The sequence below is a fragment of the Shewanella sp. Arc9-LZ genome (genome assembly GCF_010092445.1).
Taxonomy (GTDB): domain Bacteria; phylum Pseudomonadota; class Gammaproteobacteria; order Enterobacterales; family Shewanellaceae; genus Shewanella.
In genome coordinates this window covers 173,014-230,684 of sequence record NZ_CP048031.1, presented here as the reverse complement: position 1 = coordinate 230,684, position 57,671 = coordinate 173,014, and the positions used below count along the sequence as shown (strand labels likewise).

The following is a 57,671-nucleotide window of genomic DNA, read 5'->3' as shown; positions in this document are numbered from 1 at the left end:
TGGGCTTTTCAGCACTGCGAGTGATCAATGACGACAGTGTCACTCCTGGTGCCGGATTTGCCACTCACGGCCACCGTGACATGGAAATTATCAGCTACGTACTTGAAGGCTCTATCGCCCATAAAGACAGTGAAGGCAATGTTGAAGTGTTGCCTGCAGGTGAGTTCCAATTAATGTCTGCTGGCAGTGGTATTACTCACAGTGAGTACAACGCATCCGCCACAGAGCCACTGAAGTTTTTACAAATTTGGATCCAGCCAAATGCTTTAGGTAATACACCAGGATATCAACAAAAAAACTTTGGTCAAGCAGTAGGACTAACCACGATTGCTACGCCAACGGGTGAAAACGGAACCTTGCAAATCAAGCAAAATGCGACATTGTCACAACTGATTTTGGCGCCTAAATCTGAAATAACCTATCAGATTGCGACTGACCGTAAAGTGTATGTTCATCAAGTCGCTGGCGAGCTCAATATTGAAGATCAACAGCTAAAAATAGGTGATGGCGCTAAACTCACCGACATGACCACGGTGACCTTAGTTAATCCATCGGACACTCAAGCAACTGCACTGATTTTTGATTTACCCTAGATGAGGTTAGTTGATGATTAAGCCTGTGATAGTGTTCCTTCACAGGCTTAATAGCTTCAACTTTATACCCATTCCATTATCCATTAGCAGGAGTAACGTTTTTTGCCATGGCTGGTTGCGACCGAGGTAATACGCCTAACTTACTGACAGTCCATAAACACACTGCCGTTACCAGCATCATGCCAACTTGGATCCCGATGACACCATGATAACCGCTTTGCCATAACGCTATTATTTGCTCAGAAAACAACAACCAATCTGCCAAAATTGTAATGGCTAATATACTACTGGTGAGCAAAAGTAGCTGGCTGATATGACGCTTAATATCGGTCACTTTTATACTACACAACATAACGAGCAATAGTGACGTTACAAAACACCCCACTAACCATTCACCTCGTCCAGATAAGGTTACAGGTAATAGTCGTTCACACAAAAATCCAACTGCTGTCGCCACAATAATGCCACCACAGCCACCAATCGTCATCGCGGTTACGATAGCAATACTGCGCGGTGAAGACTGGCGCTGAGCGCTGCGCTTATTTATCCATAACATATTGCCGGTAACAATCATCGCACTAATAGCCATCGCCAAAATAAAGTACAAAATACGGATGTCTAAGCCTGCAAAGTTACTAAAATGCAATGTCACTAGTACATCTCTACCCTGGCGGAACACATTGTAGTTATCGGCATTAACCTTATCCATCACAGTGCCATCCTGCACCCGATAGGTCACTTCATCTCGTTGAGCAAAATTAACCGTATCGGTACCACGCACTTGTACTAAGGCATTTTCAGCACCGTAATGGTGGAAAATAATATTACGTAACTCAAAATTCGATTGCTGTGTAGTGTGTTCAATTAAAGTAAACGCATTGCTCATATCAAGTGACGTTTCACTTCGCGGTTCGCTGCTACGGTTAAAACCGGCATCGTTAAACAATGCTTGTCGATCGCCCTGATAAATAAACACCACAAAAGCCAGCTGAAACACTATGGCCAAGTTAAGGATCAAGCCGCTTAGGGCATACATCAAGGTAAAAGGCAGTGTCATCACCCCTACTACGGTATGGAGATCGAGTAATTTATCCCGGCGTTGTTTATCGACGCGATACAAAAAGAAATGTTTAAGTAATTTACGCGCATGGATAAAAATACCTGACACGAGTGCAAACAGAAAAATCAGCGTCACGACACCAATAAGATAACTGCCACCGGGTAAATCAAGGTTGTAATGTAAGCGGTACATAAATTGCGATAAGTAAAAGTCATCTTTGCCCGCAACGGTTTCGCCGCTTTTAGGATCGACCAATATCGCCATCGACTGGCGGTCCGATTGCGGAGCATCTCCAAACACATCGAAGTAAAAAATATAATAAGGTACTAGCTCAGTCGGCATATTTATTCGAAAACGGCCAGCTTGATCTACTGGGTATTCAGCAAACTTTTGCTGTACCAGTTTCGCTAGAGGAATATCTGCTTGGGTATTATCGACTGGATGATGAGGCGTAATGGCCCACTGGGCGATTTCATCGTGAAACAAGGTCACCGCGCCAGCCCAAAATACCAAAAACAGTAAAGGTGAAATAATTAAACCAAGCCAACTGTGGGCTTCGATGAGATTTTTAATGACTTTGTGCTGTACCGGAGAATCAGATTTCATTGAGTTATTCATGACTTAGGTTTGAAAAAAAATAGTTAGTTTTGCGAATAAAATAACAACGTATTGATAAGACTACTGGCCACAAGCCATTTGGCGCACACGACACTCGCCGCTTTTGCGCTATTGCGGCTATAACAAAATGTCATCACCCCAACCCACACACAAAAACCCAGCATTAGCCCAACGAATAGTTTTACATCTACAGCAGCCGGTAATATTCGAAAAACGATGAGCATTAAACTGATTGCCAGTAATAACCCCCATAAAAATGCAGCAATAGATTTAGGCCACATGGTTATTTAACCCCAACAAGGAGGATACTGACAAACAACGCAAAGCCTAGCGAACTGACCCAGATGCTACGACCTTTATAGTGCGAGGCCACCAGCACCAGTAGTATCCACATGGTCATCATGCAAATCAGCACCACTAAACTGGCGACGAATACACTGTAAGTATGGCTAAACCCCCACACTGCAAATAACACCGCTAAACCGCATAAGCACCAAGCCAGTAATTTGGGAAAAGGTAAACTAACAAGCTGCTGTTTGTCAGATGCCAAATAGGCAAACAAGCAACCAAGCCATAAAGAAGCTACACTGACAAGTTCCATCTATTTCGATCTCCGGCCATTTAACGCAAATGATAATGATTTGCATTAATTATCCAGAATATCTTTGCCAAATACAAGTTGATTGTGCTCAAGCCTTTAGAAATAGCAGTTTGAATGTGCTCTAACAGCGCTGTAACGATATATTGTGGCTTAATCATGGTTATGGAAATTATCATGGTCAACAATCATATCGAGGGAAAACAATCGCCGAGGCAAACAACCACAATATTAAATAGCTGTTTGGCGATGAAATAAGCTGATCACAGATGAGGAAATAGTCGATAAACATCGACATATGCCTTAATGGCTAATAACCACTTTTTCATTAATGTATCCAACACTTTATGAATCTGGCATTGGCGTTCATTTTAATCATAGATCACTAAGATTAACGCAACATAGTAGCAACCTTGAAAACTCTGGATTAACAGTGGATTAACTAAAGCTATTTATTTAACAATCCTCATGTTACTCGTCTACACAGTGCTGTATTATTTTATTCTAATACAGTAAAAGATCCGTCAATATCAATGCTGGACAAAGGGCCATCCCTTGCTTAGGATTAATATTTGACCAATCACAATAATAATACAAAGTCGAACAGGGAATGTCAGATGAAATATTCCCTTCTCTATCTCATTTTTTATTTAAAATAAGGCAATGTAATATGCTAAAGCGCATCGTTTACAGCGTATGTGGCGCAGCTATTGTTGGACTAGCTATATTCAGTATATATGCTTGGCACCCTGCAATTGATCCCGTCGAATCAACTCAAACAGATTATTCTCCACACGTTATCGAACAAGGTAAAATACTTGCCTCTGCAGGCTATTGCAGTACTTGTCATACACCGCCAGGTGGCACTCCTTATGCTGGTAACTATGAAATGCATACTGACTTTGGCACCATTTATTCAAGTAACATCACTCCAGATGTCGAAACCGGTATTGGTAGCTGGTCTCAAGCTGCTTTTGCTCGCGCCATGCGCACGGGTGTGAGCCGCGATGGACATCATTTATTGCCTGCGTTCCCTTATGAACACTTTAATAAAATGACCGACGATGACATTAACGCGATTTATGCTTACATCATGACGTCAGTTCCGGCGGTTAACCAAGCAAAAAAAGACAACGGCATTCCGTTCCCGCTCAACATCCGCTGGTTTCAAGCGGGTTGGAAACTGCTGTTTGCTGATACCCAATCTTTTGAGGTCAACAGCCAACAATCTGCCGAATGGAATCGCGGTGCTTACTTAGCTGAAGGTATTGCTCACTGTGGTGCATGTCATACTCCACGTAATGCATTGGGCGGCGAAAAGTACGCACAAATGTACCAAGGTGCCGCCATTGATGGTTGGATAGCACCATCGTTAACCTCTACTAGCACTTCGCCTATCCCATGGCGTGCACAAGACTTTTACGAATACCTTACAACCGGTAACTCGCCTTACCATGGTAGCGCGGTAGGTCCAATGGCGCCGGTTATGCACAAGGGCTTATCAGCTCTTCCAGACAGCGACATAGAAGCCATTAGTGGCTACTTTGCTGAAATTGCCCGTACCAATAACACCGACGATCCAGACTCAAGTAGCACGTTACAAGCAGCAATAACGGCACAACATCAACAACCGGATCTGCGGATTGATGAAGGTGCACGTTTATATGCGGCAGCTTGCCAAGCATGCCACTACAACAGCGACCAATTAGTTAAAGGCCGCCCATTAATTACTATCGGCTCGGCAACACATCTTAATGATCCAACTAACCTGATTAACGTAATACTGGATGGTGTGCGCAGCGATCAAGGGATTAGCGGCGTTGTAATGCCAGGCTTTCGTGATGCACTTAGCGATGAAGACATTAGCGCAATTGCAGCTTATTTGCGCCAAACAGCTGGGGAAAACACCTGGCCTAAATTACAACAACAAGTGGGCGAGATCCGTAATCAACCCCGATTTGAGCACTAACTTCACTGGAGAAGTGACAATGGCAAAATTTATTTTAAACGGCAAACCGATGACTGCCGATGTAGAGAGTGATACTCCTCTACTGTGGGTTATTCGTGATGAACTGGACATGACTGGCACCAAATTTGGTTGTGGTATTGGTACCTGTGGTGCCTGTACCGTCCATGTTGGCGGCCGAGCTACACGTTCATGTATAACCCCTATATCGTCAGTTGAAGGAGCCGAAATCACTACGATTGAGGGGCTTTCTGAAAAGGGTGATCATCCATTGCAAATTTCTTGGCAAAAACTGCAGGTACCACAGTGTGGTTACTGCCAGTCGGGCCAAATTATGCAAGCTGCAGCACTACTAAAAGACATTCCTGAGCCTTCAGACAAAGACATTGACGCTGTGATGGGCGGAAATTTATGTCGTTGTATGACCTACGTTCGTATTCGCAGCGCCATTCATGAAGCAGCAAACGCAATCAAGGAGAGCAACGATGAGCAGACTGCCTAAACGTGGATCGGTGGGTATAACCCGCCGCGGTTTTTTAATTGCCATGACAGCGGTAGGTGTCAGCTTTGGTTTTCCTCGCCATTTGATGGCGGCAATGGATCCTGCTAGCCCTGACGGTAAAGTACTCCCAAGCGAAGGTGACATTTACGAACCGTCGTTATGGTACTCAATCGATACTGCCGGCAAAATTAAAGTCAACATTATGCGCTCAGAAATGGGCCAACATGTCGGTACAGCTATTGCTCGTATTCTTGCTGATGAACTGGAAGCCTCATGGGATGATATTGAAATTATCCATGTCGACAGTGATCCACGCTGGGGTTACATGGTTACCGGCGGCAGTTGGTCTATATCACAAAGTTGGCCGGTTTACCGTCAAGCCGGTGCTGCGGGTCGTACAGCGTTAATTGAAGCTGCAGCTAAAAAATGGGGTATTGCAGCAAAAGACTGTAAAGCCAGTAACGGTAAGGTTATCTCAAGTAAAGGCGAGCTGTCTTACGGTGAGTTAGTCACCATGGGCCTAACGCGTCAGTTTACTGAAGAAGAACTGAAAACCCTGCCGCTGAAGCCTAATGCCGATCTTAAACTGGTTGGCCAACAGGTGACCTCTCTTGATATCGCCAACAAGACCAACGGTAAAACCATATTTGGTATCGATGCGAAAGTTGATGGCATGGTGTACGCCAACCCTATTTTACCCCCTACTCGTTATGGCTCTAAAGTAGTTAAGTTTGATGACTCTGCAGCAAAAGCAGTAAAGGGTTATCAGCAAACTATCGTACTAGAAGATGCCAGTGGCAGTGTACCAGGTTGGTTAATGGTTATCGCCAGCAGCTTTAATGCGGCCCAAAAAGCCTCGAAGCTGGTAAAGGTGACATGGGATGCAGGTAAAACGGCCAACGTGTCTGAAGCAGACATTATTGCTCATGGTAAGCAATTACTTGGCGACCAAACCAAAGGCAGTATTTTAGACACAGGCAATTCTGACACTGGGCCTGTATTTGCGAGCGCGAAAAGTACCATTGCAGAAGAATATATCACCAGCACAGTACTCCATGCGCAAATGGAACCGCTTAATGCCTTGGTATTTAAAAACCAAGACGGTATATGGGAAGTGCATTCAGGTTGTCAGTGGCAATCACTTACTCTACCCGTATTAGCCACGGCATTAGGCGAAGAAGAAGCTAACATTGTTATTCGTAGCTACATGTTAGGCGGTGGCTTTGGCCGCAGACTTAACGGCGATTACACCATTCCTGCGGCGTTGACCTCTAAAGCATTAGGCGGTAAACCGGTTAAAATGGTGATGATACGTCCACAAGACATGTTATTTGATAGCGCGCGTTCTGCATCAGTTCAACAACTCAAAATGGCATTTGATGATAAAAAAGCGGTTACCGCAATGGAACATCACGCCACAGCAGGTTGGCCAACTCAAGTATTAGCGCCAGGCTTTATGCCTAAAGGCACCAATGGCGAACCGTATGATCCGTTCTCGATTGCCGGAGCAGACCATTGGTACACTGTTGGTGCTCAAAAAGTACGCGCGGTATCGAATGATCTGGCCATTGCGACCTTCAGACCAGGTTGGTTACGTTCTGTTGGACCGGGTTGGACAAGCTGGGCAGTTGAAAGCTTTATGGATGAAGCTGCCCATCACGCGGGTAAAGATCCATTGCAGTTCCGCCTAGACATGCTCATTGCCGAAGGCCGAAATGCTGGTAGCACACCTGTTGCTGAAGGTGGCGCGGCTCGCCAAGCCGCAGTATTGAAAAAAGCTGCTGAGATGATTGGCTGGGGCACTCCGCAAGCCAAAGACACAGCGCTTGGCATTGCATCAACCTTTGGTCAAGAACGTGACATGCCAACATGGGTATCGTGTGCAGTACAAGTTCATGTCGACAAAAGCAACGGTATTGTCAATGTGCAAAAGCTTTATATTGCCATCGATGCCGGTATTATTGTTGACCCTAATGGTGCTGAAGCTCAGTGCCAGGGCGCGGCATTGTGGGGATTATCGATGGCCTTGTATGAAGGTACTGAACTGCTTAATGGTCAGTATAAAGACTCAAACTTCGATACCTATACCCCGCTGCGCTTAGGCCAAACTCCAGAAGTTAAAATCGAGTTTATCCCGAGCAAAATGCCACCATCTGGATTAGGTGAACCGGCAGTAACCCCTGTTGCTCCAGCGATTGCCAATGCAATCTACAATGCAGTCGGTGTACGTTTACGTAAAATTCCGATGAAGCCTAGCGACGTGAAAAACGCGTTAACTAACGCGTAATTTATCTGCTTTAACAGCCCAGTCTTAACGATAATGACTGGGCTTTTTTATGCTTGCTGCACCTCATCGTTATCATTCTTTAGACTGAGGGATAAATAATTTTATTTCCCCCTACTCGATTTAAAAAACGTCAATAAAAACAGTGGACAAGCTTTGTCCATCCAGCAGCAGAGTCATAGCACCGGTTAGCTTGTTACCAAAAAGTAACGTTTTTCCTTTATAATTATGCCCAAGTATCGTCACATTGTTGAGTATCCTATGCCGCAAAGTCCACCTGTCAATTTAGAGCCCATCCTCTTGGATGCATTAAAACTCACTCCAAATTGTTTCGGTGTACTCAACCAAGATAAAGAAGTTATCTACTGTAATCAGCACTTCGCCAGCATCTTTGGCACTACCACAGAAGATGCTATTGGCAAAAAATCAGGCGATTTATTACGCCACGCTTGGGAAACTAAGCAAGGCGTTATTATCAATACTGATGATTTTGAACAATGGCTGGAAAATCTGCATAAACTGCATTCAGAAAAGGCTCTAAACCAGTATGAAACAGATCTGTCTGATGGGCGTTGGTTTAAAATGACCAGGATTAACTTAGACAGTGGTTACACCATTATTATGGGCGCAGATATCACCAACCTAAAACAGGCACAAACATCACTAGAACAAGCACATCAACAAATCGAAAGTTTAGTGAATACAGATCAACTAACTGGGGTGCATAATCGTCGCTCATATAACCAATTAGCAAAACAAGAATGTGCCAGAGCGATCAGATTTAACCAACAGTTATCCTTGTTGGTTATCGATATCGATTACTTTAAAGTGATTAATGACAATTTTGGTCATGAGGGCGGAGATAGCATACTTAAACAGTTTGCCCAAATATGCACTGATTTACTGCGCCAATCAGATTCATTGTCCAGAATCGGTGGTGAGGAGTTTACCATCATCTTACCGATGACCGACGGTGAAGGTGCAATGATCATTGCTGAGCGTATTCGAGAACATATTGCCAAACACTCATTTCATACCACTCAAGCAAATAGCAACATTAAGGTTACCGTATCTATTGGCGTAAGTTCATTAACCGCCGGAGACAAGGTAATACAAGACCTTTTTAGCCGAGCAGATATGGCTATGTATTGCGCCAAACGCGGCGGCAGAAACCAAGTACAGCAAGCACAGACTGTATAACTTGGTTTCATATAGCCACCATTATTGAGAAAAACGTTTAAACCCTGGCGCTCATAAAATCGAGGTTAATGTCCTTCTGTAAACAAGTAATTTAACCAGCCCTGCATTCTTAATAATACCTTTCTCATTACCGCAACATGGCTAAAATGATCGGTATAAATAGCCACTTGCCCTGCGACACCTGCTGGCAATGATTGTCTTATTGCGTCATCTTCTAGCTCAATCAACACCAATACTCGACCGCGTTGAAACAACTTATTCGATGACTGTAAATTTCCGCTAAATTGAATTTCACCTTCTGCCATAGCAGGGAGTATTTTGGCAACTTTGCCTTTAAACACTTGTCCAGGCATGGCATCAATTATCACTTCGGCTTCATCACCTTCTTTAAGACGTAATAATGAGTTTTGCCAGAAAGCGCCAGCAAAATATCTCGTCTCATCTGGAATAAACGTCAGTGCTGGGCGCAAAGGTAAAGGCACAGCCATAGCGCCTTTTCGTAGCGCTAATTGAGTCACTACACCATCCGCAGGCGCTCTGACGACTGTTTGCTGTAAGTCATATTCAGCCTTAGCGAGTTCAGCTTGTAGGCCTGCTACTTTGGTATTGACGCCATCAATATTCGACTCATATGCCAAACGAGTCCGCAGCCCCTCAGCTAAAGCGGCATCTAGTTGCGCTGATGAAGCTATGTATAATTGGCGACGATTGTCGAGCTCAAGCTCAGTAAACGGTGAATTACGCCCCGCTTTTTTGCGACCGTCTTCATAGCGTCGATAGACTGATTCTGTACGATCTTTATCTGCTGTTGCTTGTTCAACTTTAGCTGCCGCTATTTGAAAAGCGGCTTCAAGTTGTGGTACTTGCAGTTCTGCTTCTTTTAGCGCCGCTTGTTTTTGCTTAACCATTGAAAGGTAAGGTGTAGGGTCAATTTTAAATAACACCTCACCTTCTTTTACTGGTGTATTTGGCTTAACATTGACTTCGATAACCAATCCTTTAACTGCGGGCACAATCGGAATAGTGACAAAATACTCGCGAGCAAACCTCGAATAGGGATGGTTATAATTCATTAAAATTAATAAAGTACCAATTAATACAATTCCACCAAGAATAGCTGTCGGCACAGTCCATTTGGTTAACGGAATTTTAAATACTTTAAAAACTGCGATACAAAATGCGGTATAAGTCAGTATCAGTAGTAAGTCCATGCTTAGGCCTCTTGTGAGTGTTCATCAGAAACGGGAGGAGTCGTGACAGCAGAACGTTGCTCTAATAGCGACAAACGATCCGTTAACGCTGTGACATGATTCATTAGCTCTTTAACTTCACCCTCGAGTATCAATTCTCGCTTTCTCGAATCACTAAATCCCCAGCCTCTATCTTCTCGATATAACGTGGCCCAAATCCATAAAAATGGCCAAATGGCATGCAATGTAAATAAGCTTACCCAACCCGCAATATGCAATGCATCTTGCTGTGGATGATTACGTTTTTTCGCAATCTCGTAAGGAATATCATGAATCGCAATAATGCCGTAAAAAATAAATATCACGACAAAAAATATAATCCCTAACGCAAAATAATCTAAAAACATATCTGCTCCCAATTTCAATTTATTATCATCAAAGTGTCTTTACTTAAATAAACAATGAACCTATTTTTAGTATAGAACTGATTACAAAAAATACATTGAAACTGTTGCAACAACTAAGAAACTAAGCAGATTATCTATTTTATAGTCATTGCCTCCATTACTTATTTGCACGAATTAATGCAGTAATCATGGCAACTTTGAGGTTATTTATGCATAAAAAAGCCCACGTTATTGGCTAACGCGGGCTTTAGATAATGTAAGCAACAATGATTACCCCCTAGTCTGTTGCCATTTTTTGCAAAAACTCAAGTCGCTGCATTTCTTGCTCATCGGGTTGCCATGGCTCATCAGATAACGACTCAACCGCAAAATCACCTAACTGGTAGGCAGGTTCCTCACTGTGGCCGTACTGAGTTAACTCACCGGGTACTGCAGGGCGGCGCTCCAATACAAATGTACTCAGAACATAAGGGCCTTTATATTGCGCTAACACCCCTTTATAGGCTTTAAGATCCAGCACCACAGAGCCTTCAGTCAGCTTGTCTGAACCCGTTAGCAAGGCAATCGGCTGCTTATCTGCTGTATATAGATTGGCCCGTAAACGATAATAACCCGCTTGCTCAACATCCAATTTAACTGGTATCAACATATCACTGCCTTCAGCGCGGATATCCTCCACTCCGGTTATTGTTGCCGTAGGATGACTATATTCTATGCCTGTTTTTAACGTTTGTTTTTTGCCCTTAGCGCTAAAGGTAACACTGACCTCCATTGGACCATTCCAATCGTCTTCAGCATTCAGTTGTATCGCCCATTTTCCATCGGCACCTAGCATGGTTCCGCTAATGAATGGCTCCGATCCACTTATAAGCTCACTACGTAATGCTGCACTTGCCCCAGCAACAAGCAAGCCATTAACGTCGAGATTAATAACCACTGGTTCAGGAAAACTAAAACGATACTTAGGCAACACTATGCTGGCACTGGCTCCATCTTGGAGCTGCACCGGCTGAGGAATGTAAGCATTGGGGTTAAGTAAGTGCGTATCATCAACCGATAAAGGCATTGAGTAAGATGGCAACTCAAGTTCGCTAGCATAAGCCTCTGCCATAAGCTGAAAACTATCACTGATCGGCTGTGGAAGCTTTTCAACCACGGTCATCGTTTTAGTTTGCATGTGTTTTACTACTTTCAGTTTGGTTGGCGCGGTATCATCTTGCTCGATAACGGCCGCACTCTGAGGTGGCTCAAGTGCCGACTCAGAAGTGTAAACCCAAAACCCTACTGCCGTAGCGAGTAGGGATATTGTTATAATGATTTTTTTATATTTCATATACGCTTAGTTAGCAGCCTGATACACAAGTGCTGACATGCTGGTTTTATTCGAATGATTAACCACTCTATAACGTGAACTAAATATCCACCAGCCACGTTTTTCATCATAGGTGCTGAATTGTAAGTTATCGCCATTGAGATAATTGGCACGACTATTAGCAGAAGTTACTTCATCTTTAGCGCCATTTAAAATAGTGTCACCATGGCTATAACCTTCACTCATCAACATTGGATAGTGATAAGGCATAAATCCGCTCGGGCCATTAGTCGAGGTGAGCTTGCCATCAAATGCTACACTGCGCGAACAACTGTTGTAACTGCCAACGGCCGCAGCACCACAACTAGAATGGCTGGCAACAACGCCATCATCTTCGCCGGGTAAAAATGCCCCTGTCACGCCGAGAAAGTCAGAGCCTGCCCCAGCAAAACGTAAACGTGGCACTCGGCTTTCGGGAAACGCTGCCAATTGGCGTGCAGTATTTACGCGTAAATCATTCAATACCCCAATATTGGATGACGATGGCAGTTCTCCTAACCATAACGAGACAGCTAGTTTTAATGTTGCATCTATCAAACCTGAACCACTGGCGACATTAACCGCCAAATCAGCCAATTCAACCCCACCACCCGCGCCAGAAAAGTCAAATGTAGCGACTATATTAAGCGGCTTTAAACCTGCGTTTTGCAACCATAGCGCTTGGTTATCAATAATATAGCGCATCACTAAATCGCCAGTAGAATGGGTCACAAATACACAACCGCTGGTACATGTCCCCTCACGCGACAACTGTTGCAATTTAGGCCACACATATAGACTGGTTATTTTATTGGCAATACGCTCTTGCGATGGCCAATCAATGCGTGCATCAGCGCGATCACGCCAATATTGCGCCCAGTACTCTGAACCATTGTCAGTTACCTGTGTACCTGTCGGCTTACTTTGTAAATTATCCGGTTGAAAGCCATGCACTAACACTACTGGGTAGCTACCAACCGCTGCTTGAGCTGCGCCAGTTAATAAGCCTGCCAACAGTAAAAGTATCGATTTTGTCATTGGGTTGTCCTCTTATTTTATCTGCTGCAGCGCCAACAGCACTGTTAACAGAACTTTATTATTTTGTTACTCATATTGGATTTCTTATTACAACTCCAACATCAACATAGAGCAGAATCAAAACAATGCAACCACAAAAATTCGGCCTATTTATTGTCAAAATAGACCGAGTGTTTGAATTAACAGATAACAATTTAAACCGACTAGTATTCCGATATTTAGCGGTAGGCAATAACAACTCAAATGGGACGTTATGGTATTTGACACAGATGTTTTAAGTAATTACTCAAACTTGTAAAAAAATTTAACCGAATGTTGGCGTGGCTATCTTATGAGTGATATCAATGAGTGATATCGATGAGTAAAATCTATAGCTAGAGTGGTGATAGCGTGATGTGCATTGATCCTAAATTGAATACATAAGAAGCGATACAAACGACAACAACCTTTCCATACGCAGCATGGTTAAATAAATGACTGCTCTATAGTGTGTTCTAGCTATGGTTTATGGTGGCGAAAAAAAAGCCCCGCCGATGAATATCAACAGGGCTTGGTTACTAATATCTACCTCGATGCTATCGAAATAAGTACTTATCGTTATGCTTTTATAGCTATGCTTTTTTAGCTGCTATGGCTGCTTGCACTTGATTGATAGCGGTGCCACCTAATACATCACGTTTTTCTAAACACGCTTCAATCGTAAGGTTTGGATACACATCATCGCTAATCACGTTGGCAAATTTCTGTAGCTCAGCCACGCTTAAGTCTTCAATCGGCTTTTGCTCACCAATGGCAAATACCACCACCTCACCCACTACATGGTGTGCTTCACGGAACGGCATACCTTTAGCCACAAGATAATCCGCAAGTTCAGTGGCATTAGCATAACCTTGTTGCGCCGCGACCAAAGCTTGTGGACGATTCACTTTTAAGCCCGACAATACTAATGCTGCCATGTCTAGGCAAATAGCCCAACTGTCGACTACGTCGAATAAGCCTTCTTTATCTTCTTGCATGTCTTTGTTGTACGCCAATGGCAAGGCTTTCATGGTCGTTAAAATACCCATTAAGCTGCCATATACACGGCCGGTTTTACCACGAATAAGCTCTAAGGCATCGGGGTTTTTCTTTTGTGGCATCAGTGATGAGCCAGAAGTGACTTCATCGGCTAATGAGATAAAATTAGCTTCGCCAGAGTTGAAGAAAATTAGGTCTTCAGCCATGCGGCTTAAATGCATCATACTGATTGACGCGGCGCTGCATAATTCAACCACGTGATCGCGATCCGACACACTGTCTAAGCTGTTTAAGGTTGGGCGAGCAAAGTTTAACGCTGCCGCTAACGCGTGGCGATCAATCGGATAAGCGGTACCGGCTAGTGCGCCAGAACCTAATGGACATGAATCGGCACGGCTTAATGCATCTTGTAGGCGGCTAATATCACGCTCATACATTTCAACATAAGCCAGCGCCCAGTGACCAAAAGTAACTGGCTGTGCACGTTGTAAATGGGTGTAACCCGGCATAACCGCATCGACTTCACGCTCGGCTAATGCAATTAACTCTGCATGCAATGTACCTAAACGTGCGAGTAATGCTGCACCTTCTTTTTTGCACCACAGCTTTAAATCTGTGGCGACTTGGTCGTTACGCGAACGGCCCGTGTGGAGTTTTTTGCCTAAATCGCCTACTTTGGCAATCAGCTTTTGTTCAACAAAGCTGTGTATATCTTCGGCGCCGTTGCTGATAATCGCTTGCGGATCGTTACCCACTTCCACCAGCAGCTCATTTAACGCTGCTTTTAAATCGATACATTCTTTTGCAGTAATAATACCGACGCTAGCAATGGCATCTGCCCATGCAATAGAGCCGACAACGTCTTGTTCAAATAAGCGGTAATCCACTGGCAGTGAGTCATTAAACAACTTGAAAAGTGCACTGGTTTCGCCCTGAAATCTTCCGCCCCATAACGCCATGTCGGTATCCTCTGTTTTGAAAACTGTTTTAAGAACTGGGTGTTTAATAATATAGCTGTAAGTCTTATTCTCTTTCTTGTAATGACTCTCTGTTTGCCAAAAGTCATTATAAGAAAGGCGCTTTGCAGCGCCTTTATATCGTTGGCGTAAAATCTATTTAGTGTTTAGCGCGCGAATACGGCTCGCTAAAGAATATAAACGGATAAAGCCTTCAGCGTGTTTTTGATCGTATACGTCATCTTCGCCAAACGTTGCGAAAGCTTCTGAATACAAGCTGTTTGGCGAACGTTTTTTAACGGCTGTCGCTTGGCCTTTATACAGCTTAATCACTACATCACCATTAACCGATTCTGCTAATGATTCTGACGCTGCGATAAGTGATTTACATAAAGGGGTAAACCAACGACCGTCGTACACTAGGTGCGACATTTGCCCAGCAATTTGCTCGCGCCACGTACGGCTAGTTTTGTCTAAAACTAATTCTTCAATGGCACGCAGACCAGCAAACATTACGGTGCCGCCTGGTGTTTCATAACAACCACGAGACTTCATGCCCACTAAACGGTTTTCGGTAATATCGATACGACCTACACCGTGTTTGCCAGCAATGTCGTTTAGCTTCATGAGTGCAGCATATGGCGATAATGCTTCGTCATTTACATGAGTCACACGACCATGCTTAACCGCTAACGAGACATATTCAGGCTCATTTGGTGCATCTTCTGGTGCTACTGTTAATGTCCACACGCCTTTTGATGGCTCGTTCCATGGATCTTCTAACTCGCCACCTTCGTGCGAAATGTGCCATGCGTTGGCATCACGGCTATAAATTTTGGTCGCTGAAGCACTGGTTTTGATATCACGCTCTGCAAGGTAAGCCAATAAGTCTTCACGGCTACGCATTTCCCACTCACGCCAAGGCGCAATCACTTTTAAGTCTGGTGCTAATGCAGCAAAACAACCTTCAAAACGAACTTGGTCGTTACCTTTACCAGTACAGCCATGACATACCGCATCAGCGCCGACTTTACGGGCGACTTCTACTTGCGCTTTAGCAATAATAGGACGCGCCATTGACGTACCTAACAAGTATGTACCTTCGTAAATAGCACCCGTTGCAATAGTTGGGTAAATATAATCAGCAACAAACTCTTCTTTTAGATCGACGATATGGCACTCAGAAGCACCTGACGCTAAGGCTTTTTCTGTTAAGCCAACGAGCTCTTCTTCACCTTGGCCGACGTCGGCACAAAATGCGATGATTTCACAGTCGTCATAAGTTTCTTTTAACCATGGGATAATAGCCGAGGTGTCTAAACCACCTGAATATGCCAATACCACTTTTTTAACACCGTTTTTTTTCACTGCATTAGACATGTTTATTTCCTAAAATCGATTACGTATATTTTCAATTTAAATAACGCCAGAGGCACTATTGACTTAATCTTTTGAATAACTTAAATAAGGTGACTAACTTAATAAGGTCACTAATACTGCATTTTGCGCATGCATGCGGTTTTCTGCTTGATGTAAAATCAATGAACCTTCGCCATCCATCACTTCATCTGTCACTTCCACACCACGATGTGCTGGCAAGCAATGCATAAAGAATTTAGCACCAGCTTGAGCCATTAGCTCACTATTAACTTGATATGGTGCAAAACGGGCTTTAATGTCAGCAAGCGGTGTTTCATCACCCATAGAAATCCAAGTGTCGGTGTAAATAGCATCATGGCCTTCAATGGCATTAATGTCTGCACTTAGAGTTAACTTGCCACCATTTTGCTTTGCTAACGCCTGAGCTTCTGTCACGATGAGTGCATCAGGGAATGCCCCTTCAGGGCAAATCACTGTCATGGTCATGCCTAAAATCGCTGCACCATAAATCAGTGAGTGGGTGACGTTATTACCATCGCCAACATAAGCCAGTTTTGCTTGGCTTACGTCATCAAATTGCTCTGATAGTGTTAAAAAGTCAGCTAGCGCTTGGCATGGATGGTACAAGTCAGACAAAGCATTAATCACCGGCACGCTGCCATGTTGAGCTAATTGTTCTATGGTGGTGTGCGAGTATGTTCTTGCCACAATAGCATCGGCCCAGCATGAAATGTTTGTCGCAAAATCAGCTACCGTTTCGCGTTGTCCCAACGCACCATTTTGTTGGTCTAAGTATAAGCAGTGACCACCTAATTTATTAATGCCAATGTCAAAGCTGACTCGGGTGCGCAGTGATGGCTTTTCAAACAGCATCACAACGCTTTTACCATCTAAGGCGCGACGGTACTCAGCGGGGTTATTCTTAATTTTTTTAGCCAGATCAATGATGGCTAAAAGCTGAGATTGAGTTAACTCTTTTATCGACAATAGGTGCTGCATATACTACTACTCCATTAAGGTTGTATTTGAGTCCCGACGGACCCACCTTTGACTAAGGTTTTTAACTGTTCGGCATCGCGCCATGAAGCAACTTGCACGGGTTTACCCATCCATTGAGCAACTTCCAATGCGGCTTCTACTTTGACTTTCATGCCTTTTTCAATCACACCTTGGGCAACAAGATGTTCAATTTCACTTTTGTTTAAACTCTGTATTAACTGACCTTTACCATCTAACACACCCGATACGTCTGACAATAACACCAACGTACCGTTAACTAATTTTGCTAAGGCTGTTGCGGCTTGATCTGCGTTGACGTTTAACATGTCGCCTTGGCTAGAAATGGCAATCGAGCTACAAATTGGCATCCAGCCCTGGCTTAAAATAAAGTTTAAGTAGGTCGCGTCTTTTGGCTCAACTTCGCCCACAAGTCCTAAACGCTCATCTTTGATTTTTGCAGTAACAACATTGCCGTCGCCTAAGCTCATGCCTACGCTAACAATGCCAGCTTTAGCTGCAGCTGCTTGTAAAATTTTGTTTGAGGTACCTGCTAGCGCGCCAACAATAATAGGAATTTGATCTTCTGGCGTAACACGTAAACCGTCTAATTTAACCGTTTCTTTGCCATTAGCGGTTAATTGCTCATCAACCAAACAACCACCGCCATGGACTAATATGACTTGTTGACCCGCAGCAAGCATTTCGGCTGCTGCCGCCATTAAACGCGCCATGCCCATTTCGCATTGAAGCAACGCACCACCGACTTTTAAAACTAATACTGATTTTGTAGCCATTATTTTTATTCCTTCACTAATGCGAGTTAATTACACACCGAAATGGATTTTAATGCACTGTAGACCTTGGCTAGCAGCACCTTTCATTAAATTGTCTATCGCACTGGCGACCACTAAATAACCGCTGTTGGCATCATACTTCCAACCTAAATGACAATTGGGGGTGTTAACCACATCATCAACTTTAGGGAATTGATTGTGCTTTACTGTCACTATTGGCGCATTGTCGTACACGCTATACGCTTTAGCGACATCGGCTTCTGTAGTGCCTGGTTTTAGTTGCACGGTAATGGTTGCCAAAATACCCCGCTTAAAGTTACCTAAATGCGGCGTAAAAATAACTTCCTGACCTAAATGTGTCGCAATCTCAGGCTGATGTCTGTGACCCAATACACCGTATGGCGTAAGGCTAACTTCGCAGAAACTGGTATGTAACTGTGCTTTACGACCTGCACCTGTTACACCACTCACGGCATTAATGACTGGATACATTTCAGTTAAGAATGGTTTAAGCGGTTTTAGTGCAGTAAGTGAAGCCGTAGGATAACAACCTGGTACAGCAATCATTCTTGTTTGTTTAATTTGTTCGCTGTTCCACTCTGCTAAGCCATACACCGCCTGAGCTAATACATCAGGGTGAGTATGTTCAAAACCGTACCATTTTGGATATTGCGCCACATCGGCAAAACGATATGCACCGCTTAAGTCAAATACCGCTAAACCTTGCTGGTAAAACCATGCGGCAAGCTCTAGGCTAACTGAATGCTCAGTCGCTAAAACCACGGCATCGGCTTCGGCAACAATTTTCTTTTTAGCGTCATCTGATAACGGCGAAAGCGTATAAGCCATGTGACTATATGTAGGGTAAAGGTCGGCTAATTTACGGCCTTTATCTAAACTGTTTTCCGACACATACAACCCTTGAACGCTGAAGTTGCTGTCTGCGTTAATTAACGAGGTAATTTGTGCACCGGTATAACCACTGGCGCCAATAATTGCGATGCTTTTCATAAGTTTGTTTTCTTGTTAAATAATGAGAGAAAGTGTCAGCATAGCCTATTTAGACGGGGGCCGCCTAATTTTGAACTATCGTCGCAGGAAGTTCGCGTTGATTATTGATATAGTGGTTTTAGCAGTAAGAAAGCACATGTTTATTTTCATTTCTATCGTTCTATTTATGGTGTCGGTTAATGCTGTTTGCTAGACTATCACACAATATTAATTATGCAATATATGTGAATAAGTATTTTACATATTATTTTTTAGGATAACCCATGAGCACACTACCAGATCTAAAAAGTTGTTTTACACAGCTGATTGCAGCGCCATCAGTCAGTGCACTCGAAGCAGAACACGATATGAGTAATCATGCAGTTATCAACTTGTTGCAAAATTGGTTCAGTGAGCTGGGTTTTGAATGCGAAACCCCCACGGTAGAAGACTCGCGTAATAAACAGAACTTGATTGCCAGAATCGGCAGCGGCAGTGGTGGGCTTTTACTTGCGGGCCATACAGATACTGTGCCCTTTGACGAAGGCCGTTGGAGCCAAAGTCCATTTGAGATGGTTGAAAAAGACAATCGTTGGTACGGCTTAGGCACTTGCGACATGAAAGGCTTTTTTGCGTTGGTACTCGAAGCATTAAAAGACATGCCACTTGATCAATTCAAACGTCCGCTGACTATTTTTGCTAGTGCAGATGAAGAAACCACCATGAGCGGCGCTAAAGCATTTGCCGACTCAAAAGTTATCGCACCTGATTATGCTGTTATTGGTGAACCCACCAGCTTAAAACCTGTCTATATGCATAAGGGGCATTTAGCCCAAGGGATCCGCGTAATTGGTCGAAGTGGTCATTCATCTGATCCTGCTCGCGGCTTAAATGCTATTGAAGTCATGCATAAAGTCATTAGCCAGCTAATGAAGCTAAAGCAGCACTTAAGCGAGAACTATCGCGAAGATGCGTTTACTGTACCCTACCCAACCATGAACTTTGGCCATATTCATGGCGGTGATGCCGCAAACCGTATTTGTGGTTGCTGTGATTTGCATTTAGATATTCGTCCTTTACCAGGAATGGAGTTAGCGGATCTGGAATTAATGGTATTGAACTACTTATCTGACATCAGTAAAGAGTATCCTGGCAGCATAAGTGTCAGTACTTTGTACCCAGGCGCTGAATCGTTTGCAGGAAAAGCAGATAATCCATGGACCAAACTCGTTGCAGAATTGTCTGGCAACGAAGCAGAAGTGGTCAACTATTCAACTGAAGCACCTTATATCAACAAACTAGGTTGCCAAACTTTAGTACTTGGGCCGGGCAGTATTAACCAGGCCCACCAACCAGATGAATTTATTGGCTTAGAATACTTAACGCCAACGGTAGAATTGATCAAAAAAATGATTTTTCATGCCTGCATTAAGTAAACATCAATAATCGGTGAAAGTTAAATCAAAATGTAACTTTTTTACGAAATAAAATTACAAAATACAGTGCCTGCGTATTGACCGATTTTGATACGCTGGGTATTGTGATGTAAGAGTTATTGGCAAAATCGTTCTTTTTTTCGGGAGTAAGTATGACAGAGCAAACGGCAGATATGTATGCGTCACTTCGATCAAATGTGGGGCATTTAGGCCAGATATTAGGCGAAACAATGCAAAACCATTTAGGTGATGCGTTTTTAGAAAAAGTAGAACAAATTCGAATTTTAGCAAAAAAATCTCGCCAGGGTGATGAAGCCTCTCGTGAGCAAATGTTGGCATTATTAACCGCTTTACCAGACGAAGAACTGGTCCCTTTCGCCAAAGCCTTCAACCAATTTTTAAACTTAGCCAATATCGCAGAACAATTTCACACCATTAGCCGTAATTGCGACGAACTCGTGTGTGTGCCCGATCCAGTAGAGCAACTACTTGGACGCATGCTTGATACTGATTTAGATAAAAAAGATGTAATTAAGAGCTTAAAAAACTTAGACATCGATTTAGTATTAACAGCGCATCCAACCGAGATTTCACGCCGCACGCTAATTCAAAAATATGCGGCTGTAGTTGATTGCTTAACGGAACAAGAAAACAGCCAACTGACTGATCGCGAACGCCAACAAAGCACTCTGCGTCTGCGTCAGCTTATTGCCCAAATTTGGCACACCAACGAAATTCGTAACGAACGCCCAACTCCTGTAGATGAAGCACGTTGGGGTTTAAGCACTATCGAAACGTCTTTGTGGCAAGCTATTCCTGACTTTCTGCGTCAACTCAATGATCAAGTTGAGCAAAAGACCGGCCAGCAATTACCTATTGATGTCTCTCCGGTGAGATTTTCAAGCTGGATGGGCGGAGACCGCGACGGAAATCCGTTTGTAACGTCTCTCGTCACCCAAGAAGTACTCGATCGCAATCGTCATGCCGCAGCAAGATTGTACTTAAAAGATATTGTGAGCTTGCTTGGCGAATTGTCGATGGAACAAGCGAATGCTGAATTGTCAGCGTTAACAGATAACAGTAAAGAACCGTACCGCGATGTGTTACGCAAATTACGCTGCCAATTACGTGACACCATCGATTACCTTAATGCACGTCTTGAAGGTAAAAAACCTGATGTTGATACCAGCGAGCTAATTTGGCATAAATCAGATTTGCTTGAACCGCTTGAACTACTTTATAAGAGTTTGACCGATTGCGGTATGAAGCTGATTGCTAATGGCCTGTTACTCGACATATTACGTCGTTTAGCGTGTTTTGGTATTCACATGTTACGCCTAGATATTCGTCAAGATGCTACCCGCCATAGTGACGTGATTGCTGAACTGACTCGTTATTTGGGCATGGGTGATTACAACCATTGGGACGAAAATGAAAAACAAGCGTTTTTACTGCGCGAGTTAACCAGCAAACGTCCACTGATCCCAACAAATTGGAAACCGACGGATGATGTCGCTGAAGTTGTCAGGACCTGCAACTTAGTCGCCCAGCAGCCTGTTAATGCACTGGGCTCTTATGTGATATCAATGGCCAGCAAGCCATCTGACGTATTAACCGTATTATTACTGCTAAAAGAAGCCGGTTGCACTAATCCAATGCGCGTAGTGCCATTATTCGAAACCCTCGCTGACTTAGAGGGTGCCGCTGACTGTATGACTTCGCTACTGAATATTGATTGGTATCGTGGTTACACCAAAGGCATGCAAGAAGTGATGATTGGTTATTCTGACTCAGCCAAAGATGCTGGCGTAATGGCAGCTGCCTGGGCGCAGTATCGTGCACAAGAGCAGTTAGTTGCTGTGTGTAAAAAAGCTGACGTTAAATTGATGTTGTTCCATGGTCGTGGCGGTTCTATCGGCCGTGGGGGCGGACCAGCTCATAAAGCCATTTTATCGCAACCACCAGGTTCGGTAGATGGTCGCATCCGTGTGACAGAACAAGGCGAAATGATCCGCTTTAAGTTTGGCTTACCAAAATTAGCGGTACAAAGTTTAGCGCTATATACCTCAGCGGTATTAGAAGCGACATTGTTACCACCACCGGAGCCTAAAAAATCGTGGCGTGATTGCATGCAGCGTATTGCTGAAGAATCAGTACTGCATTATCGCGGCATCGTACGTGAAGAACCGGACTTTGTTGAGTATTTTAGATCTGCCACACCAGAAGTTGAGCTCGGTAAGTTGCCACTAGGCAGTCGCCCAGCTAAGCGTAAAGTTGATGGTGGTATTGAAAGCTTACGCGCGATTCCGTGGATTTTTGCTTGGTCACAAAACCGCTTAATGCTACCCGCTTGGCTTGGTGCTGGCGAAGCATTACAAGATGCGGCAGATCGTGGCGAGTTAGCATTATTGCGTGAAATGGAAGAGCAATGGCCTTTCTTTGAAACCCGTATTTCAATGCTCGAAATGGTTTACACCAAAGCAGAACCTAACTTAGCCAAGTACTACGAGTTATGTTTAGTGAAGCCAGAGTTACATCATTTAGGTGAAAAGTTACGTCAACGTCTGCAACTGGGTATTGAAGCGGTATTATCTTTAACCCAAGCAACAGAGTTAATGGCACATACGCCTTGGAGTCGTGAATCTGTTAAACTACGAAACCCATACATCGACCCACTTAACTTCTTACAAACCGAGCTATTAGCTCGTACACGTAGAGAAGTTGAGCCGTCTGCAGATGTTCAGCTAGCACTTATGCTGACCATTGCCGGCGTTGCAGCAGGAATGAGAAACACTGGATGATAACCTTGGTTAAAACCCTTGGACTGGGATTGTTATTGTTACTGACTGGCTGTGCCAGTCAGTACAGCATCACCGAGTCTGAAATTGAACAGTACCTTAATAAAGACATGCATTTTGAGGTAAAACAGGGCAACAAGTTAATTGGTGTATCACTTAAGCTAAATGATATGCAGGTCGTGTTAGGCGCTAAGCCAAATACCATGGCTGTCACAGCTGCGACTGTGATTACCGTGAATAACCCGTTACTACCTATTCACGCTAAGCTTAAAACTACGTTCGAAGCTGTGCCTTGGTATGACAGTAATACCAAGAGTGTCTATCTTCGACAGTTAAACTTAGTCAAGGTTGAGTCCGAACCCGCCGATATTGAGCGTTACATCAGCCAGGCAACACCACAATTGATGGGGTTTTTACGTAATTACCTTGAAAACCAGCCAGTGTATACCTTAGACACTCGCGACAGTAATCAAGCGTTAATGGCTAAAATGACCAAAGAAATTGCCGTACAACAAGGCAAACTGGTGGTTAAGTTTTAACGTTATAATCGTAGTAGCAGAAAGCACCTTAGGGTGCTTTTTTATTGCTTCAAACTCATCTACATGCACATCGAAAATAAAGGCTGAACATCTCAAGTATCAGAAAACTGAGCATTTCCTAATCAATCAGAACCACGTACAATAACTTGGCAATATTGGAGTGCATAATAATCATGGGATAAATGATGCCGTTAATGGATGACGTAGCAAAACTAAAAGCACAACTGGCGGAGTTTACTTCACAGCAAGGCGCTCAACAGGCCGATGTAAATAGACAATTGGCTCAGTTCAGTCAACAACTTGATGCTTTGGCCCAACAGGTACAAGCGCAAAATAATAATGAACAACCGATAGCCTTGCCTGCTGAAAACTTACATGCCCCAGTGCATGAGAGTCGAGAAAACGATTCGAGCGGCAGTATCGTAGCCGATAAACCTCAATACTCGTCTTCTGCTTGGGAGCGCCAACCGTTAGATATAAGTCATTCAGCGTTAACATCATCTCTATCAGAACAACAAACTTCGGTAGTCGCAAAGTCACCCGCTAGACAAAGTGCCCTAAGTGCGATGGTTACTCAATTAGCTGACGCTATCGGTGAGTTCAGTGCGTCAGCATTTGCTCCCATTTCTGGGTTAACCGAACAAGCAAAAGAATTCTATCAGCATTATCAAAGTAAAGGGTTAGGGCCTGTATTTTTGATGACGGTTGCAGGCATTATTACCCTGACATTAGGTTTTGGTTATTTACTGCAGTTTTCAATTAACAACTGGTTTTCAGAACTGGGTAAAGCGTTATTAGGTTTAGGCGTAGCAAATAGTATTATTGTTGGTGGAGTATTTATTCGGCAAAAACGCCCAGGAATGCAAGACTTCGGCTCAGGCCTAGTTGGCCTTGGGCTTATTCTTAATTATTTGTGCCTATATTTCCTTGGACCGTACTTTAATCTTATTCCTGATATTGCCTGCTTTGGCTTGTTATTGCTTAATACGATATTGGGTTATAGCTTATCGTTTAAACTCGACACCAAAGTTGTCGCGATTGTCGCTTTACTTGGCGGATCACTCGCGCCATTGATGCTACTTGATGGTGGCCAAACGCCGCTATTATACCTGCCTTATTTAATGCTTATCGGTATTTGCTCGATGGTACAAAGCCACAAATTAGCTTGGCCAATACTCATCGAAATTACCGCCTTACTCCATATAGCTTGCATACAAATACTCAGCTTATTTATTCAATTGCCGCTGTCTGTCATTGATTGGCAAACCGGCCTAGCAGTATTAATGATCAATGGGCTGTTCTACCTCTACAGTATTGCCAGCTTATTATTTGTCATCAAGTCTGCATTAACACCAAGGCTGCTAGCGGTTCCAATCGCACTTATGGTTTTTACTCTCTACACCCTAACGGAGTGGAGCATTTTTGCTGGTGAGCTATTTGCACTTAATGCATTGCTGTGTGGGTTGTTATATTGGGTAATTAAACGCGATAAAGATATTAGTGCCCTAGCCTTGGCTTTTGCCGGAAGCTTTGCTGGTTTTGCCGCACTGTTTTTACTCAGCGTCGAACTGATGGGTTTAGTGCTGTTATTAGAGGGATTATTGTTACTGTGGATTGGCTGTAAACAGTTGTTTAGCCCTATTAGAGCAGAAGCATATGTCTTACTCGTACTAGGCATAATAAGCAGCTTTGCTTACGTCTTTGATGTGCTAGCCCTGTCACGCTATGACAATGATGGCCTATTAGGATATCAAGCATTATTGATTATATCGATGGCACTAACCTGTGCGATGACTTTTGTAGCGCAAAAGCTTCTGAGCCGCCATCAAGCTGATTTAATGCAATTTGAACACCTAGTAGTACGGTTTATCCGCGAGTTACTTGGAGTGCTCTATACAGTAACCTTGTTACTCATTAGCTTCTTTATCACCGAGCAATATTGGCTTAATACATTACCATTAATCAGCTTTTTACTACTGTACATGAGTGCTAAACACACCCTACGTTTTAGCGAAGTATTAGCCTGGTTATTGCAACTACCGTTATTAGGGTTAGTTATTTTTGGCATGATAGACGCTGATAGTCTTAGCTTTGCCGACCAAGCAATGAACGCTAAATTAGCCCGTTTTGAACTCTTTATCGGATTACTATTGGCGTATTATTGGTACAAAAAATATTATGCCAATGCCAAGTTAATCCACGTTGCTTACTATGTTCAGTTAGCATGTTATCTCGCGCTACCATTACTATTATTGCCCAAAGTCATACGCAGCTATCCTGACTACATTGCTATCTCATTATGGTTAAGCAGTATGATGAGTCTAGGTTTGGCTTACTTTATTAATCACAAGAGTCTTCGCTATGAGTCGCAAATACTCACGGTATTAGCAACCATGGTTACAGCAGCAATGTGCCTAGCAGAATTGTGGCAAGGACTTGCTGCATTGACAATAGGATTGCTATTACTCGGATTAATTAGTGTACGCTATGTACAATTACCAAAAAAGTGGCAGCAAATTACTACGCTACAATGGCACATTGCTCCATATTATATTGCCTTAGTCATAGCCGTACTAAGTCAAACTCTCACTAACCTAATCCATCCATCATGGGCAATAACAGCGTTAATCATCTGTGGATATTTTAGTGTTATTACCGAAAGAAACACACGCATAGGCCAACATTTTAAGCAGGCCTTAGCACCAAGTTATAGCTTGGCGTATTTTGCTATTTTTGCTTGTGCCATTTTACCCATCCTATTTCACAGCGAAACACAACTCACCCTTAATATTGATAATGTTCTGACCAATTTAGCAGAGCTTGGAGTGCTGATTTTATTAGGTCGTTATTTGTTAACAGCAAGATTAGGTATTAGAGCACACAGAAAAATTATCTCTTATGTCACGCTTAAGTGGGCTTGGCATGCTTTATTGGTGATAAGTTATTTACTGTGGAGCTATCAATTCGACCTAATTATTGCTGCACCAATGAGTGCAGTGCTGTTAGTTGTGCATGCTAGTGTGGTGATGTTTATAAGCTTACGGCCTCAACAAGCAAGCCTGGTCAGGCTAGCAGCATTACTATTTGCTTTGGCATGTATCAAAGTGATTGTTGTTGATATGGCGTCATTTGAATTAATTCAAAAAATCGTCGCCTTTATTTTGATTGGCGTTATTTTATTAACGGTTGCTTACTTTTATCAAAAAGCGAAAAACAATCAATTGGCTGATGACCTTACAGCCTAGTCATTAAATCTAGCTTGCTTACACCAATGGTAAGCAAGCGAGAAATACACTTACTTGGCGAATCTAGGTATCGACGGGTAATCAACAATAACGGCTTCTTCAAGTAGTGCACGACGAAGCATATCGTAAGCAATTGCCGTACTCATACTTCTCACAAGCTGACGTGAGCGCTTTGGTAACTTGACCATTTGACTGTATACGCCATGTTTAGTTGCTAATGCTATAGCGACTGTTCCAACGGGCTTATCATCTGAGCCTCCGTCAGGGCCAGCAATACCACTAGTAGCTAAAGCATAATCACTATCAAGAATACCTCGTACGCCTTGCGCCATCGCCTCAACAGTAGCAATAGACACTGCACCATGATCATCTAAGATCTGTGGATTAACGCCCAGCACTTTCACTTTAGATTCATTACTGTACGTCACTAAACCATGATGCAAGTACGATGAACTCCCTGCAAAGTCGATCAATTGACTGGTGATCATGCCACCTGTGCAAGACTCTGCCACACTAAGACTAAAACCAGATTGGTATAATCGATGATGGATCTCTGCTGCTAATGTTGGCCGATTTTCAGCAACAACCGCACAACCTAATAAAGCTTTAACCTGCTTTGTTACATCAGGTAGCTGACGGATAGCTTTTTCACCACGAGCAAAAATCTTAATTTCAATGTGTGGCATAGATGAGCGATAACCTAACTCAATGCCTTGTGGCAAAGTGATGTCTGACAATGTATCTGCTAATGATGACTCACCGTGACCAATTGTAAGTAATTTTTCTAAAGCCGATTTTTGTTGTACACCAAACTCTTGAGTAATAAACGGAATAAACTGTTCAGTGATCATGTGCTTTAATTCAAACGGCACGCCTGGAGTAAAGAATAACCATGCGTTATTCAGCTTCACTCTAAAGCCACATGCTGTCCCAACAGGATTATCTACCATCACAGCAGAAGCTGGTAACCAAGCCTGCTTTAAATTACTCTTGGCCATTACACGATTATTACGCGTAAACCAATCTTCCAAATGTTCACGCCATTGCACATTTTCGACAAGGTCTTCACCTTTAGCTTTCGCCATGGCTAACGCAGACATATCATCACTGGTAGGCCCCAATCCACCATTAACAATAATGATATCTGCATGCTTACTGCGTTCTTGGAATGCAGCAACAAGGTCATCCATTCGATCGCCAACCGTCACTCGATGTTGCATCTCGATACCTAACTCCATCAAAGTATTCGCAACCCAAGCAGCATTGGTATCGACTATTTGGCCAGAGAGTACCTCTTCGCCAGTACAAATCATTTCTAACTTCATCATTATTCCTAATCCCATGCTATTGGCACTTAAGTTAGGGGAGCAATATGTGAATGGCAAGACAATAGATCGCATTTATCCAAAATTAGCCAATAAAAGACTTAATGAATTACAACAACACAACAGTAATATCTCAAAAATAGCTAAATTGATTATTTTGATATTGATTCAATGTATTAAAGTATTATCAAAAATGAAAGACAATACAAAATAATGTCGGACAAATTACAAGGCCTATTGCCGCTTAATGAAACAGAAATGTCGCGGTTGATTTTCACATACGAAAAAGGCCTTTGCATTGCAGCAAAGGCCTTCATCTTAAGGTGGCAGTGCGGACGCTGCTTATAATAAAGAATGAACTAGTCATCTGGCGTGACTGGTCACTTTCTATTGATTGAGAGTCAACAGTCCAAATAGATTGGATGAATGCAAAGCAATACCGGGAACGTTGTTGGACCAACTAAATTAATGCAGCGCTTGTGGCTGTTGATATCTGTTCGGGAAAAATGGGTAAGCTTCAGATACAAAAAAGCCTCGTCGTTAGACGAGGCTTCTATGTAATTGGCGGAGCGGACGGGACTCGAACCCGCGACCCCCGGCGTGACAGGCCGGTATTCTAACCAACTGAACTACCGCTCCTTTAGCAAATTGCTTACGCACGATGCTAAATGCTTTTTAAGTCGCTAACGTGTCATGGTTAGGAGACTCGCTTCATAATGAAGCTACTCTTTCGAGTAATTAGGCGCCTGGAAATGACCTACTCTCGCATGGGGAGACCCCAAACTACCATCGGCGATACTGTGTTTCACTTCTGAGTTCGGAATGGGATCAGGTGGTGCCACAGCTCTATGGTTTCCAGACAAATTTTGTTTATCTAACGCACTATTCTTGATGCATTAAATAATAATTCGGAAAGCTGATTGCTTTTACTCTTATCAAGAGTCTTGAGTTCGACAAGTACACGGATGTACTTGATGTCATCAATGCATGGAGCATTTTATGACCACTGTTTAAGCGCCTCATTCTAATACTAAGTCGTATCAGTAAAACCCATCTGGGTTGTATGGTTAAGCCTCACGGGTCATTAGTACAAGTTAGCTCAACGCCTCACAACGCTTACACACCTTGCCTATCAACGTAGTAGTCTCCTACGGCCCTTTAGAGAGCTTAAAGCTCTAGGGATGACTCATCTTAGGGCTCGCTTCCCGCTTAGATGCTTTCAGCGGTTATCGATTCCGAACGTAGCTACCGGGCAATGCCATTGGCATGACAACCCGAACACCAGCGGTTCGTCCACTCCGGTCCTCTCGTACTAGGAGCAGCTCCCTTCAATCATCCAACGCCCACGGCAGATAGGGACCGAACTGTCTCACGACGTTCTGAACCCAGCTCGCGTACCACTTTAAATGGCGAACAGCCATACCCTTGGGACCGACTTCAGCCCCAGGATGTGATGAGCCGACATCGAGGTGCCAAACACCGCCGTCGATATGAACTCTTGGGCGGTATCAGCCTGTTATCCCCGGAGTACCTTTTATCCGTTGAGCGATGGCCCTTCCATTCAGAACCACCGGATCACTATGACCTACTTTCGTACCTGCTCGACGTGTATGTCTCGCAGTTAAGCTGGCTTATGCCATTGCACTAACCGTACGATGTCCGACCGTACTTAGCCAACCTTCGTGCTCCTCCGTTACTCTTTGGGAGGAGACCGCCCCAGTCAAACTACCCACCAGGCACTGTCCTCAACCCCGATAAGGGGCCAGAGTTAGAACATCAAAACTACAAGGGTGGTATTTCAAGATTGACTCCACTCAGACTAGCGTCCAAGCTTCAAAGTCTCCCACCTATCCTACACATGTAGGTTCAATGTTCAGTGCCAAGCTATAGTAAAGGTTCACGGGGTCTTTCCGTCTAGCCGCGGGTATACGGCATCTTCACCGCAATTTCAACTTCACTGAGTCTCGGCTGGAGACAGCGTGGCCATCATTACGCCATTCGTGCAGGTCGGAACTTACCCGACAAGGAATTTCGCTACCTTAGGACCGTTATAGTTACGGCCGCCGTTTACCGGGGCTTCGATCATGAGCTTCTCCGAAGATAACCCAATCAATTAACCTTCCGGCACCGGGCAGGCGTCACACCGTATACGTCATCTTGCGATTTTGCACAGTGCTGTGTTTTTGATAAACAGTTGCAGCCACCTGGTATCTGCGACTCCCGTCAGCTTAGAGAGCAAGTCTCATCACCAACAAGAGCGTACCTTCTCCCGAAGTTACGGTACCATTTTGCCTAGTTCCTTCAGCCGAGTTCTCTCAAGCGCCTTGGTATTCTCTACCCGACCACCTGTGTCGGTTTGGGGTACGATTCCCACTAACCTGAAGCTTAGAAGATTTTCCTGGAAGCATGGCATCAACTACTTCATCACCTTAGTGACTCGTCATCAGCTCTCAGCCTGTACATTAAAGTACGATTTCCCGGATTTGCCTAAGAAATCAACCTACCACCTTAAACGCGGACTACCAACGCCGCGCTAGCCTAGCCTTCTCCGTCTCTCCATCGCAGTTAGCGGAAGTACAGAAATATTAATCTGTTTCCCATCGATTACGCCTTTCGGCCTCACCTTAGGGGTCGACTCACCCTGCCCCGATTAACGTTGGACAGGAACCCTTGGTCTTCCGGCGAGGGAGTTTTTCACTCCCTTTATCGTTACTCATGTCAGCATTCGCACTTCTGATACGTCCAGTGTGGGTTACCCCTTCACCTTCAACCGCTTACAGAACGCTCCTCTACCGCGCATCTCTAATGAAATGCACCCGTAGCTTCGGTGGTATGTTTAGCCCCGTTAAATCTTCCGCGCAGGCCGACTCGACTAGTGAGCTATTACGCTTTCTTTAAATGATGGCTGCTTCTAAGCCAACATCCTAGCTGTCTAAGCCTTCCCACATCGTTTCCCACTTAACATACACTTTGGGACCTTAGCTGACGGTCTGGGTTGTTTCCCTTTTGACAACGGACGTTAGCACCCGCTGTCTGTCTCCCGAGTAGTACTCATTGGTATTCGGAGTTTGCAAAGGGTTGGTAAGTCGGGATGACCCCCTAGCCTTAACAGTGCTCTACCCCCAATGGTATTCGCTCGAGGCGCTACCTAAATAGCTTTCGAGGAGAACCAGATATCTCCGAGTTTGATTGGCCTTTCACCCCCAGCCACAAGTCATCCGCTCATTTTTCAACATAAGTCGGTTCGGTCCTCCAGTTGATGTTACTCAACCTTCAACCTGCCCATGGCTAGATCACTCGGTTTCGGGTCTACACCTTGCAACTAAACGCGCAGTTAACACTCGGTTTCCCTACGGCTCCGCTATTCGCTTAACCTCGCTACAAAATGTAAGTCGCTGACCCATTATACAAAAGGTACGCAGTCACGGTCTCAAGAACCGCTCCCACTGCTTGTACGTATACGGTTTCAGGTTCTATTTCACTCCCCTCACAGGGGTTCTTTTCGCCTTTCCCTCACGGTACTGGTTCACTATCGGTCAGTCAGGAGTATTTAGCCTTGGAGGATGGTCCCCCCATATTCAAACAGGATGTCACGTGTCCCGCCTTACTCGTTTTCATCTATGGTTAGTTTTCATGTACGGGGCTATCACCCTGTGCCGCTGTGCTTTCCAACACATTCCACTAACACCCCATAGACTTAAGGGCTAATCCCCGTTCGCTCGCCGCTACTAGGGGAATCTCGGTTGATTTCTTTTCCTCCGGGTACTTAGATGTTTCAGTTCCCCGGGTTTGCCTCACTACACTATGTATTCATGTAGTGATAACAGCTTATGCTGCTGGGTTTCCCCATTCGGATATCGTTAGCTCAAATGCTTATTACTAGCTCGCCAACGCTTTTCGCAAGTTATTACGTCCTTCATCGCCTCTGACTGCCAAGGCATCCACCGTATACGCTTGGTCACTTAACCATACAACCCAAATGAGTTTCACTTGCGTGAACATCTGGGCCATATCATGACCAGCTGGTTTTTACTTGTCTCACCTCCGACCAGGAAGTGGACTCGCCTTAGTTTTTTAGAATATTCAAGACACTTAAACAGTGTTTTGAGAACTCAAGTGTTAATGCTTTCGCATTAACGTTTTTCGCACTAACATCATCACACCAATAACAACGAATCGTCATTCATGCGCCTTTAGTTAGTACTATCAGCTTTCCAAATTGTTAAAGAACAACACTTAACCGGCAAGCGGTGTGTTTCACTCTACTTCCGAAGAAGTTAACAAGTAATCTGTGTGAACACTCACATGCATCTCTGCACTTTAGGTATTGAGTTAGTCGTATAGGTAAGGAGGTGATCCAGCCCCAGGTTCCCCTAGGGCTACCTTGTTACGACTTCACCCCAGTCATGAACCACAAAGTGGTGAGCGTTCTCCCGAAGGTTAAACTACCCACTTCTTTTGCAGCCCACTCCCATGGTGTGACGGGCGGTGTGTACAAGGCCCGGGAACGTATTCACCGTGGCATTCTGATCCACGATTACTAGCGATTCCGACTTCACGGAGTCGAGTTGCAGACTCCGATCCGGACTACGACGTACTTTGTGAGATTAGCTCCACCTCGCGGCTTTGCAACCCTCTGTATACGCCATTGTAGCACGTGTGTAGCCCTACTCGTAAGGGCCATGATGACTTGACGTCGTCCCCACCTTCCTCCGGTTTATCACCGGCAGTCTCCCTAGAGTTCCCACCATTACGTGCTGGCAAATAAGGATAGGGGTTGCGCTCGTTGCGGGACTTAACCCAACATTTCACAACACGAGCTGACGACAGCCATGCAGCACCTGTCTCACAGTTCCCGAAGGCACAAGTCCATCTCTGGTCTCTTCTGTGGATGTCAAGAGTAGGTAAGGTTCTTCGCGTTGCATCGAATTAAACCACATGCTCCACCGCTTGTGCGGGCCCCCGTCAATTCATTTGAGTTTTAACCTTGCGGCCGTACTCCCCAGGCGGTCTACTTAATGCGTTAGCTTGGGAGCCCAGTGACTAAGTCACCAAACTCCGAGTAGACATCGTTTACGGCGTGGACTACCAGGGTATCTAATCCTGTTTGCTCCCCACGCTTTCGTGCATGAGCGTCAGTCTTTGTCCAGGGGGCCGCCTTCGCCACCGGTATTCCTCCAGATATCTACGCATTTCACCGCTACACCTGGAATTCTACCCCCCTCTACAAGACTCTAGTTCGCCAGTTCCAAATGCAATTCCCAGGTTGAGCCCGGGGATTTCACATCTGGCTTAACAAACCGCCTGCGCACGCTTTACGCCCAGTAATTCCGATTAACGCTCGGACCCTCCGTATTACCGCGGCTGCTGGCACGGAGTTAGCCGGTCCTTCTTCTGTAGGTAACGTCACAGTAATAGTTTATTAAACTATTACCTTTCCTCCCTACTGAAAGTGCTTTACAACCCGAAGGCCTTCTTCACACACGCGGCATGGCTGCATCAGGGTTTCCCCCATTGTGCAATATTCCCCACTGCTGCCTCCCGTAGGAGTCTGGGCCGTGTCTCAGTCCCAGTGTGGCTGATCATCCTCTCAGAACAGCTAGGGATCGTCGCCTTGGTGAGCCATTACCTCACCAACTAGCTAATCCCACCTAGGTTCATCCAATCGCGGAAGGCCCGAAGGTCCCCTCCTTTCCCCCGTAGGGCGTATGCGGTATTAGCAGTCGTTTCCAACTGTTATCCCCCTCGACTGGGCAGATCCCTAGGCATTACTCACCCGTCCGCCGCTCGTCACCTCAGGAGCAAGCTCCCTTGTGTTACCGCTCGACTTGCATGTGTTAGGCCTGCCGCCAGCGTTCAATCTGAGCCATGATCAAACTCTTCAATTAAAGTTCTTTTGAAAACACCACTCTTATAAATAAGAACAAAGCTTTCGGCTCAATGAATTCTGATTTCATTTAAAAGACTCGGAAGAATCAATTAAATGTTTGTACATATTACTATGAACATTCATCGTTGCATTGAGTTTAAATTTTTTGATTGCCAACATTCCGAAGAACAGAAGACAATTTCGAATAACTCAATACCTGTGAATGTCCACACAGATTTCTTGTTTAGATTGTTAAAGAACGTTGCTAACATGAACATCTTTCGATTTTTCATTCAGCGGCCGTTGACGCTAGGTCGTTGGCTTGGGGTGCGTATTCTACGCTTTCCCGGGTTGGCGTCAAGTGTTTTTTCAAACTTTCTTTTCGCCTTGAACTCAGTGTTTTGAAGCACTTAATTCAACCTGACTCAGTAACCGCTTGCGCTGTCTGCCGTGTCAGTGGATGCGCATTATAGGCAGCTCACGTTTTTGCGCAAGGCCTTTTTTAATAAAAAAGGATCGCTTGGCGATCTTTTCACCAAAAGCGATCCTTTTTCGTATTTTAAGCGACTTTATGACGGTTTATTGTACTTCTTTAGCGTTCTGGCGGAACTGTTCAAGGAAAGTCACCACATTTGAATCGTCCCAATCGACGTACGAACGAACATAAGCCACTAGCTCACCTTGTTCATTTAAGATAAATGTTGCAGGTATCGTATCAAGCGGGAAGACATCACGTAGTTGTTGTTGCGGATCGAAATACGAATTAAACCGGCCTAATCCAAGAGACTCTAAAAATGGTTGCACAATAGTCACAGCTTCAGCATCAATAGAAATAGGCAGTAGTGCAAAATGTTGTGCATTTAGAGTTTGATTTAATCGATCGAGTGCTGGAAGTTCTCTAACACAAGGTGGACACCAAGTCGCCCAAAGATTCACAACAACCACTTTACCCTTATATTGTTCAAAGTTAACCGACTGACCAACAAGATCAGTAAAATCGACTAGCGAAATTGGGAATGGTTGCGGCAATATGTTTATGCGATCGAGTGTTGATTCAGTGGTTTGCTTGGCCGCTGCTTGCATGCCTGGGTATGCATTTACCGGACCTGCTGTCCCCATAAGAATGAGACAAGTGAAAATAAACGCAAACCACTGTTTCAAAGTTAATACTCCAATCGGTTACTTAGTTGTCTTACTACGATTTAATAACGCATCTAACTCAGCTTGTTGCTCTGTTGACAAGGTTGTCGATTCAGATGCCTGTATACGTTGCTTACGCACAAAGATAAAACCAATAAAGAGACCTAAAACAAGTAACCCAAATGGACCAAGCCATAGAATATAAGTTTTCGAGTCTAACTTTGGATTGTATAAGACAAAATCGCCATAGCGGCTGGTCATAAATTCAATAATCTCTGAATCTGACTTACCACTATCGACCATCGTATACACTTCAAGACGTAAATCTTGCGCAACCGGAGAGTTTGAATCGACTAAGTTTTGATTCTGACACTGTGGGCAACGCAATTGGTGTGCTAGTGACAATGCTCTTTGTTGATTATCTACCGATTGAAATTCATAAGTATCAACAGGTGTGGCCATTACCGTCAGAGTAAAAAGTAAACTCGTACAAGCCACCATCATTTTAAATATGAATTTCATTACGATGCTCCATCGACTTTAGCTTCAGCTTGTAATTGCTGGATCATTGGATACAAGGTTTGTGTCCATACCGTTTGATCTATAGGACCGGCATAGCGATAACGAATAATACCGTTATGGTCGACTATAAAAGTTTCCGGTGCTCCATATACGCCAAGATCAAGACCTAAGCGGCCATCTTTGTCAAAGATGTTCACTGTGTATGGATCACCTTGAGTAGTTAACTCCTTAACAGCTAATGCTCGCTCGTCACGATAGTTGATACCATATATAGGTAACAAGTTACGTTTAGACAGCATCATCAAATAAGGATGCTCATACTTACATGCTGGACACCAAGTTGCCCAAAAGTTCAACATAGACACTTTTGCTGGAAGATCTTTCTCAGTTAACACTTCACTAGGCACTTCTAAGCGCTCAAGTTGGAAAGCCGGAACTGGCTTTCCTTCTAATGCAGAATCAAGCACCTTAGGATTGAGAAATAATCCTTTGTATAAAAACACGCCCATACCCAAAAATATAACCAAAGGTATAAACAGTACAAACTTCTTCATAATGTCTCCGAGTATATTAAGCAGTCGCTAATTTTGCTTTTACTGCTTCATCTGTCGCAGCTTGCTTTACACGATAACGCTTATCGGATGCTGCCAGGAAGCCACCAATCATCATAAAGATTGATCCAAACCACAACCAACGTACAAACGGTTTGTAATTAAGACGCACCGCAAACTCGGTTAAACTAATGGGATCACCCATAGTGACATATAAATCGCGGAATAATCCCCAATCAATACCCGCTTCAGTCATATCCATAGTCCGTACATTGTATTGACGACGGTCAGGTTTGAGTAAAGTGATAAATTCATCATCTTTGTAAATCTCAATCTGACCTTGTTGAGCGGTATAGTTAGGACCGACAACATTTTTAGTTTCTAAATACTTAAATGTGTAACCTGCTAGTTCTTGGCTGATACCTGGGCCCATACGGACGCTTTTTTCAATCGAATAGTTAGAGACAATAGTAGCCCCCATTACCGACACAGCAATACCAAAGTGAGCGAAGAGCATTCCCAATTGACTACGGCCAATTCGATTAAGACTAATACCACCTTCTTTATCGCTCACCATATTATAAGCAGCGCGAAAAGTGGATAGCATGATCCATGCTGTAGCAGCCACACCACACATCACCCAAGCATTAAATTGGCCACCAGCAATAAATGGAGCAGCGACACCGGTAACTAATGCAATAATAGCTGGAATAAGTAACTGTTTTTTAATTTCGCCTGCTTTAGATTTCTTCCAGCGAATAATTGGACCAATACCCATAAAGCCAAATAGCACTAATACGATAGGTACAAATACAGCATTAAAATATGGAGGTCCGACGGAAATCTTGCCCATGCCTAATGCATCTATCAATAAAGGATAAAGCGTACCCAGCAACACAGTACCTGCAGCAACAGTGAGTAACACATTACAGATTAGCAACATGGTTTCTTTCGATTTAAGCTCAAATCGTGCTGGACTGCTCATTTCACTGGCTCGGAAAGCAAACAGAGTTAACGAACCACCAATGGCAATACCTAACAACAGCAAGATAAACAAACCACGACTTGGATCTGCTGCAAATGAATGCACTGACGTAAGCACACCAGAACGTACAATAAAGGTGCCGAGTAAACTTAATGAGAAGGCAAAGATAGACAGCAATACAGTCCAGTTACGGAATGCCCCACGCTTTTCCGTCACAATTAATGAGTGCACTAAAGCAGTACCGACTAACCAAGGCATAAATGATGCATTTTCAACTGGGTCCCAGAACCACCAGCCGCCCCAACCTAATTCGTAGTAAGCCCACCAAGAACCAAGTGAAATACCGCCAGTTAGAAATATCCATGCCGCTAATGTCCATGGACGACTCCAGCGTGCCCAAGCAGAATCAAGTCTGCCACTCATGAGGGCTGCAATAGCAAAGGCAAAACAGACTGAAAAACCCACATACCCTAGATACAACATTGGTGGGTGGAAGATTAAGCCAACATCTTGCAACATTGGATTTAAATCTCGCCCTTCTAGAGGAATAGGAAATATCCGTTCAAATGGACTTGATGTAAGGATCATAAATAAACTGAAGCCAACAACAATCATCGCTAAAACAGATAACACCCTTGCGGTAAAGACTTCTTCTAAGCCCTTACTAAATAGTGCTACTGATGCAGTCCATACAGACAACGCGAATACCCAGAATAATAATGAACCTTCATGACCACCCCATACCGCCGCAATTTTAAAGAATATTGGTAGTTGAGAATTAGAGTGATGGGCGACATAAGCCACAGAGAAATCATCAACAGCAAAGCTGTACCCTAGTGCTATAACGGAGAGACTGATGAAAAAAAACATTCCGTATGTCAGTGGCCAGGCATATCGAACAAGATACTGGTCTTTACGTGCGGAACCATATAACGGCACGCTAGCTAGCAGTAAGGCAAAAGCCAAACCGAGAATTAGCGAGAAATGTCCAAGTTCTGGAATCATGGGTATTCCTTAGTCTAAAAAAATTAGCGGATCTGAAACAAACAAATCACGACAGTACTAATTAATGCGATGAAACTAATATACGCACATTAGCTTAAACGAATTTTAACGCATTTTAGAACTTGCTATGACATATGTCTGCCATTTTCGTACAAAATTGGGTCACCAGTCTCATTATGAACACCGATTCAACCAAAACGAATTTTTTTGGCAACTTGTCTGACAGTATTACTGATATAAAGTTTCGCTATTAGTTAGTCAAACCATTCAATCTGTGAACCAGTACGCAACTATCAGGATTTGGATTCATATCTTCCTTATATTACTATTCAATTAATAATCTTTACGTATAATCGAAGTTCCAAGCACTGCGGTAAATGCCGCTTTCTCTGTTAACCTAAAAGTGAATATTGACATAATGACCACATTTTGGATTTTTATTGCGCTTGTCGTACTCATCGGCCTAATCATGATTTGGGTTCCACACTTTCGCCAAACAAAACTGTTACAAGCCGAAGAGTCTGGCGTTCGTAGACAAACTAACCTTGAACTTTTTGCTGAGCGGTTAACAATTCTTGAAAAAGAATTACATGACGAGCTTTTGGATCAAGTCGAATTCGAAGCATTAAAGAAAGAATTAGAGATAAATCTACTTCAGGACATGCAACAAAAAGGTGATGACTCCCTTGATGTAGAAATTAAATCAAAAAACGCATTATGGCCTGCTTTTATGACCTTGTGCTTATTGGCTGTTTCCGGTTACCTATATCAACACTTAGGTGCTTATAACGAATTAGCCAATCCTCCTCAAGCAAGCAATCCTCATCAAGGCATGGACCCGGCGCAAATAATGTCGCAACGGGTACAAATGATGGAAGCAAAAGTGCAGGCACAGCCAGACGATAGCCAAGCTTGGTTTAGCCTTGGTCATGCTTATATATCTGCCAACCAATATGATAAAGCCATTGGCGCATTTGATAAGGTAATGGAACTCGTCGGCACGCAAGCTGAACTCCTTGGGCCTAAAGCGACTGCGCTATACTATAAAGCAAATCAGCAGATGTCGCCGGCGATTCAAGCTGTGATTGATCAATCTTTAGCGTTAGACCCACAAGACCCCTCTACACTACTTCTTGTTGGCATGGATGCATTCTTTACCGCTGACTACAACAAAGCTATCAATGCTTGGCAGATGATCTTAGACAGCGATCGAGATGATGTTGATAGAACAGCATTAATGAATGCAATTGAATCTGCAAACATGCGCATTAATGAAGGTTCGGCAATGCCTAATGGTGATTCAACTCAAAAGCCAGTAGTTACGAGCAATGCGAAGACAGTCGCAATTGAAGTTTCTATTGCTCCAGAATTAGCAGACAAAGTGGCCGATAGCGATACTGTGTTTATTTTCGCACGAGCAACGCAAGGTCCAAAAGTACCGTTAGCGGCAACTAAAATCAGTGCTAGCAGTTTACCTGCAACAATCACATTAGATGATAGTACTTCAATGGGTGGCGATGTCACACTGAGCTCAGTACAAGAAGTCGAAATAATTGCGGTACTGTCAAAAAATGGCAGCGTGAAACCGCAACCTGGAGACCTAAAGGGTACCATTAAAGCCATTAAAGTGGGTGATAATGCTGCACTAACTCTGGATACCTTAGTGCAATAGTATTGTGTAATATTAGTGATGTTCTCAGTTAGCATCACTGAAATTAACCCATAAAAAAACCGGCTATAAAAGCCGGTTTTTTGATTTAGTTGAAAACTACTTAGACATAAACTGAATTGCGTTTTTGTAATCTTCATCGGTACAGTCAGTACACATACCACCTGGTGGCATTGCGTTTAAACCAGACTTAACCGAACCAACTAAGGCATCTAAACCTTTTGCTAGACGTGGTTCCCATGCCGCAGCGTCATGAACTTTAGGCGCTCCGGCCACACCCATGCTGTGACATACTTGACACGCTTTATTGTAAATAGCTTCACCTTCTTGAGCAAATACATTTGCAGACAAAGTTAAGGCAGCTACTGCAGTCATTGCTAACAATTTTTTCATATTCATCGTTCCTAATTGCAAATATACAAAGCTTAACGCTGCCCTTTGATTTAGAAGGCAGACTCATTTTTAGCAAGGATAGATTACTACAATTAGCAAAAAAACTCATCTTTTTGTGATAACAATCTCAGCTTAGCCTCTAAATCGAGACAATCTGTGTAGTTCAGGTAATATATTAGTAATCGATGAAAAAGTTCAAACTAAATTCATAATTTTGGAACCATATCAAATTGCTAGCACTTAATCAGTGACAAAGCTAAACCGATAAAAGTGTTTGTGTTAATATCTTTTCGAATTCATCCTCAAGTAAAATAAGAGGGATAAGTGACCATATCAAACCAATCACAAGTGCTATTAAGTGCCAACGAATTAACCTGTATTAGGGAAGAGCGCATTCTATTTGATGGACTGAGTTTTAATATCAATGCAGGGGATATTGTCCAGGTTGAAGGTCCTAATGGTGCCGGTAAAACCAGTCTTTTACGTATTATTGCTGGTTTGTCACGTCCCTATGCCGGTGAAGTTGAATATAATGGTGAAAACATCAATCGCTGTAGAGACGAATTTAATCACGACTTACTCTATCTCGGGCATTTAGCGGGTGTGAAAAGCGAGCTAACAGCAGAAGAAAATCTTAACTTCAATTTAAGAATTAGTGGCTATGATAATTTCGATACCACTGAAATTTTGGCGAAAGTCAATTTAACCGGTTTTGAAGAAGCACTAGCAGGTCATTTATCTGCGGGACAACATCGACGTACTGCATTAGCAAGATTACAACACAGTAATTGTAAAATATGGATCCTCGACGAACCTTTTACCGCAATTGATAAAAAAGGTGTAGAAGAATTAGAGCAACTTTTTATTCAACATGCTGAATCGGGTGGATGTGTAATATTAACCACACATCAGGATATGAGCATTATTAGTGATGCCATACTACGTAAAATCACTCTCGACTATCGCTTTGTATAAGGTATTTGAATGAAACGAGGAATCAGTTACACCACAGCATTCATGACGCTTTTGCAACGTGATTTAAGAATTGCCATTAGACATCGAGGTGATATTTTTAACCCGCTGTTATTCTTTATTTTAGTGGTCACTCTTTTTCCTTTAGGAATTGGACCAGAACCTCAAGTGTTGACTAGAGTAGCACCTGGTATTATCTGGGTAGCAGCCTTACTTGCATCTATGCTGTCATTAGAACGTTTATTTAAAGCAGATTACAACGATGGCAGCTTAGAACAAATGCTACTGAGCCCACAACCGTTAGCATTAATGGTTCTGGCCAAAGTTCTAGCACATTGGATACTTACTGGTGTGCCATTAATTCTAGTCGCACCATTACTCGCTGTACTGTTGCATTTAGAAGACAATAGTTACGGTGCATTGATGTCGACTTTAGCATTAGGTACACCGATATTGTCGTTACTTGGTGCGATAGGTGTTGCACTGACTGTAGGACTTCGAAAAGGAGGAGTCCTGCTAAGTTTACTTATTCTACCTTTATATATACCTGTACTTATTTTTGCCACTAGTGCGATTGATGCTGCAGGACTGAATATGGCTTATGATGGTCAACTTGCGATTCTTGCCGCAATGTTGGTCGGTTCTTTAATCTTGGCACCTTTCGCAATTGGCGCCTCTTTACGTGTGAGCACAAACTAATGTGGAAATGGTTACATTCTTACGCAGACCCTGAACGGGCATATAAACTGTCAGGCACTTTGTTGCCTTGGTTTAGTATTCTAGCAATATTACTCGTTGGAACAGGCAGTATTTGGGGTTTATTATTTGCCCCGACAGATTACCAACAAGGTGACAGTTACCGAATCATCTTTATCCATGTACCTGCTGCATCGATGTCAATGGCTGCATATATGGGTATGGCAGTGGCTTCATTTATTGGCTTAGTTTGGCAAATAAAATCGGCAGACTGGGCCGCGGCAGCTATCGCACCTATTGGTGCAGTCATTACCTTTATTGCCTTACTAACAGGTGCTGCATGGGGTAAACCTATGTGGGGAACTTGGTGGGTATGGGATGCACGCTTAACCTCTGAACTGGTATTACTGTTTCTCTACCTTGGGGTTATATCACTGTATGCATCATTTGAAGATAAAGTCCTCGCGGCTAGAGCTTCTGGAATTCTGGCGATTGTCGGCGTAATTAATATACCCATTATTAAATATTCCGTTGATTGGTGGAGTAGTTTACATCAGCCATCTACCATTAGAATCACAGAAAAATCGACGATGTCGACCGATATGTTATACCCACTGTTAATTAATATCTTCGGGTTTGGGATGATGATTGGAGCGATCACCTTGATCCGCTATAGAACAGAGATCCTTGCTCGCAATGGCATGCGCCCTTGGGTGAGAGACTTAGCAACCGCAGAGGAGGCAAAATAATGCAATTTGATTCATTTAAAGATTTTCTTGATATGGGCGGTTACGCATTTTATGTTTGGCTATCCTATGGTGTAACGTTCGGCTGTCTAGCCACATTAATAATCCTGAGTATCAGACAAAAACGTAAAGTCCTGATCGAAATTGCTAAAAAGATAACGCGTGAACAACGCCTGAAAGAAACAAGAGGTAATAACCGTGAATCCAAGACGTAAAAAGAGATTAACCCTTGCCGTTGCATTGATTGCGGGCGTTGCTGCTGTTGCATCATTACTATTGTACGCACTAAATTCAAATTTGAATTTATTCTATACACCGTATGAAATTACCCACGGTAAAAACGATACGGGTGTAAAGCCAGAGCTTGGACAACGGATCCGAATCGGTGGCATGGTAACAATGGGATCGATGAAACGCGACCCAGACAGCTTACACGTTGAATTTGCTGTACATGATTCAGCGGGTGGGACTGTATCCGTTACATACGACGATTTATTACCAGACTTATTTAGAGAAGGTCAAGGTATCGTTGCCCAGGGTGTACTGGTTGAGTCAGGAAAACTAGAGGCCACTGAAGTACTCGCTAAGCATGATGAAAATTACATGCCACCTGAAGTTGCTGAAGCTATGGGTCAAACGCATGAAAAACCGACCTATAATCAAAAAGCTCTAGAAGATAAATAAAGTCTATTTGTAATAAAAAGCCTCTTCGGAGGCTTTTTTATGAATGAAATTTCAATTGTTATCGACAAATAGTTGCTATTATTTTAGCTACTCATTGCGGAGAGAATACTTTGAACATAGGTTTATAACCTATTGTCAGTTTTACATTAAGATTTTCAGCAAGAATATGAAACAATGATGTGACGGTGCAAAAAACCATTATATCCATTTAAGGTAAAATACTGCTTAACTGAAAATGTTGTGTCTCTATTAAAAGTATGCTTATTTTCCGCGTACTGAACAATGCCAGTCACAGTAAGTCATACCTGTAATGAAAGCCTATCGGATTATGAACAACTCTGGTTTCAATAAAACCCTTCTATTTATTGTGTTTCCAGTTTTGATTCAATGATTTTGAACCACAGCACAACGGCTTTAACCTATAGACTAATCCATATTTTCTATTTTTGACATCAGCTCAATAATGCCAAATAACCTCAATTCAGGTTTATAAGTGAGATAGGTAAGGCAAAATGACAATATTCGGCCTATTTCATATCAAACTTGTCATTTTTTTTAACTAGGCGCAGAGGTGCGTCATTACTAACCTATTGCAAGTAATGCAATACAGTTGGCAATACAAAGGAGAATTTGATGACCATTTATGATTCCAAGCTGATGCCAAATAGATAATAGTTAGTTATGGTAAGACCTATGTAGCATGTCTACACGCCACGGTTAACAATAATGGCATCATATAAGCTAGTCATTCAGTATAACTTCAAAGTACGTTAATCAAGTCGAATACGCAGCCTTAACGTGATGTTAAGTAACAGATCCAGCATTGCATTCCCGCCGTCAGCCATATTCCTACATCAGTAAAATATTACACATACAGTAATTGATTCGACCAACTCTGTTGAAGGTTCGTTTGCAACTCAAAACCTGTGAGTATTGGCTTAAATGGAATAGCCATTGTTGCAAACATAAGAACAACTTTAACGTCTTGTACTTGGTATTATCGACTTAAGCTTAGACATGGTTAACGTTGCTAATATGTCCTTAATACAAACACAATAATACGATTTTACTAAACAGAGTTGCACGACACATATCGGATCAGAGAATCAAGAAAATGAGTATTGGGTTCATCTCGTTGACCGAGCTGAGAGCGATTGTGAAAATAATCAGATACAAGATTACGCATAAATAGTAGACATTTACCAAGTTGTACAATAAATGGATATGGATTGCAGCTAAAAAGATATGATGTTTGAAACAAAGTCGAAGTTAAAAAAAGATAAAAAAAAACCGAGCCTAGGCTCGGTTTTTCGGTGAGTAATTAATTACTCAGCAGCTTCAACTTCAACAGCTTCAGCAGCTTCAGGACGACCTACTAACTCGATGTAAGCCATTGGGGCTTTATCACCGGTACGTAGACCGCACTTAAGAATACGGGTGTAACCACCAGGACGTTCCTGGAAGCGTGGACCCAATTCAGTAAATAACTTACCTACAACTTCAGCGTCGCGGGTACGAGCGAAAGCTAAACGGCGATTTGCAACGCTGTCAACTTTAGCAAGTGTTATTAGAGGTTCAACAACGCGACGCAGTTCTTTCGCTTTAGCTACAGTTGTCTTGATAATCTCATGACGAACTATTGAACAAGCCATGTTACGGAACATAGCTTGGCGATGACTGCTGTTGCGGTTTAGTTGACGACCACTCTTACGATGGCGCATGACCTAATCCTTATAACCTAAATCTGTACTAACCTGAGACTTATAGGTCGTCAGCTAAACTAGCCGGAGGCCAGTTTTCTAGACGCATACCTAACGACAGTCCGCGAGACGCTAAAACATCCTTAATTTCAGTAAGAGATTTCTTACCTAAGTTAGGGGTCTTGAGCAACTCAACTTCAGTGCGTTGTACCAGATCTCCGATGTAATGAATCGCTTCGGCTTTTAAACAGTTAGCCGAACGTACAGTTAGCTCTAAATCGTCGACAGGACGCAGCAAAATCGGATCAAACTCCGGTTTCTCTTCTACAACAGCCTGCTCAGTAACATCACGTAGTTCAACAAACGCATCTAGCTGTTCAGCTAAAATTGTTGCAGAACGACGAATTGCTTCCTCAGGATCGATAGTACCGTTTGTGGTCATATCTATCACAAGTTTGTCTAAGTCAGTACGCTGTTCAACACGAGCGGCTTCAACATTATAAGCAATGCGAGCAACAGGTGAAAAAGAAGCATCAACCAGCAAACGACCGATTGGGCGATCATCGTCTTCAGTCTGTGCACGAGCCGAAGCTGGCACATAACCACGACCACGCTCAACGCGGATACGCATGCTGATATCATTGTTACCAGTCAAGTGACAGATAACATGATCAGGATTCACGATGGTAACATCACCATCATGTGTGATATCTGCTGCTGTAACAGGGCCTGTGCCGGACTTGCTTAATGTAAGCAAAGCCTCGTCTTTACCCTCGATGGTCACTGCTAATCCCTTAAGATTAAGCAATATCTCAAGGATATCTTCTTGTACGCCTTCCTTACTGCTGTATTCATGCAGTACGCCGTCAATTTCGACTTCAGTAACTGCACAGCCAGGCATAGACGACAATAGGATGCGACGCAACGCGTTACCTAAGGTATGGCCAAAACCACGTTCTAGTGGCTCTAGTGTAACTTTGGCGCGAGTTGAATTAACCTGCTCAATATCAACGAGACGCGGTTTAAGAAATTCTGTAACAGAACCCTGCATTGTGTCCTCTCTTGTTTGTTAGCTTTACTTAGAGTAAAGCTCGACGATCAGCTGTTCGTTAATATCCGCAGACAAATCGCTACGTTCTGGAACGCGCTTGAAAGCACCTTCCATTTTCGCATTGTCGACTTCTACCCATGTAGGCTTTTCGCGTTGACCAGCCACTTCTAAAGCCGCTTTAATACGAGCTTGAGTACGTGACTTTTCACGGATGCTTACAACATCATTCGCAGACACTTTGAATGACGGAATGTTAACAACACGACCGTTAACCATAACAGATTTATGGCTTACTAGCTGACGTGATTCTGCACGAGTAGAACCGAAACCCATACGATAAACGACGTTATCTAGGCGGACTTCTAAAAGTTGCAAAAGGTTTTCACCAGTATTGCCTTTTAGACGTGCAGCTTCTTTGTAGTAGTTACGGAATTGCTTTTCTAGCACACCATAAATACGACGAACTTTTTGTTTCTCGCGTAACTGAATACCATACTCAGACAAACGTGGCTTACGTGCGCCATGTTGTCCAGGTGCAGTTTCTAGCTTACACTTCGAATCGATTGCTCTCACACCGCTTTTTAGGAAAAGGTCTGTACCTTCTCTGCGGCTGAGCTTGAGCTTGGGACCCAAGTATCTTGCCATGATCTTTCTCCAACTATCCTATATACGCAGTGTTATACACGACGCTTTTTAGGTGGACGACAGCCATTATGAGGGATAGGCGTCACATCGGTAATGTTGGTAATTTTATAACCAACAGCGTTCAGCGCACGAATGGCTGATTCACGACCTGGACCAGGACCCTTCACGAAAACTTCAAGGTTTTTAACACCGTAGTCTTGAGCAGCAATACCTGCACGCTCAGCAGCAACCTGCGCAGCGAATGGTGTTGATTTACGTGAACCACGGAAACCAGAACCACCTGAGGTAGCCCATGACAACGCATTACCTTGACGATCCGTAATGGTGACAATTGTGTTGTTGAAAGACGCATGGATATGAGCCATGCCATCTGCAACCTGTTTACGTACGCGCTTACGCGGAGAACGTGACGGAACTTTAGCCATTTTGGTTTACCTTCCCGTTACTTTCTTATTGGCTTACGTGGACCTTTACGCGTACGCGCATTGGTCTTAGTACGTTGCCCACGAAGGGGCAGGCTACGACGATGGCGGAGACCACGATAACAACCAAGATCCATAAGACGCTTGATGTTCATTGAAATCTCACGACGCAAGTCACCTTCTACAGTGTATTTGGCGACTTCTTCGCGTAGGATATCTATTTGAGCTTCGCTCAATTCCTTGATCTTAGCATCTTCAGCAATTGAAGTAGATGCGCAGATTGCTCTAGCGCGTGTACGTCCAATACCAAAAATAGCAGTCAACGCAATGACTGTATGCTTTTGATCAGGAATGTTAATGCCAGCGATACGGGCCACTATGCACTCCTTAAAGTTAAAGGCCATCTGCGAAAAGCCCGAAAGGATACTCGACAGACGACAGATTTGCAAACAATATTTTGGTCAGCCCATTATTGAGCTGACCAAACTTCTTTCTTAGCCTTGACGCTGTTTGTGTTTTGGTTCAACACATATAACGCGTACAACACCACTACGCTTGACGATCTTGCAATTACGGCAGATCTTCTTCACGGAAGCTCGAACTTTCATTTCATCACTCCGTAAAAGCAATCTTATTTTCCAAAGCGGTCTAAATTGGCTTTGTTAACAAGATTAGCTTTCTTCATCACAGACTCATATTGATGGGACATCATATGGGTCTGAACCTGAGCCATGAAGTCCATGATTACGACTACTATAATTAGTAGCGAAGTACCGCCAAAATAGAACTGTACTTTCCACGCAATTAACATGAACTCCGGAATTAAGCAGATAAAGGTAATATACAACGCACCCGCTAAGGTTAAACGTGTCATTACTTTATCAATGTAACGCGAAGTCTGTTCTCCGGGACGGATCCCAGGAATGAATGCACCACTCTTTTTCAAGTTATCTGCTGTTTCACGAGGGTTAAAAACCAACGCAGTATAGAAGAAACAGAAAAAGATGATTGCTGTCGCATACAATAATGAATACAGCGGTTGTCCTGGTGACACAGCTAAAGCGAAATCGCTTAACCATGACATAGACTCATTTTGTCCAAACCACTGAGCCAGTGTACCTGGAAACAAAATAATGCTGGAAGCAAAGATTGGTGGAATCACACCTGCCATATTTATTTTTAAAGGTAAATGTGTGCTTTGCGCTGCAAAAACCTTACGGCCTTGTTGACGTTTAGCGTAGTTAACGACGATACGACGTTGACCACGTTCCACAAATACCACTAAATAAGTTACAGCAAATACAATCACTGCGAGCAACAGTAGTACTAATACATTCATGTCACCTTGACGCGCCTGCTCAGCCGTTGAGCCGATGGCCGATGGTAGACCAGCAACAATACCTGCGAAAATTAAAATCGAGATACCATTACCAATACCACGTTCGGTAATTTGCTCACCTAGCCACATAAGGAACATTGTTCCTGTTACTAAGCTCACAACTGCAACAAAGTAGAAACCAAATCCGGGATTGGCCACAAGACCAGGCATCAGATTTGGTAAACCCGTTGCAATACCGACAGATTGCAGCGTACCCAACACGAGTGTGCCATATCTAGTATATTGACTGATTTTCTTACGTCCTGATTCGCCTTCCTTTTTCAATTCAGCGAGTGCAGGATGCACAACAGTCAATAACTGCATAATGATAGATGCCGAAATATACGGCATAATACCCAATGCGAAGATAGAAGCACGCTCTAAGGCACCACCCGAGAACATGTTAAACATGCCAAGGATGGTATCTTTTTGCTGAGCAAAAAGCTCTGCCAATACAGCTGCGTCAATACCAGGAATTGGCACGAACGAACCGGCTCTAAAGACGATAATCGCACCAATCACGAACAGAAGACGAGTTTTCAGTTCAGATAAACCGCCTTTCGCGCTTTTTAAATCAAGTCCTGGTTTTGCCATCGACGTATTATTCCTCGATCTTGCCACCGGCAGCTTCAATAGCTGCACGAGCACCTTTGGTTACCTTGAGACCTTTTACAGTCACTGGGCGGTCAATGGTACCTGAAAGAACGATTTTCGCAAACTGGATGTTGCGAGTAATAACGTTCGCATCTTTCAGTGCATTCAAATCGACAACATCACCGTTAACTTTTGCTAGTTCGAGTAAACGAACTTCAGCTGTTACCAAAGCGCGACGCGAAGTAAAGCCAAACTTAGGTAAACGAATCTTAAGTGGCATTTGACCACCTTCGAAACCGACGCGAACACCGCCGCCTGAACGAGACTTCTGACCTTTATGGCCACGTCCCGCTGTTTTACCTAAACCTGAACCGATACCACGGCCTACACGCTTAGGAGCAGATTTAGAACCTGCTGCTGGAGATAGAGTATTTAGACGCATTATCCTAATTCCTCCACCGAAACCATGTAGTACACCTTATTAATCATACCGCGAACTGAAGGTGTATCTTCAACTTCAACAGTGTGATTAATACGGCGTAGGCCTAAACCGGTTAAGGTTGCACGGTGTTTTGGTAAACGACCAATGCTGCTTTTAGTCTGTGTGACTTTTAAAGTTTTAGTAGCCATGGTGCATTACCCCCGAATCTCATCAACATTCAGGCCACGTTTTGCTGCGATTTGAGCTGGTGACTTCATGTGCACCAACGCATCGACAGTTGCGCGAACGATGTTGATCGGGTTAGTAGAACCGTATGCTTTTGACAGAACGTTATGAACGCCTGCTACTTCCAATACGGCACGCATTGCGCCACCGGCAATAATACCGGTACCCTGTGATGCTGGTTGCATATAAACTTTTGAACCAGTATGGCGACCTTTAACTGGGTGATGCAAAGTACCTGCATTCAACTCCACTGTTACCATATTACGACGGGCTTTTTCCATTGCTTTTTGAATAGCAGCTGGAACTTCACGCGCTTTACCATAGCCATAGCCAATCTTACCGTTACCGTCACCCACTACTGTTAGTGCTGTGAAGCTAAAGATACGACCGCCCTTAACTACTTTAGAAACACGATTAACTGCAATCAATTTCTCTTGCAGATCGTCTTTTTGCTGAGCTTCTAATTTAGCCATTTTTATAACCCCTTAGAACTTCAGGCCAGCTTCACGAGCGGCATCTGCTAGTGCAGCTACACGACCATGATACTTGAAACCAGAACGGTCGAACGCAACTGTTGCTACGCCCTTCTCGATCGCACGCTCAGCAACAATTTTACCTACTGCTTTAGCCGCATCAACGTTACCGGTACTCTTTAGTAGCTCTTTAACCGCTTTTTCAACGGTTGAAGCAACTGCCAACACCTGAGCTTCAGGATTGATCACCTGAGCATAAATGTGACGCGGTGTACGATGTACAACCAGACGATTCACGCCCAGCTCTTGGATCTTCTTACGTGCACGTAACGCGCGACGTAAGCGAGATGTTTTCTTATCCATATCGCGTTACCTACTTCTTCTTAGCCTCTTTACGGCGTACTATTTCGTCATCATAACGAACACCTTTGCCTTTATAAGGCTCTGGTGGACGATATCCGCGAATTTCAGCAGCAACCTGACCAACAACTTGTTTATCAACGCCCGAAAGCACGATTTCAGTTTGGCTAGGACACTCTGCAGTAACGCCTGCGGGCAGTTTGTGTACTAATGGATGTGAGAAACCTAATGTTAAATCTAAGTCACTACCAGCAATCTTTGCACGGTAACCTACACCAACTAATTTAAGTTTTTTCACAAAACCTTGAGATACACCAACAACCATGTTGTTTACTAGTGCACGTGCAGTACCAGCCTGAGCCCAAGCGTTAGAAACGCCATCGACAGGAAGAAACTTTACTTGTGCATCTTCGATAACAACATTTACCGCATTGTTGATTACTCGAGTCAGACTTCCTTTACTGCCTTTAACAGTTAAGGTCTGTTCGTTTAAAGTCACCTCTACGCCAGCAGGAACAGTGACTGGTGCTTTTGCAACACGAGACATTTCTAGCTCCTTACGCTACGTAGCAGATAACCTCGCCACCCGTGCCATTTTGGCGGGCGGCGCGATCAGTCATCAAGCCTTGAGAAGTGGACACAATTGCGATACCCAGACCGCCCATCACCTTTGGTAACTCGTCTTTACCTTTGTAAATACGAAGACCAGGGCGACTTACACGCTGGATAGTCTCAACGACTGGTTTGCCTTGAAAGTACTTTAACGTAATTTCTAATTCAGGCTTAGCTTCATCTGCTACGGCGTATTCAGTAATGAAACCTTCATCTTTAAGTAATTTCGCAATTGCTACTTTTAACTTAGCTGAAGGCATCTTAACAGATACGTGGTTAGCAGCTTGGCCGTTACGAATACGGGTTAACATATCCGCAATAGGATCTTGCATGCTCATATTAGCTTACTCCGTGACAAGTGCTTACCAGCTGGCCTTACGCAGACCAGGAACTTCACCACGCATGGTTGCTTCACGTAATTTAATACGGCTTAAGCCGAATTTACGTAGAAAACCATGTGGGCGACCAGTTTGATTACAGCGGTTGCGTTGACGCGCAGCGCTAGAATCACGTGGTAGAGCTTGTAACTTAAGTACGGCATCCCAGCGATCTTCTTCAGAAGTTGCAGGGCTGCTGATTATAGCCTTAAGTGCTAAACGCTTTTCAGCATATTTAGCTACGAGCTGCGCACGTTTTGCTTCACGTGCTTTCATAGATGTTTTTGCCATTATGCTACCCTTATTTCTTGAATGGGAAGTTAAAAGCGTCTAACAAAGCACGACCTTCTTCATCATTCTTCGCAGTAGTAGTGATAACAATATCCATACCACGAATTTTATCGATTTTATCATAATCGATTTCTGGGAAGATGATCTGCTCACGCACGCCCATTGCGTAATTACCACGGCCGTCAAACGCTTTAGCGCTTAAGCCTCGGAAATCACGAATACGTGGTATTGCAATGTCAACTAAACGCTCTAAAAATTCCCACATACGCTCACCGCGTAGGGTAACTTTACAGCCAATAGGGTAGCCTTCACGGATTTTAAAACCAGCAACTGATTTACGAGCAACAGTTACAATTGGCTTCTGGCCAGCGATTGCAGTCATGTCACGGAGCGCATGCTCCATAACTTTCTTATCTGCAACAGCTTCGCCCACACCCATGTTTAGGGTGATTTTTTCAATCCGAGGGACTTGCATGACACTGCTGTAGCCGAACTTTTTAGCTAGTTCAGCAACTACAGTCTCTTGATATTTATCATGCAGTTTCGCCATCGTTTACTCCAAATTACTTAACGAGTTCGCTGTTCGATTTAAAGAAACGGACTTTTTTGCCGTCTTCAAATCGGAAACCAACACGATCTGCCTTGCCTGTGGCTTGGTTAAAGATCGCAACGTTTGATGCTTGCATCGGTGCTTCTTTCTCGATAACGCCGCCAGTCACACCCAATTGAGGGTTAGGTTTCTGGTGCTTTTTAACAAGATTAAAGCCTTCAACAATTAACTTACCAGTAGGTAGAACTTGAGAAACCTTACCGCGGCTACCCTTGTCTTTACCTGCTAATATAATTACTTCGTCTTCACGACGGATTTTAGCTGCCATTTGAAGCTCCTTACAGTACTTCTGGTGCCAGCGAGACAATTTTCATGAATTTATCATTACGCAATTCACGTGTCACTGGGCCAAAGATACGAGTACCAATCGGTGCAAGGTTTGCGTTAAGCAATACCGCTGCATTCCGATCGAAGCGAATGACAGAACCGTCTGGACGACGTACGCCTTTCTTAGTACGGACTACCACCGCGTTATATACATCACCTTTCTTCGCTTTAGCGCGAGGAATCGCTTCTTTAACAGAAACTTTGATAATGTCGCCGATACCGGCATAACGACGATGAGAGCCACCCAAGACCTTAATACACTGAACTCTGCGTGCGCCGCTGTTACATGCGACGTCTAGAGTCGATTGCATTTGGATCATTTCAAGTGCTCCGCTATCGTTACTACACAATCCCACTATGGGAGTATATTTGAACCAAATTCAAGTAATAATTTACTCAAAATTGGCGCGCAAGTATAACACACATTTTTGGAATGCATAGCAAAAAAAACAAACGGCCCCAAATACTGGGGCCGTTTACGTTAACCTAATCGAGATTAGGCTTTTGTTACTACTTCAGCTAGTGTCCAAGACTTAGTCTTAGATAGAGGACGACACTGGCTAATAGCCACGAAATCCCCTTCATTACACTGATTAGTTTCGTCATGTGCATGGATCTTAGTTGTACGCTTAATGTACTTCCCATAAATAGGATGTTTCACTTGGCGCTCAATAGCAACAGTAATAGACTTATCCATTTTGTTGCTAATTACTTTACCTTGCAAAGTACGGGCTTTATCAGACATTACACACCTGCCTTAGAAGTAATAATGGTCTTAACACGTGCAATGTTACGACGCACTAGTTTCAACTGATTCGTTTGAGTCAACTGACCAGTAGCGTGTTGCATACGCAGGTTAAACTGCTCACGCAGCAGACCAAGTAATTCAGCGTTAAGTTCTTCAACGCTCTTTTCTCTTAGTTCGCTCGCTTTCATTACATCACCGTCTTAGTTACGAAGGTAGTCTTCAGAGGAAGTTTGGCAGAAGCCAAAGCGAAGGCTTCACGAGCCAACGACTCAGGAACACCATCCATCTCGTAAAGAACCTTACCAGGTTGAATCTGACATACCCAGTATTCAACGTTACCTTTACCTTTACCCATACGCACTTCAAGAGGCTTAGAGGTAATTGGCTTGTCAGGGAAAACTCGAATCCAAATTTGTCCTTGACGTTTAACATGACGTGTCATGGCACGACGTGCAGATTCAATTTGACGTGCAGTTAAACGGCCACGGCCGACTGCTTTCAAACCGAAAGTACCAAAGCTAACTTCGGTACCGTTCGCTAGACCACGGTTGCGGCCCTTGAACATCTTGCGAAACTTCATACGTTTAGGTTGCAGCATAAAAGTTTCTCCTATTTACCACGAGGCTTACGCTTAGGTTGCTGCTTAGGCTCTTCAATAGCAGGTACTAAACCGTCTAGAACTTCGCCTTTGAAGATCCAAACTTTAATACCAATCACACCGTATTGAGTGTGACTTTCTGCGGTTGAATAGTCGATATCAGCACGCAAAGTATGCAAAGGTACACGACCTTCACGATACCATTCTGCACGCGCAATTTCAGCGCCGCCTAAACGGCCGCTCACTTGAACTTTGATACCTTGAGCACCAATGCGCATTGCGTTTTGTACTGCGCGCTTCATAGCACGACGGAACATAACACGACGCTCTAACTGCTGAGCAATAGAGTCAGCAACGAGCTTAGCGTCTAATTCAGGCTTACGGATCTCAGCGATGTTGATTTGAGCAGTAGTACCAGTGATTTTAGACACATAGGCACGTAATACTTCAACGTCTTCACCTTTCTTACCAATCACAATACCTGGACGGGCAGTGTGAATAGTAACGCGGATGCTTTTCGCTGGGCGTTCAATAACAATCTTAGATACTGATGCGGCTTTTAACTTTTCAGTTAAATATTGACGCACTTCCCAGTCGCTGTTCAGATTATTTGCATAGTCTGACTTATCTGCGTACCAGGTAGAGATCCAAGGCTTAGTGATACCCAGACGGATACCATTAGGATGTACTTTCTGTCCCATTGCTCTCTTCTCCTAGCGATCTGCTACAACCACAGTGATGTGACTGGTACGCTTCATGATACGATCAGCGCGGCCTTTAGCACGTGGCATGATACGCTTCATTGTTGGGCCTTCATCTACGAAGACGGCTCCAACTTTAAGCTCATCAATGTCAGCACCTTCGTTGTGTTCGGCGTTTGCGATAGCTGAGTCAAGTACTTTTTTTACTAGTACGGCGGCTTTCTTGGGGCTGAATGTCAAAATCTCGAGTGCCTTAGAAACAGGCAATCCGCGAATTTGATCAGCAACTAGACGGGCCTTCTGCGCAGACGTACGAGCAAAACGATGTTTAGCTAAAACTTCCATCTTATTCCTCCCGTATTAACGCTTCTTCGCTTTCTTATCTGCAGCATGGCCGCGATAAGTGCGAGTTGGTGAAAATTCACCAAGCTTGTGGCCGATCATTTCGTCAGTTACGAACACAGGTACGTGCTGACGACCATTATGGACAGCGATGGTCAACCCAATCATATTAGGGATGATCATTGAGCGACGAGACCAAGTCTTAATTGGCTTTTTGTCTCCCGCTTCCATCGCTTTCTCTACCTTCTTCAGCAAGTGCAGGTCAATGAAGGGACCTTTCTTGAGAGAACGTGGCATGGCGAATCCTCTTACTATTTATTACGACGACGTACGATGTACTTATCAGTGCGCTTGTTGCTACGAGTTTTATAACCCTTAGTCGGCACACCCCATGGACTCACTGGATGACGTCCACCAGAAGTACGGCCTTCACCACCACCATGTGGATGGTCTACTGGGTTCATTGCAACACCTCGAACTGTAGGGCGTACGCCTCTCCAGCGCTTAGCACCTGCTTTGCCTAACTGGCGTAGCATGTGCTCGGCATTACCAACTTCACCAAATGTCGCGCGGCAATCTACTGGAACTTTACGCATTTCGCCAGAGCGAAGACGTAGAGTTGCATAAGCACCATCACGAGCAACAACTTGTACATAAGCACCAGCTGAACGTGCGATTTGAGCGCCTTTACCAGGCTTCATTTCGACAGCGTGTACAACACTACCTACTGGAATGTTGCGTAACGGTCTAGCGTTACCAGTCTTGATTTCTGCATCCAAGCCAGATTGGATTGGGTCGCCAGCTTTCATGCCTTTTGCAGCAAGAATATAACGACGCTCACCATCTGCATACAGTACTAGCGCGATGTGCGCTGTACGGTTTGGATCGTATTCAAGACGTTCAACTTTCGCAGGGATACCATCTTTGTTGCGTTTGAAGTCAACAATACGATAGTGCTGCTTATGTCCACCACCTACGTGGCGTACAGTGATACGGCCAGTATTATTACGGCCACCACTTTTAGTTTTTTTCGCCAACAGGCCAGCAAAAGGTTTACCCTTATGCAGGTCCGTATTCACCACTTTAACTACGTGGCGACGACCTGGAGAGGTTGGCTTACACTTAATAACTGCCATGATAATTCTCCTTTGCTTATTCAGCGCCGCCGACGAAATCGATTTCAGCACCAGCAGCTAAAGTAACATAAGCTTTTTTCCAATCGATACGACGACCTACACGGCCACCGGTACGCTTGGTTTTGCCTTTATTAACTAAAGTGCGAACAGAATCAACTTCAACTTCAAATAGCTTCGCTACTGCAGCTTTAATCTCTGCTTTAGTTGCATCGATGGCTACGCGGAAAACTACAGTGTTGTTTTTCTCAGCAAGCACAGTACTCTTTTCAGAGATATGTGGACCAAGAATAACTTTTAGCAAACGTTCTTCGCGGATCATGCTAGCATCTCCTCGATTTGCTTCACTGCATCAGCAGTAACAAGAACAGTGTTGAACGCAATTAGACTAACTGGGTCAAGACCCGCTACGTCACGCACGTCAACTTTGTATAAGTTGCGAGCTGCTAAGAATAAATTCTCATCAACTTCAGCTGTAACAATTAGAACATCTTCTAAGTTCATTGCTTTTAATTTAGCTTTCAGCTCTTTAGTTTTAGGAGCTTCAACACCAAACGATTCAACAACAACTAGACGCTCTTGACGTACCAATTCAGAGAATATGCTCTTTAGAGCACCACGGTACATCTTCTTGTTAACTTTTTGGCTGTGATCTTGTGTTTTAGCAGCGAATGTTACGCCACCGCCACGCCAGATTGGGCCTTTAACACTACCGGCACGAGCGCGGCCTGTGCCTTTCTGGCGCCAAGGCTTTTTGCCTGAGCCAGTTACTTCCGCACGAGTCTTTTGAGCACGAGTGCCCTGACGCGCGTTTGCAGCATATGCTACAACTACCTGATGAACCAATGCCTCGTTAAAGTCACGGCCGAAGGTAGTTTCGGAAACTTCAAGAGCGCTCTGGGCGTCTTTCAATACCAATTCCATTACTATCTCCTCAGACCTTAAGCTTTAACTGCTGGCTTGATAATCAAGTCACCATTGGTAGCGCCTGGAACTGCGCCGCGTACTAACAACAAGTTACGCTCTGCATCAACACGTACTACGTGTAGATTTTGAGTTGTTACTTGCTCAGCACCCATATGGCCTGACATTTTCTTGCCTTTGAATACACGACCAGGCGTTTG

60 protein-coding genes, 1 tRNA gene and 3 rRNA genes (2 of these 64 only partly in view) are annotated in these 57,671 nt (G+C 43.7%); 15 read left to right on the top strand and 49 right to left on the bottom strand.

What is annotated here, in order from left to right; translation table 11 throughout:
- A protein-coding gene (locus GUY17_RS01110) for a pirin family protein (protein WP_162022041.1) crosses the window boundary here: on the top strand, nt 1–593 show its 3' portion. Its footprint begins 103 nt before the window's first position; only the last 593 of its 696 coding nucleotides appear in the window; its start codon lies beyond the left edge, outside the window; the stop codon is at nt 591–593.
- A gap of 76 nt (nt 594–669) precedes the next feature.
- Here the strand turns inward: GUY17_RS01110 and GUY17_RS01105 are convergent, their stop codons facing one another.
- Genes GUY17_RS01105 through GUY17_RS01095 form a run of 3 tightly spaced genes read right to left on the bottom strand, consistent with a single transcriptional unit; the run spans nt 670 to nt 2,872 of the window.
- Nucleotides 670–2,259, bottom strand: a complete 1,590-nt coding sequence (locus GUY17_RS01105) for a PepSY domain-containing protein (protein ID WP_162022040.1) — start codon at nt 2,257–2,259, stop codon at nt 670–672.
- 35 nt (nt 2,260–2,294) lie between these two features.
- Nucleotides 2,295–2,552: a hypothetical protein gene (locus GUY17_RS01100; protein WP_101084831.1), complete on the bottom strand. Its 258-nt coding sequence runs from the start codon at nt 2,550–2,552 to the stop codon at nt 2,295–2,297.
- Nucleotides 2,553–2,554: 2 nt separating this feature from the next.
- Complete coding sequence (locus tag GUY17_RS01095; RefSeq protein WP_101084830.1) at nt 2,555–2,872, bottom strand: hypothetical protein; 318 nt, start codon at nt 2,870–2,872, stop codon at nt 2,555–2,557.
- Between the two features lie 667 nt (nt 2,873–3,539).
- Here GUY17_RS01095 and GUY17_RS01090 point away from each other — a divergent pair.
- The 4 genes from GUY17_RS01090 (at nt 3,540) to GUY17_RS01075 (ending at nt 8,821) form a co-directional block, all read left to right on the top strand.
- A complete protein-coding gene (locus GUY17_RS01090) occupies nt 3,540–4,838 on the top strand; it encodes a cytochrome c (protein ID WP_162022039.1) in 1,299 nt (432 codons plus the stop codon).
- Between the two features lie 19 nt (nt 4,839–4,857).
- Entirely contained in the window at nt 4,858–5,337 is a 480-nt protein-coding gene (locus GUY17_RS01085; RefSeq protein WP_101084828.1) for a (2Fe-2S)-binding protein, read from the top strand.
- On the top strand, nt 5,321–7,624 hold the full coding sequence (locus tag GUY17_RS01080) for a xanthine dehydrogenase family protein molybdopterin-binding subunit (protein WP_101084827.1): 2,304 nt from the start codon (nt 5,321–5,323) through the stop codon (nt 7,622–7,624). The genes GUY17_RS01085 and GUY17_RS01080 overlap by 17 nt, the downstream gene beginning before the upstream one ends.
- A gap of 258 nt (nt 7,625–7,882) precedes the next feature.
- The gene (locus tag GUY17_RS01075; RefSeq protein WP_162022038.1) at nt 7,883–8,821 is read left to right on the top strand and encodes a diguanylate cyclase; all 939 of its coding nucleotides are present in this window, start codon (nt 7,883–7,885) and stop codon (nt 8,819–8,821) included.
- A gap of 65 nt (nt 8,822–8,886) precedes the next feature.
- Here GUY17_RS01075 and GUY17_RS01070 read toward each other — a convergent pair whose 3' ends face one another.
- From GUY17_RS01070 to argC, 9 genes are all read right to left on the bottom strand, one after another.
- The gene (locus tag GUY17_RS01070; RefSeq protein WP_101084825.1) at nt 8,887–10,032 is read right to left on the bottom strand and encodes an HlyD family secretion protein; all 1,146 of its coding nucleotides are present in this window, start codon (nt 10,030–10,032) and stop codon (nt 8,887–8,889) included.
- A gap of 2 nt (nt 10,033–10,034) precedes the next feature.
- Nucleotides 10,035–10,418, bottom strand: coding sequence for a DUF3302 domain-containing protein (locus tag GUY17_RS01065; protein ID WP_123778793.1), 384 nt, complete (start codon nt 10,416–10,418; stop codon nt 10,035–10,037).
- A 277-nt stretch (nt 10,419–10,695) separates the two neighbouring features.
- Nucleotides 10,696–11,751, bottom strand: coding sequence for a hypothetical protein (locus GUY17_RS01060; protein ID WP_162022037.1), 1,056 nt, complete (start codon nt 11,749–11,751; stop codon nt 10,696–10,698).
- Between the two features lie 6 nt (nt 11,752–11,757).
- The gene (locus GUY17_RS01055; protein ID WP_162022036.1) at nt 11,758–12,807 is read right to left on the bottom strand and encodes a hypothetical protein; all 1,050 of its coding nucleotides are present in this window, start codon (nt 12,805–12,807) and stop codon (nt 11,758–11,760) included.
- 611 nt (nt 12,808–13,418) lie between these two features.
- On the bottom strand, nt 13,419–14,783 hold the full coding sequence (gene argH, locus GUY17_RS01050) for an argininosuccinate lyase (protein WP_162022035.1): 1,365 nt from the start codon (nt 14,781–14,783) through the stop codon (nt 13,419–13,421).
- A 153-nt stretch (nt 14,784–14,936) separates the two neighbouring features.
- Entirely contained in the window at nt 14,937–16,160 is a 1,224-nt protein-coding gene (locus tag GUY17_RS01045) for an argininosuccinate synthase (RefSeq protein WP_101084820.1), read from the bottom strand.
- Nucleotides 16,161–16,253: 93 nt separating this feature from the next.
- Nucleotides 16,254–17,159, bottom strand: a complete 906-nt coding sequence (locus GUY17_RS01040; RefSeq protein ID WP_162022034.1) for an ornithine carbamoyltransferase — start codon at nt 17,157–17,159, stop codon at nt 16,254–16,256.
- A 14-nt stretch (nt 17,160–17,173) separates the two neighbouring features.
- Nucleotides 17,174–17,953, bottom strand: a complete 780-nt coding sequence (gene argB / locus GUY17_RS01035) for an acetylglutamate kinase (protein WP_101084818.1) — start codon at nt 17,951–17,953, stop codon at nt 17,174–17,176.
- 30 nt (nt 17,954–17,983) lie between these two features.
- The gene (gene argC / locus GUY17_RS01030) at nt 17,984–18,964 is read right to left on the bottom strand and encodes an N-acetyl-gamma-glutamyl-phosphate reductase (protein ID WP_101084817.1); all 981 of its coding nucleotides are present in this window, start codon (nt 18,962–18,964) and stop codon (nt 17,984–17,986) included.
- Nucleotides 18,965–19,227: 263 nt separating this feature from the next.
- Here argC and argE point away from each other — a divergent pair, with 263 nt between their 5' ends.
- The 4 genes from argE to GUY17_RS01010 all read left to right on the top strand — a co-directional run bounded on the left by argE (nt 19,228) and on the right by GUY17_RS01010 (nt 26,961).
- Nucleotides 19,228–20,379, top strand: coding sequence for an acetylornithine deacetylase (argE, locus tag GUY17_RS01025; RefSeq protein ID WP_011635680.1), 1,152 nt, complete (start codon nt 19,228–19,230; stop codon nt 20,377–20,379).
- 152 nt (nt 20,380–20,531) lie between these two features.
- Nucleotides 20,532–23,180 carry a phosphoenolpyruvate carboxylase gene (ppc, locus tag GUY17_RS01020; protein WP_162022033.1) on the top strand — a complete coding sequence of 883 codons (2,649 nt, stop codon included), beginning with the start codon at nt 20,532–20,534 and terminating at the stop codon, nt 23,178–23,180.
- On the top strand, nt 23,177–23,716 hold the full coding sequence (locus GUY17_RS01015; RefSeq protein WP_162022032.1) for a DUF1439 domain-containing protein: 540 nt from the start codon (nt 23,177–23,179) through the stop codon (nt 23,714–23,716). Before ppc ends, GUY17_RS01015 begins: the two co-directional genes overlap by 4 nt.
- A 185-nt stretch (nt 23,717–23,901) precedes the next feature.
- Nucleotides 23,902–26,961, top strand: a complete 3,060-nt coding sequence (locus GUY17_RS01010; RefSeq protein WP_162024248.1) for a DUF2339 domain-containing protein — start codon at nt 23,902–23,904, stop codon at nt 26,959–26,961.
- A 50-nt stretch (nt 26,962–27,011) separates the two neighbouring features.
- Here GUY17_RS01010 and GUY17_RS01005 read toward each other — a convergent pair whose 3' ends face one another.
- The 9 genes from GUY17_RS01005 to GUY17_RS00965 all read right to left on the bottom strand — a co-directional run bounded on the left by GUY17_RS01005 (nt 27,012) and on the right by GUY17_RS00965 (nt 38,358).
- On the bottom strand, nt 27,012–28,286 hold the full coding sequence (locus tag GUY17_RS01005; RefSeq protein ID WP_101084813.1) for a CinA family nicotinamide mononucleotide deamidase-related protein: 1,275 nt from the start codon (nt 28,284–28,286) through the stop codon (nt 27,012–27,014).
- A 562-nt stretch (nt 28,287–28,848) separates the two neighbouring features.
- A tRNA-Asp gene (locus tag GUY17_RS01000) sits at nt 28,849–28,925 on the bottom strand.
- A gap of 105 nt (nt 28,926–29,030) precedes the next feature.
- Nucleotides 29,031–29,146, bottom strand: a 5S ribosomal RNA gene (gene rrf, locus GUY17_RS00995).
- A gap of 203 nt (nt 29,147–29,349) precedes the next feature.
- Nucleotides 29,350–32,254: ribosomal RNA gene (locus GUY17_RS00990) — 23S ribosomal RNA — on the bottom strand.
- A 377-nt stretch (nt 32,255–32,631) separates the two neighbouring features.
- Nucleotides 32,632–34,174, bottom strand: a 16S ribosomal RNA gene (locus GUY17_RS00985).
- The 16S, 23S and 5S rRNA genes sit together here with 1 tRNA gene alongside, the layout of an rRNA operon.
- A gap of 560 nt (nt 34,175–34,734) precedes the next feature.
- Nucleotides 34,735–35,274 (bottom strand): TlpA disulfide reductase family protein, encoded by a 540-nt coding sequence (locus tag GUY17_RS00980; protein WP_162024247.1) that lies wholly within the window; start codon nt 35,272–35,274, stop codon nt 34,735–34,737.
- 60 nt (nt 35,275–35,334) lie between these two features.
- Nucleotides 35,335–35,817 (bottom strand): heme lyase NrfEFG subunit NrfF, encoded by a 483-nt coding sequence (nrfF, locus tag GUY17_RS00975; protein ID WP_101084812.1) that lies wholly within the window; start codon nt 35,815–35,817, stop codon nt 35,335–35,337.
- Complete coding sequence (locus GUY17_RS00970; RefSeq protein WP_011635673.1) at nt 35,817–36,371, bottom strand: DsbE family thiol:disulfide interchange protein; 555 nt, start codon at nt 36,369–36,371, stop codon at nt 35,817–35,819. Before GUY17_RS00970 ends, nrfF begins: the two co-directional genes overlap by 1 nt.
- A 16-nt stretch (nt 36,372–36,387) precedes the next feature.
- The gene (locus GUY17_RS00965) at nt 36,388–38,358 is read right to left on the bottom strand and encodes a heme lyase CcmF/NrfE family subunit (RefSeq protein ID WP_101084811.1); all 1,971 of its coding nucleotides are present in this window, start codon (nt 38,356–38,358) and stop codon (nt 36,388–36,390) included.
- Between the two features lie 418 nt (nt 38,359–38,776).
- Between GUY17_RS00965 and ccmI the strand changes: the two genes are divergently transcribed.
- Nucleotides 38,777–40,030, top strand: coding sequence for a c-type cytochrome biogenesis protein CcmI (gene ccmI, locus GUY17_RS00960; RefSeq protein WP_162022031.1), 1,254 nt, complete (start codon nt 38,777–38,779; stop codon nt 40,028–40,030).
- 96 nt (nt 40,031–40,126) lie between these two features.
- On the opposite strand, the gene GUY17_RS00955 is transcribed toward ccmI, so the two are convergent.
- Nucleotides 40,127–40,420, bottom strand: a complete 294-nt coding sequence (locus GUY17_RS00955) for a cytochrome c5 family protein (protein WP_101084809.1) — start codon at nt 40,418–40,420, stop codon at nt 40,127–40,129.
- A gap of 324 nt (nt 40,421–40,744) precedes the next feature.
- Here GUY17_RS00955 and ccmA point away from each other — a divergent pair, with 324 nt between their 5' ends.
- From ccmA to ccmE, 5 genes are read left to right on the top strand one after another with little or no spacing between them, the layout of a single operon-like run.
- Nucleotides 40,745–41,395 carry a cytochrome c biogenesis heme-transporting ATPase CcmA gene (gene ccmA, locus GUY17_RS00950; protein ID WP_101084808.1) on the top strand — a complete coding sequence of 217 codons (651 nt, stop codon included), beginning with the start codon at nt 40,745–40,747 and terminating at the stop codon, nt 41,393–41,395.
- 9 nt (nt 41,396–41,404) lie between these two features.
- On the top strand, nt 41,405–42,091 hold the full coding sequence (ccmB, locus tag GUY17_RS00945) for a heme exporter protein CcmB (RefSeq protein WP_011635668.1): 687 nt from the start codon (nt 41,405–41,407) through the stop codon (nt 42,089–42,091).
- Nucleotides 42,091–42,837 (top strand): heme ABC transporter permease, encoded by a 747-nt coding sequence (locus GUY17_RS00940; protein WP_101084807.1) that lies wholly within the window; start codon nt 42,091–42,093, stop codon nt 42,835–42,837. Before ccmB ends, GUY17_RS00940 begins: the two co-directional genes overlap by 1 nt.
- Nucleotides 42,837–43,049 (top strand): heme exporter protein CcmD, encoded by a 213-nt coding sequence (ccmD, locus tag GUY17_RS00935; RefSeq protein WP_162022030.1) that lies wholly within the window; start codon nt 42,837–42,839, stop codon nt 43,047–43,049. The genes GUY17_RS00940 and ccmD overlap by 1 nt, the downstream gene beginning before the upstream one ends.
- Nucleotides 43,033–43,518 carry a cytochrome c maturation protein CcmE gene (gene ccmE, locus GUY17_RS00930; RefSeq protein ID WP_162022029.1) on the top strand — a complete coding sequence of 162 codons (486 nt, stop codon included), beginning with the start codon at nt 43,033–43,035 and terminating at the stop codon, nt 43,516–43,518. The genes ccmD and ccmE overlap by 17 nt, the downstream gene beginning before the upstream one ends.
- Nucleotides 43,519–44,843: 1,325 nt before the next feature.
- Here the strand turns inward: ccmE and rplQ are convergent.
- From rplQ to rplC, 27 genes are all read right to left on the bottom strand, one after another.
- Nucleotides 44,844–45,239: a 50S ribosomal protein L17 gene (gene rplQ, locus GUY17_RS00925; RefSeq protein ID WP_011635664.1), complete on the bottom strand. Its 396-nt coding sequence runs from the start codon at nt 45,237–45,239 to the stop codon at nt 44,844–44,846.
- Between the two features lie 40 nt (nt 45,240–45,279).
- On the bottom strand, nt 45,280–46,269 hold the full coding sequence (gene rpoA, locus GUY17_RS00920) for a DNA-directed RNA polymerase subunit alpha (RefSeq protein ID WP_011635663.1): 990 nt from the start codon (nt 46,267–46,269) through the stop codon (nt 45,280–45,282).
- Between the two features lie 24 nt (nt 46,270–46,293).
- Nucleotides 46,294–46,914: a 30S ribosomal protein S4 gene (rpsD, locus tag GUY17_RS00915; protein ID WP_011635662.1), complete on the bottom strand. Its 621-nt coding sequence runs from the start codon at nt 46,912–46,914 to the stop codon at nt 46,294–46,296.
- A gap of 32 nt (nt 46,915–46,946) precedes the next feature.
- Complete coding sequence (rpsK, locus tag GUY17_RS00910) at nt 46,947–47,339, bottom strand: 30S ribosomal protein S11 (protein ID WP_011635661.1); 393 nt, start codon at nt 47,337–47,339, stop codon at nt 46,947–46,949.
- Nucleotides 47,340–47,356: 17 nt separating this feature from the next.
- Nucleotides 47,357–47,713: a 30S ribosomal protein S13 gene (rpsM, locus tag GUY17_RS00905; RefSeq protein ID WP_011635660.1), complete on the bottom strand. Its 357-nt coding sequence runs from the start codon at nt 47,711–47,713 to the stop codon at nt 47,357–47,359.
- A 117-nt stretch (nt 47,714–47,830) separates the two neighbouring features.
- Nucleotides 47,831–47,944, bottom strand: coding sequence for a 50S ribosomal protein L36 (rpmJ, locus tag GUY17_RS00900; protein WP_006083579.1), 114 nt, complete (start codon nt 47,942–47,944; stop codon nt 47,831–47,833).
- Between the two features lie 23 nt (nt 47,945–47,967).
- Nucleotides 47,968–49,308: a preprotein translocase subunit SecY gene (gene secY / locus GUY17_RS00895; RefSeq protein WP_101084805.1), complete on the bottom strand. Its 1,341-nt coding sequence runs from the start codon at nt 49,306–49,308 to the stop codon at nt 47,968–47,970.
- Nucleotides 49,309–49,315: 7 nt separating this feature from the next.
- Nucleotides 49,316–49,750, bottom strand: coding sequence for a 50S ribosomal protein L15 (rplO, locus tag GUY17_RS00890; RefSeq protein ID WP_011635657.1), 435 nt, complete (start codon nt 49,748–49,750; stop codon nt 49,316–49,318).
- On the bottom strand, nt 49,750–49,938 hold the full coding sequence (gene rpmD / locus GUY17_RS00885; RefSeq protein ID WP_011635656.1) for a 50S ribosomal protein L30: 189 nt from the start codon (nt 49,936–49,938) through the stop codon (nt 49,750–49,752). The genes rplO and rpmD overlap by 1 nt, the downstream gene beginning before the upstream one ends.
- 6 nt (nt 49,939–49,944) lie before the next feature.
- Nucleotides 49,945–50,448 carry a 30S ribosomal protein S5 gene (rpsE, locus tag GUY17_RS00880; protein ID WP_011494651.1) on the bottom strand — a complete coding sequence of 168 codons (504 nt, stop codon included), beginning with the start codon at nt 50,446–50,448 and terminating at the stop codon, nt 49,945–49,947.
- A gap of 12 nt (nt 50,449–50,460) precedes the next feature.
- Entirely contained in the window at nt 50,461–50,811 is a 351-nt protein-coding gene (rplR, locus tag GUY17_RS00875) for a 50S ribosomal protein L18 (RefSeq protein ID WP_011635655.1), read from the bottom strand.
- Between the two features lie 10 nt (nt 50,812–50,821).
- Nucleotides 50,822–51,355: a 50S ribosomal protein L6 gene (rplF, locus tag GUY17_RS00870; RefSeq protein WP_011635654.1), complete on the bottom strand. Its 534-nt coding sequence runs from the start codon at nt 51,353–51,355 to the stop codon at nt 50,822–50,824.
- A gap of 10 nt (nt 51,356–51,365) precedes the next feature.
- The gene (gene rpsH / locus GUY17_RS00865) at nt 51,366–51,758 is read right to left on the bottom strand and encodes a 30S ribosomal protein S8 (protein WP_011635653.1); all 393 of its coding nucleotides are present in this window, start codon (nt 51,756–51,758) and stop codon (nt 51,366–51,368) included.
- A gap of 24 nt (nt 51,759–51,782) precedes the next feature.
- Nucleotides 51,783–52,088, bottom strand: a complete 306-nt coding sequence (gene rpsN / locus GUY17_RS00860) for a 30S ribosomal protein S14 (protein WP_011635652.1) — start codon at nt 52,086–52,088, stop codon at nt 51,783–51,785.
- A gap of 10 nt (nt 52,089–52,098) precedes the next feature.
- Nucleotides 52,099–52,638 (bottom strand): 50S ribosomal protein L5, encoded by a 540-nt coding sequence (gene rplE, locus GUY17_RS00855; RefSeq protein WP_011635651.1) that lies wholly within the window; start codon nt 52,636–52,638, stop codon nt 52,099–52,101.
- A gap of 13 nt (nt 52,639–52,651) precedes the next feature.
- Nucleotides 52,652–52,966, bottom strand: coding sequence for a 50S ribosomal protein L24 (rplX, locus tag GUY17_RS00850; protein WP_101084804.1), 315 nt, complete (start codon nt 52,964–52,966; stop codon nt 52,652–52,654).
- A 10-nt stretch (nt 52,967–52,976) separates the two neighbouring features.
- Complete coding sequence (gene rplN, locus GUY17_RS00845) at nt 52,977–53,345, bottom strand: 50S ribosomal protein L14 (protein ID WP_011635649.1); 369 nt, start codon at nt 53,343–53,345, stop codon at nt 52,977–52,979.
- A 176-nt stretch (nt 53,346–53,521) separates the two neighbouring features.
- Nucleotides 53,522–53,770, bottom strand: a complete 249-nt coding sequence (rpsQ, locus tag GUY17_RS00840; RefSeq protein ID WP_011635648.1) for a 30S ribosomal protein S17 — start codon at nt 53,768–53,770, stop codon at nt 53,522–53,524.
- Entirely contained in the window at nt 53,770–53,961 is a 192-nt protein-coding gene (gene rpmC / locus GUY17_RS00835) for a 50S ribosomal protein L29 (RefSeq protein WP_011635647.1), read from the bottom strand. The genes rpsQ and rpmC overlap by 1 nt, the downstream gene beginning before the upstream one ends.
- Entirely contained in the window at nt 53,961–54,371 is a 411-nt protein-coding gene (rplP, locus tag GUY17_RS00830; protein ID WP_011635646.1) for a 50S ribosomal protein L16, read from the bottom strand. The genes rpmC and rplP overlap by 1 nt, the downstream gene beginning before the upstream one ends.
- A gap of 11 nt (nt 54,372–54,382) precedes the next feature.
- A complete protein-coding gene (gene rpsC / locus GUY17_RS00825) occupies nt 54,383–55,072 on the bottom strand; it encodes a 30S ribosomal protein S3 (RefSeq protein WP_011635645.1) in 690 nt (229 codons plus the stop codon).
- A 12-nt stretch (nt 55,073–55,084) separates the two neighbouring features.
- Complete coding sequence (rplV, locus tag GUY17_RS00820; RefSeq protein WP_011635644.1) at nt 55,085–55,417, bottom strand: 50S ribosomal protein L22; 333 nt, start codon at nt 55,415–55,417, stop codon at nt 55,085–55,087.
- A 15-nt stretch (nt 55,418–55,432) separates the two neighbouring features.
- Complete coding sequence (gene rpsS, locus GUY17_RS00815; protein ID WP_006083596.1) at nt 55,433–55,711, bottom strand: 30S ribosomal protein S19; 279 nt, start codon at nt 55,709–55,711, stop codon at nt 55,433–55,435.
- A gap of 14 nt (nt 55,712–55,725) precedes the next feature.
- Nucleotides 55,726–56,550: a 50S ribosomal protein L2 gene (gene rplB / locus GUY17_RS00810; RefSeq protein ID WP_011635643.1), complete on the bottom strand. Its 825-nt coding sequence runs from the start codon at nt 56,548–56,550 to the stop codon at nt 55,726–55,728.
- A 16-nt stretch (nt 56,551–56,566) separates the two neighbouring features.
- Nucleotides 56,567–56,869: a 50S ribosomal protein L23 gene (rplW, locus tag GUY17_RS00805; RefSeq protein ID WP_011635642.1), complete on the bottom strand. Its 303-nt coding sequence runs from the start codon at nt 56,867–56,869 to the stop codon at nt 56,567–56,569.
- Nucleotides 56,866–57,471 carry a 50S ribosomal protein L4 gene (gene rplD / locus GUY17_RS00800; RefSeq protein WP_011635641.1) on the bottom strand — a complete coding sequence of 202 codons (606 nt, stop codon included), beginning with the start codon at nt 57,469–57,471 and terminating at the stop codon, nt 56,866–56,868. Before rplD ends, rplW begins: the two co-directional genes overlap by 4 nt.
- 17 nt (nt 57,472–57,488) lie before the next feature.
- A protein-coding gene (gene rplC / locus GUY17_RS00795) for a 50S ribosomal protein L3 (RefSeq protein WP_101033710.1) crosses the window boundary here: on the bottom strand, nt 57,489–57,671 show its 3' portion. Its footprint extends 456 nt past the window's final position; only the last 183 of its 639 coding nucleotides appear in the window; the start codon falls outside the window, past its right edge; the stop codon is at nt 57,489–57,491.

Excerpts from the sequence above, each read along its gene's own strand:
- GUY17_RS01095 (WP_101084830.1), bottom strand. The coding sequence starts at position 2,872 with ATGGAACTTGTCAGTGTAGCTTCTTTATGGCTTGGTTGCTTGTTTGCC.
- GUY17_RS01040 (WP_162022034.1), bottom strand. The coding sequence starts at position 17,159 with ATGCAGCACCTATTGTCGATAAAAGAGTTAACTCAATCTCAGCTTTTA.
- rplW (WP_011635642.1), bottom strand. The coding sequence starts at position 56,869 with ATGATCCGCGAAGAACGTTTGCTAAAAGTTATTCTTGGTCCACATATC.
- GUY17_RS01060 (WP_162022037.1), bottom strand. The coding sequence starts at position 11,751 with ATGAAATATAAAAAAATCATTATAACAATATCCCTACTCGCTACGGCA.
- rplD (WP_011635641.1), bottom strand. The coding sequence starts at position 57,471 with ATGGAATTGGTATTGAAAGACGCCCAGAGCGCTCTTGAAGTTTCCGAA.
- GUY17_RS01100 (WP_101084831.1), bottom strand. The coding sequence starts at position 2,552 with ATGTGGCCTAAATCTATTGCTGCATTTTTATGGGGGTTATTACTGGCA.
- rplP (WP_011635646.1), bottom strand. The coding sequence starts at position 54,371 with ATGCTGCAACCTAAACGTATGAAGTTTCGCAAGATGTTCAAGGGCCGC.
- rpsQ (WP_011635648.1), bottom strand. The coding sequence starts at position 53,770 with ATGTCTGATAAAGCCCGTACTTTGCAAGGTAAAGTAATTAGCAACAAA.
- rpmC (WP_011635647.1), bottom strand. The coding sequence starts at position 53,961 with ATGAAAGCGAGCGAACTAAGAGAAAAGAGCGTTGAAGAACTTAACGCT.
- GUY17_RS01045 (WP_101084820.1), bottom strand. The coding sequence starts at position 16,160 with ATGTCTAATGCAGTGAAAAAAAACGGTGTTAAAAAAGTGGTATTGGCA.
- GUY17_RS01090 (WP_162022039.1), top strand. The coding sequence starts at position 3,540 with ATGCTAAAGCGCATCGTTTACAGCGTATGTGGCGCAGCTATTGTTGGA.
- ppc (WP_162022033.1), top strand. The coding sequence starts at position 20,532 with ATGACAGAGCAAACGGCAGATATGTATGCGTCACTTCGATCAAATGTG.
- GUY17_RS01070 (WP_101084825.1), bottom strand. The coding sequence starts at position 10,032 with ATGGACTTACTACTGATACTGACTTATACCGCATTTTGTATCGCAGTT.
- GUY17_RS01015 (WP_162022032.1), top strand. The coding sequence starts at position 23,177 with ATGATAACCTTGGTTAAAACCCTTGGACTGGGATTGTTATTGTTACTG.
- argB (WP_101084818.1), bottom strand. The coding sequence starts at position 17,953 with ATGGCTACAAAATCAGTATTAGTTTTAAAAGTCGGTGGTGCGTTGCTT.
- rpmJ (WP_006083579.1), bottom strand. The coding sequence starts at position 47,944 with ATGAAAGTTCGAGCTTCCGTGAAGAAGATCTGCCGTAATTGCAAGATC.
- rpsC (WP_011635645.1), bottom strand. The coding sequence starts at position 55,072 with ATGGGACAGAAAGTACATCCTAATGGTATCCGTCTGGGTATCACTAAG.
- GUY17_RS01085 (WP_101084828.1), top strand. The coding sequence starts at position 4,858 with ATGGCAAAATTTATTTTAAACGGCAAACCGATGACTGCCGATGTAGAG.
- rplQ (WP_011635664.1), bottom strand. The coding sequence starts at position 45,239 with ATGCGCCATCGTAAGAGTGGTCGTCAACTAAACCGCAACAGCAGTCAT.
- ccmD (WP_162022030.1), top strand. The coding sequence starts at position 42,837 with ATGCAATTTGATTCATTTAAAGATTTTCTTGATATGGGCGGTTACGCA.
- GUY17_RS00940 (WP_101084807.1), top strand. The coding sequence starts at position 42,091 with ATGTGGAAATGGTTACATTCTTACGCAGACCCTGAACGGGCATATAAA.
- rplB (WP_011635643.1), bottom strand. The coding sequence starts at position 56,550 with ATGGCAGTTATTAAGTGTAAGCCAACCTCTCCAGGTCGTCGCCACGTA.
- GUY17_RS01065 (WP_123778793.1), bottom strand. The coding sequence starts at position 10,418 with ATGTTTTTAGATTATTTTGCGTTAGGGATTATATTTTTTGTCGTGATA.
- rpsS (WP_006083596.1), bottom strand. The coding sequence starts at position 55,711 with ATGCCACGTTCTCTCAAGAAAGGTCCCTTCATTGACCTGCACTTGCTG.
- rplE (WP_011635651.1), bottom strand. The coding sequence starts at position 52,638 with ATGGCGAAACTGCATGATAAATATCAAGAGACTGTAGTTGCTGAACTA.
- secY (WP_101084805.1), bottom strand. The coding sequence starts at position 49,308 with ATGGCAAAACCAGGACTTGATTTAAAAAGCGCGAAAGGCGGTTTATCT.
- nrfF (WP_101084812.1), bottom strand. The coding sequence starts at position 35,817 with ATGAAATTCATATTTAAAATGATGGTGGCTTGTACGAGTTTACTTTTT.
- GUY17_RS00970 (WP_011635673.1), bottom strand. The coding sequence starts at position 36,371 with ATGAAGAAGTTTGTACTGTTTATACCTTTGGTTATATTTTTGGGTATG.
- GUY17_RS00980 (WP_162024247.1), bottom strand. The coding sequence starts at position 35,274 with ATGGGGACAGCAGGTCCGGTAAATGCATACCCAGGCATGCAAGCAGCG.
- rpsE (WP_011494651.1), bottom strand. The coding sequence starts at position 50,448 with ATGGCTAAATTAGAAGCTCAGCAAAAAGACGATCTGCAAGAGAAATTG.
- rpsN (WP_011635652.1), bottom strand. The coding sequence starts at position 52,088 with ATGGCAAAAACATCTATGAAAGCACGTGAAGCAAAACGTGCGCAGCTC.
- ccmI (WP_162022031.1), top strand. The coding sequence starts at position 38,777 with ATGACCACATTTTGGATTTTTATTGCGCTTGTCGTACTCATCGGCCTA.
- GUY17_RS01080 (WP_101084827.1), top strand. The coding sequence starts at position 5,321 with ATGAGCAGACTGCCTAAACGTGGATCGGTGGGTATAACCCGCCGCGGT.
- argC (WP_101084817.1), bottom strand. The coding sequence starts at position 18,964 with ATGAAAAGCATCGCAATTATTGGCGCCAGTGGTTATACCGGTGCACAA.
- GUY17_RS01075 (WP_162022038.1), top strand. The coding sequence starts at position 7,883 with ATGCCGCAAAGTCCACCTGTCAATTTAGAGCCCATCCTCTTGGATGCA.
- rplF (WP_011635654.1), bottom strand. The coding sequence starts at position 51,355 with ATGTCTCGTGTTGCAAAAGCACCAGTCACTGTTCCTGCTGGCGTAGAG.
- rpsH (WP_011635653.1), bottom strand. The coding sequence starts at position 51,758 with ATGAGCATGCAAGATCCTATTGCGGATATGTTAACCCGTATTCGTAAC.
- GUY17_RS01055 (WP_162022036.1), bottom strand. The coding sequence starts at position 12,807 with ATGACAAAATCGATACTTTTACTGTTGGCAGGCTTATTAACTGGCGCA.
- GUY17_RS01010 (WP_162024248.1), top strand. The coding sequence starts at position 23,902 with ATGCCGTTAATGGATGACGTAGCAAAACTAAAAGCACAACTGGCGGAG.
- rpmD (WP_011635656.1), bottom strand. The coding sequence starts at position 49,938 with ATGGCTACTAAAACTTTAAAAGTCACACAGACTAAAAGCAGCATTGGT.
- ccmB (WP_011635668.1), top strand. The coding sequence starts at position 41,405 with ATGAAACGAGGAATCAGTTACACCACAGCATTCATGACGCTTTTGCAA.
- rplX (WP_101084804.1), bottom strand. The coding sequence starts at position 52,966 with ATGGCAGCTAAAATCCGTCGTGAAGACGAAGTAATTATATTAGCAGGT.
- argE (WP_011635680.1), top strand. The coding sequence starts at position 19,228 with ATGAGCACACTACCAGATCTAAAAAGTTGTTTTACACAGCTGATTGCA.
- rplN (WP_011635649.1), bottom strand. The coding sequence starts at position 53,345 with ATGATCCAAATGCAATCGACTCTAGACGTCGCATGTAACAGCGGCGCA.
- rplV (WP_011635644.1), bottom strand. The coding sequence starts at position 55,417 with ATGGAAGTTTTAGCTAAACATCGTTTTGCTCGTACGTCTGCGCAGAAG.
- rplO (WP_011635657.1), bottom strand. The coding sequence starts at position 49,750 with ATGCGTCTAAATACTCTATCTCCAGCAGCAGGTTCTAAATCTGCTCCT.
- argH (WP_162022035.1), bottom strand. The coding sequence starts at position 14,783 with ATGGCGTTATGGGGCGGAAGATTTCAGGGCGAAACCAGTGCACTTTTC.
- rpsD (WP_011635662.1), bottom strand. The coding sequence starts at position 46,914 with ATGGCAAGATACTTGGGTCCCAAGCTCAAGCTCAGCCGCAGAGAAGGT.
- GUY17_RS00955 (WP_101084809.1), bottom strand. The coding sequence starts at position 40,420 with ATGAAAAAATTGTTAGCAATGACTGCAGTAGCTGCCTTAACTTTGTCT.
- GUY17_RS01005 (WP_101084813.1), bottom strand. The coding sequence starts at position 28,286 with ATGAAGTTAGAAATGATTTGTACTGGCGAAGAGGTACTCTCTGGCCAA.
- rpsK (WP_011635661.1), bottom strand. The coding sequence starts at position 47,339 with ATGGCTAAAGTTCCGTCACGTTCTCCGCGTAAGCGCGTACGTAAACAG.
- rplR (WP_011635655.1), bottom strand. The coding sequence starts at position 50,811 with ATGGATAAGAAAACATCTCGCTTACGTCGCGCGTTACGTGCACGTAAG.
- rpoA (WP_011635663.1), bottom strand. The coding sequence starts at position 46,269 with ATGCAGGGTTCTGTTACAGAATTTCTTAAACCGCGTCTCGTTGATATT.
- GUY17_RS00965 (WP_101084811.1), bottom strand. The coding sequence starts at position 38,358 with ATGATTCCAGAACTTGGACATTTCTCGCTAATTCTCGGTTTGGCTTTT.
- GUY17_RS01105 (WP_162022040.1), bottom strand. The coding sequence starts at position 2,259 with ATGAAATCTGATTCTCCGGTACAGCACAAAGTCATTAAAAATCTCATC.